The organism is Pedococcus sp. P1_H8 (genome assembly GCF_056405175.1).
In genome coordinates this window covers 1-55,838 of sequence record NZ_JBFUCP010000003.1, presented here as the reverse complement: position 1 = coordinate 55,838, position 55,838 = coordinate 1, and the positions used below count along the sequence as shown (strand labels likewise).

At 69.7% G+C, this 55,838-nt stretch carries 56 protein-coding genes, 1 tRNA gene and 1 riboswitch (1 of these 58 running past the window's edge); of the genes, 29 read left to right on the top strand and 28 right to left on the bottom strand.

The genetic code is table 11. The annotated features are described in order from the left end of the window. Both AC1DYG_RS03690 and AC1DYG_RS03685 read left to right on the top strand, forming a co-directional pair. Positions 1–565, top strand: the end of a protein-coding gene (locus AC1DYG_RS03690; protein ID WP_477638546.1) for a sensor histidine kinase. 638 nt of this gene lie to the left of the window's left edge; only the last 565 of its 1,203 coding nucleotides appear in the window; its start codon lies beyond the left edge, outside the window; it ends in the stop codon at positions 563–565. After that, on the top strand, positions 562–1,245 hold the full coding sequence (locus tag AC1DYG_RS03685) for a winged helix-turn-helix domain-containing protein (protein WP_477618376.1): 684 nt from the start codon (positions 562–564) through the stop codon (positions 1,243–1,245). The genes AC1DYG_RS03690 and AC1DYG_RS03685 overlap by 4 nt, the downstream gene beginning before the upstream one ends. 125 nt (positions 1,246–1,370) lie before the next feature. On the opposite strand, the gene AC1DYG_RS03680 is transcribed toward AC1DYG_RS03685, so the two are convergent. Further along, a complete protein-coding gene (locus AC1DYG_RS03680) occupies positions 1,371–1,922 on the bottom strand; it encodes a hypothetical protein (protein ID WP_477638545.1) in 552 nt (183 codons plus the stop codon). A gap of 219 nt (positions 1,923–2,141) precedes the next feature. Here AC1DYG_RS03680 and AC1DYG_RS03675 point away from each other — a divergent pair, with 219 nt between their 5' ends. Both AC1DYG_RS03675 and ispD read left to right on the top strand, forming a co-directional pair. Further along, positions 2,142–2,624 carry a CarD family transcriptional regulator gene (locus AC1DYG_RS03675; RefSeq protein ID WP_056922091.1) on the top strand — a complete coding sequence of 161 codons (483 nt, stop codon included), beginning with the start codon at positions 2,142–2,144 and terminating at the stop codon, positions 2,622–2,624. After that, positions 2,621–3,292: a 2-C-methyl-D-erythritol 4-phosphate cytidylyltransferase gene (ispD, locus tag AC1DYG_RS03670; RefSeq protein WP_477638865.1), complete on the top strand. Its 672-nt coding sequence runs from the start codon at positions 2,621–2,623 to the stop codon at positions 3,290–3,292. The genes AC1DYG_RS03675 and ispD overlap by 4 nt, the downstream gene beginning before the upstream one ends. Here the strand turns inward: ispD and AC1DYG_RS03665 are convergent. Further along, a complete protein-coding gene (locus AC1DYG_RS03665) occupies positions 3,289–3,882 on the bottom strand; it encodes a GNAT family N-acetyltransferase (protein ID WP_477638544.1) in 594 nt (197 codons plus the stop codon). The two genes, ispD and AC1DYG_RS03665, sit on opposite strands and share 4 nt — an antisense overlap. A gap of 65 nt (positions 3,883–3,947) precedes the next feature. On the opposite strand from AC1DYG_RS03665, the gene ispF reads away from it, so the two are divergent. The 8 genes from ispF (at position 3,948) to AC1DYG_RS03625 (ending at position 10,030) form a co-directional block, all read left to right on the top strand. After that, positions 3,948–4,451, top strand: coding sequence for a 2-C-methyl-D-erythritol 2,4-cyclodiphosphate synthase (ispF, locus tag AC1DYG_RS03660; protein WP_477638543.1), 504 nt, complete (start codon positions 3,948–3,950; stop codon positions 4,449–4,451). 10 nt (positions 4,452–4,461) lie between these two features. Then, positions 4,462–5,547, top strand: a complete 1,086-nt coding sequence (locus tag AC1DYG_RS03655; protein WP_477638542.1) for an S-(hydroxymethyl)mycothiol dehydrogenase — start codon at positions 4,462–4,464, stop codon at positions 5,545–5,547. A gap of 20 nt (positions 5,548–5,567) precedes the next feature. Then, positions 5,568–6,221, top strand: a complete 654-nt coding sequence (locus AC1DYG_RS03650; RefSeq protein ID WP_477638864.1) for an MBL fold metallo-hydrolase — start codon at positions 5,568–5,570, stop codon at positions 6,219–6,221. Positions 6,222–6,287: 66 nt separating this feature from the next. After that, entirely contained in the window at positions 6,288–7,727 is a 1,440-nt protein-coding gene (gene cysS, locus AC1DYG_RS03645) for a cysteine--tRNA ligase (protein WP_477638541.1), read from the top strand. An 11-nt stretch (positions 7,728–7,738) separates the two neighbouring features. Then, positions 7,739–8,716 (top strand): 23S rRNA (guanosine(2251)-2'-O)-methyltransferase RlmB, encoded by a 978-nt coding sequence (rlmB, locus tag AC1DYG_RS03640; protein WP_477638540.1) that lies wholly within the window; start codon positions 7,739–7,741, stop codon positions 8,714–8,716. An 87-nt stretch (positions 8,717–8,803) separates the two neighbouring features. Further along, positions 8,804–9,115: a CD225/dispanin family protein gene (locus tag AC1DYG_RS03635; protein ID WP_477638539.1), complete on the top strand. Its 312-nt coding sequence runs from the start codon at positions 8,804–8,806 to the stop codon at positions 9,113–9,115. Between the two features lie 21 nt (positions 9,116–9,136). Continuing rightward, positions 9,137–9,577, top strand: a complete 441-nt coding sequence (locus AC1DYG_RS03630; protein ID WP_477638538.1) for a DUF2752 domain-containing protein — start codon at positions 9,137–9,139, stop codon at positions 9,575–9,577. A gap of 132 nt (positions 9,578–9,709) precedes the next feature. Next, entirely contained in the window at positions 9,710–10,030 is a 321-nt protein-coding gene (locus AC1DYG_RS03625; protein WP_477638537.1) for a CD225/dispanin family protein, read from the top strand. 99 nt (positions 10,031–10,129) lie between these two features. Here AC1DYG_RS03625 and AC1DYG_RS03620 read toward each other — a convergent pair whose 3' ends face one another. From AC1DYG_RS03620 to AC1DYG_RS03610, 3 genes are all read right to left on the bottom strand, one after another. Further along, entirely contained in the window at positions 10,130–10,795 is a 666-nt protein-coding gene (locus tag AC1DYG_RS03620; RefSeq protein ID WP_477638536.1) for an RDD family protein, read from the bottom strand. A gap of 60 nt (positions 10,796–10,855) precedes the next feature. Beyond that, positions 10,856–12,145 carry a DUF4032 domain-containing protein gene (locus AC1DYG_RS03615; protein WP_477638535.1) on the bottom strand — a complete coding sequence of 430 codons (1,290 nt, stop codon included), beginning with the start codon at positions 12,143–12,145 and terminating at the stop codon, positions 10,856–10,858. 179 nt (positions 12,146–12,324) lie between these two features. Then, positions 12,325–13,440, bottom strand: coding sequence for an ABC transporter ATP-binding protein (locus tag AC1DYG_RS03610; protein WP_477638534.1), 1,116 nt, complete (start codon positions 13,438–13,440; stop codon positions 12,325–12,327). 281 nt (positions 13,441–13,721) lie between these two features. On the opposite strand from AC1DYG_RS03610, the gene AC1DYG_RS03605 reads away from it, so the two are divergent. Further along, positions 13,722–14,735 (top strand): LacI family DNA-binding transcriptional regulator, encoded by a 1,014-nt coding sequence (locus AC1DYG_RS03605; RefSeq protein WP_477638533.1) that lies wholly within the window; start codon positions 13,722–13,724, stop codon positions 14,733–14,735. 186 nt (positions 14,736–14,921) lie between these two features. On the opposite strand, the gene AC1DYG_RS03600 is transcribed toward AC1DYG_RS03605, so the two are convergent. The 5 genes from AC1DYG_RS03600 to AC1DYG_RS03580 form a co-directional block, all read right to left on the bottom strand. Then, complete coding sequence (locus tag AC1DYG_RS03600; protein ID WP_477638532.1) at positions 14,922–15,704, bottom strand: hypothetical protein; 783 nt, start codon at positions 15,702–15,704, stop codon at positions 14,922–14,924. Between the two features lie 95 nt (positions 15,705–15,799). Next, positions 15,800–16,204 carry a DUF6318 family protein gene (locus AC1DYG_RS03595; protein WP_477638531.1) on the bottom strand — a complete coding sequence of 135 codons (405 nt, stop codon included), beginning with the start codon at positions 16,202–16,204 and terminating at the stop codon, positions 15,800–15,802. Further along, positions 16,167–16,328: a hypothetical protein gene (locus tag AC1DYG_RS03590; protein ID WP_477638530.1), complete on the bottom strand. Its 162-nt coding sequence runs from the start codon at positions 16,326–16,328 to the stop codon at positions 16,167–16,169. The genes AC1DYG_RS03595 and AC1DYG_RS03590 overlap by 38 nt, the downstream gene beginning before the upstream one ends. Positions 16,329–16,497: 169 nt before the next feature. Further along, on the bottom strand, positions 16,498–17,268 hold the full coding sequence (gene otsB, locus AC1DYG_RS03585) for a trehalose-phosphatase (protein WP_477638529.1): 771 nt from the start codon (positions 17,266–17,268) through the stop codon (positions 16,498–16,500). Next, complete coding sequence (locus AC1DYG_RS03580) at positions 17,265–18,779, bottom strand: alpha,alpha-trehalose-phosphate synthase (UDP-forming) (protein ID WP_477638528.1); 1,515 nt, start codon at positions 18,777–18,779, stop codon at positions 17,265–17,267. The genes otsB and AC1DYG_RS03580 overlap by 4 nt, the downstream gene beginning before the upstream one ends. A gap of 213 nt (positions 18,780–18,992) precedes the next feature. Here AC1DYG_RS03580 and AC1DYG_RS03575 point away from each other — a divergent pair, with 213 nt between their 5' ends. The 8 genes from AC1DYG_RS03575 to AC1DYG_RS03540 all read left to right on the top strand — a co-directional run bounded on the left by AC1DYG_RS03575 (position 18,993) and on the right by AC1DYG_RS03540 (position 29,384). After that, the gene (locus AC1DYG_RS03575; protein ID WP_477638527.1) at positions 18,993–19,421 is read left to right on the top strand and encodes a CBS domain-containing protein; all 429 of its coding nucleotides are present in this window, start codon (positions 18,993–18,995) and stop codon (positions 19,419–19,421) included. Between the two features lie 64 nt (positions 19,422–19,485). Next, a complete protein-coding gene (locus tag AC1DYG_RS03570) occupies positions 19,486–21,174 on the top strand; it encodes a serine/threonine-protein kinase (RefSeq protein WP_477638526.1) in 1,689 nt (562 codons plus the stop codon). Continuing rightward, positions 21,171–22,751, top strand: a complete 1,581-nt coding sequence (locus AC1DYG_RS03565) for a threonine/serine exporter family protein (protein ID WP_477638525.1) — start codon at positions 21,171–21,173, stop codon at positions 22,749–22,751. Before AC1DYG_RS03570 ends, AC1DYG_RS03565 begins: the two co-directional genes overlap by 4 nt. Positions 22,752–22,977: 226 nt before the next feature. Next, positions 22,978–23,130, top strand: a riboswitch (cyclic di-AMP (ydaO/yuaA leader). Positions 23,131–23,142: 12 nt separating this feature from the next. Next, positions 23,143–23,868, top strand: coding sequence for a transglycosylase family protein (locus AC1DYG_RS03560; protein WP_477638524.1), 726 nt, complete (start codon positions 23,143–23,145; stop codon positions 23,866–23,868). 173 nt (positions 23,869–24,041) lie between these two features. Next, positions 24,042–24,114 (top strand) — tRNA-Thr (locus AC1DYG_RS03555). A gap of 368 nt (positions 24,115–24,482) precedes the next feature. Then, on the top strand, positions 24,483–24,800 hold the full coding sequence (locus AC1DYG_RS03550) for a hypothetical protein (RefSeq protein WP_477638523.1): 318 nt from the start codon (positions 24,483–24,485) through the stop codon (positions 24,798–24,800). Between the two features lie 438 nt (positions 24,801–25,238). Beyond that, positions 25,239–26,051 carry an SH3 domain-containing protein gene (locus AC1DYG_RS03545; RefSeq protein WP_477638522.1) on the top strand — a complete coding sequence of 271 codons (813 nt, stop codon included), beginning with the start codon at positions 25,239–25,241 and terminating at the stop codon, positions 26,049–26,051. A gap of 351 nt (positions 26,052–26,402) precedes the next feature. Beyond that, complete coding sequence (locus tag AC1DYG_RS03540) at positions 26,403–29,384, top strand: DUF7507 domain-containing protein (RefSeq protein ID WP_477638521.1); 2,982 nt, start codon at positions 26,403–26,405, stop codon at positions 29,382–29,384. Positions 29,385–29,503: 119 nt separating this feature from the next. Here the strand turns inward: AC1DYG_RS03540 and AC1DYG_RS03535 are convergent, their stop codons facing one another. The 10 genes from AC1DYG_RS03535 to AC1DYG_RS03490 all read right to left on the bottom strand — a co-directional run bounded on the left by AC1DYG_RS03535 (position 29,504) and on the right by AC1DYG_RS03490 (position 40,322). Continuing rightward, on the bottom strand, positions 29,504–29,725 hold the full coding sequence (locus AC1DYG_RS03535; RefSeq protein WP_477638520.1) for a hypothetical protein: 222 nt from the start codon (positions 29,723–29,725) through the stop codon (positions 29,504–29,506). Between the two features lie 73 nt (positions 29,726–29,798). After that, a complete protein-coding gene (locus tag AC1DYG_RS03530; protein WP_477638519.1) occupies positions 29,799–31,334 on the bottom strand; it encodes an RNA polymerase sigma factor in 1,536 nt (511 codons plus the stop codon). Continuing rightward, the gene (locus AC1DYG_RS03525) at positions 31,327–31,653 is read right to left on the bottom strand and encodes a hypothetical protein (RefSeq protein WP_477638518.1); all 327 of its coding nucleotides are present in this window, start codon (positions 31,651–31,653) and stop codon (positions 31,327–31,329) included. Before AC1DYG_RS03525 ends, AC1DYG_RS03530 begins: the two co-directional genes overlap by 8 nt. A 138-nt stretch (positions 31,654–31,791) precedes the next feature. Next, on the bottom strand, positions 31,792–32,679 hold the full coding sequence (locus tag AC1DYG_RS03520; protein ID WP_477638517.1) for an alpha/beta hydrolase family protein: 888 nt from the start codon (positions 32,677–32,679) through the stop codon (positions 31,792–31,794). Next, entirely contained in the window at positions 32,679–33,788 is a 1,110-nt protein-coding gene (locus AC1DYG_RS03515; RefSeq protein WP_477638516.1) for a CapA family protein, read from the bottom strand. The genes AC1DYG_RS03520 and AC1DYG_RS03515 overlap by 1 nt, the downstream gene beginning before the upstream one ends. Beyond that, entirely contained in the window at positions 33,767–35,443 is a 1,677-nt protein-coding gene (locus AC1DYG_RS03510) for an ABC transporter transmembrane domain-containing protein (protein ID WP_477638515.1), read from the bottom strand. The genes AC1DYG_RS03515 and AC1DYG_RS03510 overlap by 22 nt, the downstream gene beginning before the upstream one ends. Positions 35,444–35,550: 107 nt before the next feature. Next, positions 35,551–36,801 carry a DUF1611 domain-containing protein gene (locus AC1DYG_RS03505; protein ID WP_477638514.1) on the bottom strand — a complete coding sequence of 417 codons (1,251 nt, stop codon included), beginning with the start codon at positions 36,799–36,801 and terminating at the stop codon, positions 35,551–35,553. Between the two features lie 144 nt (positions 36,802–36,945). Continuing rightward, positions 36,946–38,172: an Ig-like domain-containing protein gene (locus AC1DYG_RS03500; RefSeq protein ID WP_477638513.1), complete on the bottom strand. Its 1,227-nt coding sequence runs from the start codon at positions 38,170–38,172 to the stop codon at positions 36,946–36,948. Between the two features lie 392 nt (positions 38,173–38,564). Beyond that, the gene (locus tag AC1DYG_RS03495) at positions 38,565–39,494 is read right to left on the bottom strand and encodes an alpha/beta fold hydrolase (protein WP_477638512.1); all 930 of its coding nucleotides are present in this window, start codon (positions 39,492–39,494) and stop codon (positions 38,565–38,567) included. Positions 39,495–39,947: 453 nt separating this feature from the next. Next, positions 39,948–40,322, bottom strand: coding sequence for a hypothetical protein (locus tag AC1DYG_RS03490; RefSeq protein WP_477638511.1), 375 nt, complete (start codon positions 40,320–40,322; stop codon positions 39,948–39,950). Positions 40,323–40,743: 421 nt separating this feature from the next. Between AC1DYG_RS03490 and AC1DYG_RS03485 the strand changes: the two genes are divergently transcribed. Next, complete coding sequence (locus tag AC1DYG_RS03485) at positions 40,744–41,025, top strand: hypothetical protein (protein WP_477638510.1); 282 nt, start codon at positions 40,744–40,746, stop codon at positions 41,023–41,025. A gap of 9 nt (positions 41,026–41,034) precedes the next feature. Then, positions 41,035–41,946: a PaaX family transcriptional regulator gene (locus AC1DYG_RS03480; RefSeq protein ID WP_477638509.1), complete on the top strand. Its 912-nt coding sequence runs from the start codon at positions 41,035–41,037 to the stop codon at positions 41,944–41,946. Here AC1DYG_RS03480 and AC1DYG_RS03475 read toward each other — a convergent pair. Further along, complete coding sequence (locus tag AC1DYG_RS03475; RefSeq protein WP_477638508.1) at positions 41,943–42,362, bottom strand: RidA family protein; 420 nt, start codon at positions 42,360–42,362, stop codon at positions 41,943–41,945. The two genes, AC1DYG_RS03480 and AC1DYG_RS03475, sit on opposite strands and share 4 nt — an antisense overlap. Before the next feature lie 107 nt (positions 42,363–42,469). Between AC1DYG_RS03475 and AC1DYG_RS03470 the strand changes: the two genes are divergently transcribed. From AC1DYG_RS03470 to AC1DYG_RS03445, 6 genes are all read left to right on the top strand, one after another. Beyond that, entirely contained in the window at positions 42,470–43,339 is an 870-nt protein-coding gene (locus AC1DYG_RS03470) for a fumarylacetoacetate hydrolase family protein (protein WP_477638507.1), read from the top strand. Between the two features lie 22 nt (positions 43,340–43,361). Continuing rightward, the gene (locus AC1DYG_RS03465) at positions 43,362–43,838 is read left to right on the top strand and encodes a cupin domain-containing protein (protein ID WP_477638506.1); all 477 of its coding nucleotides are present in this window, start codon (positions 43,362–43,364) and stop codon (positions 43,836–43,838) included. After that, a complete protein-coding gene (locus AC1DYG_RS03460; protein WP_477638505.1) occupies positions 43,835–44,758 on the top strand; it encodes an acyl-CoA thioesterase in 924 nt (307 codons plus the stop codon). Before AC1DYG_RS03465 ends, AC1DYG_RS03460 begins: the two co-directional genes overlap by 4 nt. A gap of 32 nt (positions 44,759–44,790) precedes the next feature. Then, positions 44,791–46,431 carry an AMP-binding protein gene (locus AC1DYG_RS03455; RefSeq protein WP_477638863.1) on the top strand — a complete coding sequence of 547 codons (1,641 nt, stop codon included), beginning with the start codon at positions 44,791–44,793 and terminating at the stop codon, positions 46,429–46,431. After that, a complete protein-coding gene (locus AC1DYG_RS03450; protein ID WP_477638504.1) occupies positions 46,428–48,812 on the top strand; it encodes a bifunctional salicylyl-CoA 5-hydroxylase/oxidoreductase in 2,385 nt (794 codons plus the stop codon). Before AC1DYG_RS03455 ends, AC1DYG_RS03450 begins: the two co-directional genes overlap by 4 nt. Before the next feature lie 116 nt (positions 48,813–48,928). After that, complete coding sequence (locus tag AC1DYG_RS03445) at positions 48,929–49,813, top strand: VOC family protein (RefSeq protein WP_477638503.1); 885 nt, start codon at positions 48,929–48,931, stop codon at positions 49,811–49,813. A gap of 13 nt (positions 49,814–49,826) precedes the next feature. Here the strand turns inward: AC1DYG_RS03445 and AC1DYG_RS03440 are convergent, their stop codons facing one another. From AC1DYG_RS03440 to ligD, 7 genes are all read right to left on the bottom strand, one after another. Continuing rightward, positions 49,827–50,417, bottom strand: coding sequence for a hypothetical protein (locus AC1DYG_RS03440; RefSeq protein WP_477638502.1), 591 nt, complete (start codon positions 50,415–50,417; stop codon positions 49,827–49,829). Between the two features lie 88 nt (positions 50,418–50,505). Next, a complete protein-coding gene (locus tag AC1DYG_RS03435) occupies positions 50,506–51,324 on the bottom strand; it encodes a calcium-binding protein (protein WP_477638501.1) in 819 nt (272 codons plus the stop codon). Positions 51,325–51,387: 63 nt separating this feature from the next. Next, positions 51,388–52,452, bottom strand: coding sequence for a sulfate/molybdate ABC transporter ATP-binding protein (locus AC1DYG_RS03430; RefSeq protein WP_477638500.1), 1,065 nt, complete (start codon positions 52,450–52,452; stop codon positions 51,388–51,390). Continuing rightward, entirely contained in the window at positions 52,449–53,240 is a 792-nt protein-coding gene (locus tag AC1DYG_RS03425; RefSeq protein ID WP_477638862.1) for an ABC transporter permease, read from the bottom strand. The genes AC1DYG_RS03430 and AC1DYG_RS03425 overlap by 4 nt, the downstream gene beginning before the upstream one ends. A gap of 28 nt (positions 53,241–53,268) precedes the next feature. Further along, a complete protein-coding gene (modA, locus tag AC1DYG_RS03420; RefSeq protein ID WP_477638499.1) occupies positions 53,269–54,081 on the bottom strand; it encodes a molybdate ABC transporter substrate-binding protein in 813 nt (270 codons plus the stop codon). After that, a complete protein-coding gene (locus tag AC1DYG_RS03415; protein WP_477638498.1) occupies positions 54,078–54,482 on the bottom strand; it encodes a TOBE domain-containing protein in 405 nt (134 codons plus the stop codon). The genes modA and AC1DYG_RS03415 overlap by 4 nt, the downstream gene beginning before the upstream one ends. A gap of 71 nt (positions 54,483–54,553) precedes the next feature. Then, positions 54,554–55,579, bottom strand: coding sequence for a non-homologous end-joining DNA ligase (gene ligD, locus AC1DYG_RS03410; protein ID WP_477638497.1), 1,026 nt, complete (start codon positions 55,577–55,579; stop codon positions 54,554–54,556). Between the last annotated feature and the right edge of the window lie 259 nt (positions 55,580–55,838).

Genomic DNA, 55,838 nt, shown 5'->3' with positions numbered 1-55,838 from the left:
ACTGCAGGTGGCCGACACCCTCCACGAACCCCGTCTCGTCGACGTGACGGCAGCCGTCCACGAGGCCATCGACTACTCCCGGGTCGGTGCCGACGCAAAGCAGATCGACATCGCGGAGGCTTGTGCCCCCGATCTCAAGGTCTTCGGCGACGAGGCCCTGCTCGTCACCGCCGTGCGCAACCTGATCGGCAACGCCATCGCCTACTCGGAACCGGGGACCCGGGTCGCCGTCGGCGGTCGGCTGGCGGGCGAGATGGTCGAGATCACCGTGACCGACCAGGGCCAGGGCATCCCCACGACGGAGCAGACGCGCATCTTCGAACGCTTCTACCGCGTCGATGGCGCCCGCTCCCGCGCCACCGGCGGGACCGGCCTGGGCCTGGCCATCGTCAAGCACATCTGCGCCAACCACGGCGGCGACGTCGACGTGTGGAGCGAGGAAGGGCGCGGGTCGACCTTCACGATCCGGCTGCCTGCCGCGGTCGACCGCAGCGGGTCCTCGCCCCACTCGGCAAGCCAGTCACCAGAGCAGCCCCACCTGACCCGAGGAGACACCCCGGCATGACGCGCATCCTGGTCGTCGAGGACGAGATCTCGTTCTCGGACCCCCTGTCCTACCTGCTCCGCAAGGAGGGCTACGAGGTCGCCGTCGCCGAGACCGGACCCGAGGCGCTCGCCGACTTCGACCGGGCCGGTGCCGACCTCGTGCTCCTCGACCTCATGCTTCCCGGCCTGTCAGGCACCGAGGTATGCCGCGCGATCCGGTCGCGCTCGAACGTCCCCGTCATCATGCTCACCGCCAAGGACAGCGAGATCGACAAGGTCGTGGGCCTCGAGATCGGCGCGGACGACTACGTGACCAAGCCCTACTCCTCCCGCGAGCTGCTGGCCCGGATCAAGGCGGTGCTGCGCCGGCTGGCCGAGCCCGAGGACCTGCTGCCTGCCACGATCGAGGCCGGTCCGGTGCGCATGGACGTCGAGCGGCACATCGTCACCGTCTCGGGTGAGCCGACCCAGCTGCCGCTCAAGGAATTCGAGCTGCTCGAGATGCTGCTGCGCAACACCGGCCGGGTGCTCACCCGCATGCAGCTCATCGACCGCGTCTGGGGCAGCGACTACGTCGGCGACACCAAGACGCTGGACGTCCACGTGAAGCGGCTGCGTGCCAAGATCGAACCCGACCCGGCCGACCCACGGCACATCGTGACGGTGCGCGGACTGGGCTACAAGTTCGAGTCCGACTGAGCCCGACCCGACCCGACCCGGCCCCCAACCCCGCCCTGTTGGGAGTGAAACTGCCGGATATCCGGAAGTTTCACTCCCAACAGGGCGGGCAGGGTGGGTGGCTCTGGGGTCAGCAGGTCAGCAGGTCAGGGAGTCGCGGTCGCCGTGGGGGTTTCCGCTGCGGGCGGGTTGGTCGGGGCGAGCGAGGCGTAGTAGCCGCTGGCCGACAGCACCGGCACCACGACGACCACCGCGGGGGCGCTTGGGGACTGCACGCTCAGCGTGACGACATCGCCGGCGCTGACCGGCACGCCCGGGAGCTGCACCTGGGTCGCGTCGGAGAGGCGACGTTCGGTGTGGGCCGGCGCCTCGGCATACACGGGCTGGCCCTGGGGCAGGGCGAACGCGATGCGCTGCGCCTCGCCACCGTTGTTGCTGACCGACGCCGACAGCACGCCGGGCTTGTCCTTGCCACCACTGATGACGACGAGGTCGCGCAGCTGGACGGCACCGAGGTCCACGGGGACGCCGTCGGCCGCGACGTAGGGCACGTCCGTCTGCATCGGCGACTGCGTCTGGCAGGCCGAGAGAGCGAGGGCGGCAGCGGCCACCGCGACGGGCAGCAGGCGTCGCAGGGAGGGGCGCGGACTGGTGGAACGGCCTCCGGTACGGGGGGCCAGCGAGGTTCGGCGGGTCACGGGGGACAGCCTAGCGGCCGGGTGCCAGCCGTGCGCCGACCCTGTGCACCCGAGTGCGCACCCGTGCGCGTTGCACGGAAGTGGCCATTCTGTCAAGACCGAATTCGTTGCCCCGCAAGGCCTTTGCGCGCCCCTGACCTGCGCAAACGCATTCTGGCTGGCTTTCCTGACGTCGGCGTGGCGTGATATTCTGAGGGTCGCGAAAGGGGAAAACAGCACATGGTTTTCAAGGTCGGCGAGACGGTCGTGTACCCCCACCACGGGGCTGCACTCATCGAAGAAATCAATACCCGCACGATCAAGGGCGAGGAGAAGATCTACCTCAAGCTCAAGGTGGCCCAGGGCGACCTGACGATCGAGGTTCCAGCAGACAACTGCGAGGACATCGGCGTTCGGGACGTTGTCGGACAGGAGGGCCTGGACAAGGTCTTCGCCGTCCTCCGCGCTCCCCACACCGAAGAGCCGACCAACTGGTCGCGCCGCTACAAGGCCAACCTCGAGAAGCTCGCCTCCGGCGATGTCATCAAGGTGGCCGAGGTCGTCCGCGACCTGTGGCGTCGTGACAAGGACCGTGGCCTGTCGGCCGGCGAGAAGCGCATGCTCGCCAAGGCTCGCCAGATCCTCGTCTCCGAGCTCGCGCTCGCCGAGAAGACGAACGAGGACAAGGCCGAGGCGATCCTCGACGAGGTGCTCGCCTCCTGAGCGTTGCCGTCGTCCTCGTCGCTGGAGGGCAAGGCACTCGGCTCGGCGCCACCCAGCCCAAGGCCTTTGTGGTGTTGGCGGGTATGCCGTTGCTCGAGCACGCTGTCCAGCGCGCCCTGACGGCGCCCGAGGTTTCACACGTAGTCGTGGTCGCGCCCGCTTCCCACCTGAGGGAGGCGGGCGCGATCGCGTCCCGGAGCAGCAGGCCCGGCGACGTGGACGTGGTCGCCGGTGGTGCCGAGCGCACCGACTCCGTGGCCGCCGGCCTCGCGGCGCTGCGCCCCGACGACGGCATCGTGCTGGTCCACGACGCGGCCCGCGCCCTCGCGCCGGCCAGCCTGTTCTCCCGCCTCGTGCACGAGGTGCGGTCCGGGCACCCGGCCGTCGTCCCCGGCATACCCGTCACGGACACCGTCAAGGTGGTCGACGCGGCTGGCCGTGTCACCGCGACGCCTGACCGCACCCAGCTGCGGGCGATCCAGACCCCGCAGGCGTTCCTGCGCGAGGTGCTGGTGCACGCCCATGCCTCGGGTGAGCAGGCCACCGACGACGCAGCCCTGGTCGAGCGGATGGGTGGTCACGTGCGCGTAGTGGATGGTGACCGGCTCGCCTTCAAGATCACGACGCCGGACGACCTGGCCATGGCCGAGCGCCACCTCGCCCACTAGAGCGTCAACGCGGCGACGACGTCGTCCCACGTGGCGATGGGCGCGTCCGGGGCGGGCGCGTGGAGCGTGCTGATCCACCCGTCGACGAGTCGGCCGCGCTCGATGAGCAGGTCGGGCACGAACGTCGGGACCGGGAAACCAGCCCGCCAGACCGCCTTCGCGCTGCCCCAGTTCCCGACGTGCGCCTGCCAGCGGACGGTCTGCCAGCCGAGGGTGTCGAAGACGTGGGCGACCACGAGCCGGACCGCCTCGGACATGACGCCACGGCCACGGAAGGCCGGGTGCGTGACGTAGCCCAGGTCCCCGGCGCCGTCGTCCACGGGCATCGCGCGCAGGTCGATCGTCCCGGCATACCGACCGTCGACCTCGATGGCCCAGGAGGCGAGCGCCGTCGAGGGCTCGAGCAGACCGGCGAGGTACTCCTGCGCCATCTCACGGGTGTACTCGAGCGGGATCGTCGTGAAGCGCTTGGTCTCCGGGTCGAGGCAGCGTTCGTAGACCGCGTCGAGGTCGTCCGGCGAGTGCGGGCGCAGGGTCACCCGGTCGCCGGCAAGGACGGGGACGGCCAGGGTCGGCGTCGGGTCGGTCATGCGCGGCAACGCTAACGGCTTGGACGTGCCCGGCTCACCCTGTTATCCAGGGCTCGGGTGGTTGGATGGACGCCATGGGGACCACCGGTATGCCGCGCACGGGCGTGGGCGTGGACGTGCACGCCTTCGCGCCGCAGGGTTCGGAGCGGGAGCTGTGGCTCGGCGGCCTGCGGTGGCCGGGCGAGGCCGGGCTCGAGGGCCACTCCGACGCGGACGTCGCCTGCCACGCGGCCTGCGACGCGCTGTTCTCGGCCGCCGGGCTCGGTGACCTCGGCGTGCACTTCGGCACGGACCGGCCAGAGTTGGCTGGGGCGTCGGGGCTGACGTTGCTGGGTGAGGCCGCCCGCATCGTGCGCGAGGCAGGCTTCGAGATCGGCAACGTCGCCGTCCAGGTCATCGGCAACCGTCCGAAGATCGGGACGCGCCGCGCGGAGGCGCAGGAGGCCATGACAGGGTGCGCAGGGGCACCGGTGTCGTTGAGCGGGACGACCACCGATGGCCTGGGGCTCACCGGTCGCGACGAGGGAATCGCCGCGATCGCGACCGCCCTCATCCGCCCCGTGAACTAAGGAGCCACGCATGCCGCAGACCGTCAAGGGTGTCATCGCCCGCAGCAAGGGAGCCGACGTCGAGCTCGTCGACATCGTCGTGCCCGACCCCGGACCGGGCGAGGCGGTCGTCCAGATCCACTCCTGCGGCGTCTGCCACACCGACCTGCACTACCGCGAGGGTGGCATCAACGACGAGTTCCCGTTCCTGCTCGGCCACGAGGCCGCTGGCGTCGTCGAGTCCGTCGGCGAGGGCGTCACCGAGGTCGCGCCGGGTGACTTCGTCATCCTCAACTGGCGAGCCGTCTGCGGGCAGTGCCGGGCCTGCGCCAAGGGCAAGCCGTGGTACTGCTTCAACACCCACAACGCCACGCAGAAGATGACTCTCGAGGACGGCACGGAGCTCAGCCCCGCGCTCGGCATCGGCGCCTTCATCGAGAAGACCCTGGTCGCCGCGGGGCAGTGCACCAAGGTCGACGCCGAGGCCGACGCGGCCGCGGTGGGTCTGCTCGGCTGCGGCGTGATGGCCGGGTTCGGTGCCGCGGTCAACACCGGGGGCGTGGGTCGTGGCGACTCGATCGCCGTCATCGGGTGTGGTGGCGTCGGCAACGCCGCCATCGCCGGTGCCTCCGTCGTGGGTGCGACGACGATCATCGCCGTGGACGTCGACGACCGGAAGCTCGAGACCGCCAGGTCCTTCGGCGCCACCCACACCGTCAACGGCAGGGACGAGGACGTCGTCGAGCGGATCCGTGAGCTGACCGGCGGCTTCGGCGCAGACGTGGTTGTCGAGGCGGTCGGCCGGCCCGAGACCTACGAGCAGGCGTTCTACGCCCGCGATCTGGCCGGCACGCTGGTGCTCGTCGGCGTCCCCACCCCCGACAAGCAGGTCACCCTGCCGATGATCGAGATCTTCGGCCGCGGTGGCGCGCTCAAGTCCAGCTGGTACGGCGACTGCCTGCCGAGCCGTGACTTCCCGATGCTGGTCGACCTCTACCGGCAGGGCCGGTTCGATCTCGACGCGTTCGTGTCGGAGCGGATCGGGCTGGGGGACGTCGAGGGCGCGTTCGACAAGATGGAACGCGGCGAGGTGCTGCGCTCGGTGGTGGTCCTGTGAGCGAGCAGGGCAACGCCGGTATGCCGGTCATCGCACCTTCCGCGGGTGGCGTGCGCGTGGACCGGATCGTCACGTCCGGCACCTTCGAGCTCGACGGCGGCAGCTGGGAGGTCGACAACAACGTCTGGGTGGTGGGTGACGACAAGGAGTGCGTCATCATCGACGCCGCCCATGACGGCAGGAAGATCGTGAAGTCGATCGACCTCCAGCGCAGGGTCACCGCCGTCATCTCCACCCACGCCCACAACGACCACATCAACGCTGTCGCCGAGGTGTGCGACGGCACGCGCGCCCCGTCATACCTGCACCCTGCGGACCGGATGCTCTGGGACGAGATCTATCCCGTCACCCCCGACCGCGACCTGGCCGACGGCCAGGTGATCACGGTCGGCGACGTGGACCTGCACGTGATCCACACCCCCGGCCACACGCCGGGGTCGTGCTCGCTCTATGCCCCCGCGCTCGACGTGGTGTTCACCGGGGACACCCTGTTCAACGGCGGACCGGGTGCGACAGGGCGGTCGTACAGCGACTTCCCGACGATCATCGAGTCGATCCGCGACCGGCTGCTCACCCTGCCCGACGAGACGGTGGTGCTGACCGGCCACGGTGACGCCACGGGCATCGCGGCCGAGGCCCCGCACCTGCAGGAGTGGCTCGACCGCGGCCACTAGACTCCGGGTGGGCGAGGTGCACTCGGCGGTTCGGGCTCACCGCCGCTCGCAGGTAGCCTTGCCCGCGTGAGTCTTCGCCTGTACGACACCGCCGCGCGCGAGCTGCGCGACTTCACCCCTCTGGTTCCCGGTCGGGTGGGCATCTACATCTGCGGGCTGACGACCCAGGGAGCACCCCACATCGGTCACGTGCGGTTCGCCGTGGCGTTCGACGTGCTGCGCCGGTGGCTCGAGGGTCGCCACGGCTACGACGTCACCCTGGTCCGCAACGTCACCGACATCGACGACAAGATCCTCGCCAAGTCCGCCGCCGCGGGGGAGCAGTGGTTCGCCCTGTCCTACCGCAACGAGGTCGCGACGGCCGCAGCCCTCGACTCGTTGGGGGTGCTGGCCCCGACCTACGAGCCGCGAGCCACCGGCCACATCCCCGAGATGGTCGCCCTGATGGAGACCCTGGTCGACAAGGGCCACGCCTATGCCGCGACCGACGAGAGTGGCGACGTCTACTTCGACGTCAAGAGCTTCCCCGACTACGGCTCGCTGACCCACCAGAAGATCGACGACATGGAGGCCGCGGAGGACGCCGACCCGCGGGGCAAGCGAGACCCCCGTGACTTCGCCCTCTGGAAGGGACGCAAGGAGTCCGAGCCGGTCACCGCGTCCTGGGCCACGCCGTTCGGCACCGGGCGCCCGGGCTGGCACCTCGAGTGCTCCGCCATGGCGCGCAAGTACCTCGGCGACGCCTTCGACATCCACGGTGGCGGCGTCGACCTGCGGTTCCCGCACCACGAGAACGAGCAGGCCCAGTCGCACGCCGCCGGCCTCGGCTTCGCGACCTACTGGCTGCACAACGCCTGGGTCACCGTGGGCGGCGAGAAGATGAGCAAGTCGCTCGGCAACAGCCTGATCGTCTCCGAGGTCATCAAGGTCGCCCGCCCGCTGGCGCTGCGCTACTACCTCACGGCGGCCCACTACCGCTCCACGATCGAGTACCACGAGGGCTCGCTGCGCGAGGCCGAGGCTGCCGTCGAGCGCATCGAGGGCTTCCTCGTCCGCGCCTTGCGGGCCCTGCCCGAGGCCACGTCCACGGAGCCGGACCACACCACCGTGCCCGAGGCGTATGCCGCGGCGATGGACGACGACCTGAACGTCTCGGGCGCGCTCGCCGTGGTCCACGACACCGTCCGGGCGGGCAACACCGCCATCGACGACGGCGACGACGAGGCGCTGGCGACGGCGTTCGGTGCCGTCGTGGCCATGACCGACCTGCTCGGTATCAACCCGCTCGACCGGCACTGGGGCGGCGGCAGCGACACCGGTGCCGGCGATGCGCAGGACGCGCTCGATGCGCTGGTGCGAGTTCAGCTGGACGCCCGGGCCGCGGCCCGGGCTGCGCGCGACTTCGCCACAGCGGACGCGATCCGCGACCAGCTGGGCGCGGCCGGCATCGCCATCGAAGACACGGCGTCGGGAGCGAACTGGTCGCTCGCCCGCCGCGAGAGCTGAGAGGAACACCCATGGCTGGCAACTCCCAGCGACGCGGCGCCGTTCGCAAGGGCGCGTCGAAGAAGGGACCGCAGGTCGGTTCCGGCGGTCAACGCCGTCGCGGCCTCGAGGGCCGAGGGCCGACGCCGAAGGCCGAGGAGCGGCCCAAGCACAAGGCCAACCGGATGGCCTCCGCCGCGGAGAAGCGAGCGGGGGGGTCCAAGCCGGGTGCCCGCCCCAGCGCGAGCCGAGGTGGCTCCCGCCGGGGGAAGGCCTCCAGCGAGATCGTGGCCGGTCGCAACTCGGTCGTCGAGGCGCTGCGTGCCGACGTGCCGGTGACGACGATGTACGTCGCCGGCCGGATCGACTCCGACGACCGCGTCCGCGAGGCCCTCAAGACAGCCACCGCCAAGGGGATCGCAATCCTCGAGACCCCGCGCGGCGAGCTGGACCGGCTCACCGACGGTGCGGTGCACCAGGGCCTGGCCCTGCAGGTCCCGCCGTACGAGTACGCGCACCCCAGCGACTTCATCGATCCGCAAGCACCCGGCATACCTCTCGTGGTTGCCCTCGACGGGATCACCGACCCCCGCAACCTGGGCGCCATCATCCGCTCGGTGGCGGCCTTCGGCGGCCACGGCGTGGTCGTGCCCGAGCGTCGCTCGGTCGGCATGACGGCCAGCGCCTGGAAGACGTCGGCCGGTGCTGCGGCGCGCGTCCCGGTGGCCCTGGCCGCCAACCTGACGCGCGCGCTGGAGGAGTACCGCAAGGCGGGTTTCTTCATCCTCGGGCTCGACATGGAGGGCGACGTCCAGCTGCCCGACCTCGAGCTCGCCACCGAGCCGATCGTCATCGTGACCGGGTCGGAGGGCAAGGGCCTGTCCCGCCTGGTGAGGGAGAACTGCGACCAGATCGTGTCGATCCCCATGTCGTCGGCCGTCGAGTCGCTGAACGCAGGCATCGCGACGGGAGTCGCCCTGTACGAAGTTGCGCGGCGCAGGGCGATCTGACCACACGAAACGGGACGTATCCGCTAGCGTTTCGCCCTGTCGCGCCCATGGGGGAGCGGCGCTCGAAACTTCGAAGGGATCAACCGCATGTCTGACTACGGCACCCCGCCGCCTCCGCCGCCGCCCGCGCCCGGCTACAACCAGCCGACCGCCGGGGGGACGCCGCCGCCGAACTACCTCGTGTGGGCCATCCTGTCCACGATCTTCTGCTGCCTCCCGCTGGGCATTGCCTCGATCGTCTTCGCGGCCCAGGTCAACGGCAAGTACGCCTCCGGTGATGTCGCCGGCGCCCAGGCCTCGTCCGAGAAGGCGAAGCGCTTCGCCATGATCGCGGCCGTCGTCGGCGTCGTGGTCAACGGCCTCTACTTCGCGTTCGTCCTGCCGAACCTGAACAAGTAGGTCTCGGCCTCCGAGGCAACAATGACAGCCGTACCGCAGCGCCCCGCACCACCCGTCTCCGCACGGGGGCGCGGGGCGCTGCGGGTGCCTGGTCTGGTCCTGGGCGCAGCGGTGGCCGCAACCACCCTGGTCGCGGCAGTCGACCCCAACGAGTCGGGTCACTACCCGACCTGCCCCTTCCTGATGGTGACCGGCTACTACTGCCCGGGGTGCGGCTCGCTGCGCGCCCTGCACGACCTCGCGCACGGCGACCTCGCCGGCGCGGTGGCCCGCAATCCCTTGATGGTGCTCGCCGCTGGCGGCCTTCTGGTCGGCTTCGTCCTCTGGGCCCGGCGGCTGTGGCGCGGGCTGCCGCGGACCTGGGTGGCGCCTCCAGCGCTCCTGTACGTGCTGCTCACCGTCGTGCTCGCGTTCTGGGTGCTGCGCAACCTCCCCGGCTGGACCTGGCTGTCGCCAGCCTGAGCGCGCCAGCAGTCCCATCCATTTGGGCGCACCCTGGCTGACTCCCGGCGCGACTCGGGTTGCGTCCGCTAGCGTTTCGCCCTGCCGCGCCCATTGGGGGGAGCGGCGCCGCAGACCCGAAGGGACCCGCGCATGTCCGACTATGGCACCCCGCCGCCTCCGCCGCCCGCGGCCAGCTACAACCCTGCTGGAGTGGGTGGCACCCCGCCGCCGAACTACCTGGTGTGGGCGATCCTGTCCACCGTTCTGTGCTGCCTGCCGCTCGGCGTCGTCTCCATCGTCTACGCCGCCCAGGTCAACAGCAAGTGGCAGGCGGGCGACGTCGCCGGGGCAGCAGACGCCTCGGCCAAGGCCAAGAAGTTCGCGATGTGGTCGGCGATCGCCGCGGTGGCCGGCGCCCTCGTGTGGCTGTTCTTCGTCGTGGTGGTCGCAGCCATCAGCAACGGTTCCTGACCCCCAGCCAGCACGCACACCCTGGTTGCACGTGTCCATGGTCTGGAGGCACAGGGCCCTGGACAGGTCAGTCAGCGTTGGGGCACGCAATCAGCCCAGTCAGCCCTTGGGCACCTCGACGACGACCGTGCTGAGGATCTTGTCGGCGAACGTCTGTCGCTTGTCGTCCCACAGCGGCCAGAGGTAGCCGACGTAGGCGAACCCGTCGAGGGCGTGGGCCAGGTCGCGCACGAAGGCCATCCCGGCGCCGATCGGCTGCCCAGTGCCCTCGTCGACCAGCCTGACGCCCATCACCTTCTTGCCGATGCTCTGCCCGGTGCGTCCTTGCCTGAAGGCACGGTTCCAGATCTGGAGGCCGATCATGAGCGCCAGACCCGCCAGCACGAGCAGTCCCCCGGCGACCATCAGGCCGGTGTTGCCTTCCTTGGGCGGTGCGTAGTCCGAGTACCTGCCGTCGTAGCCCCCGGAGTCCGGGGCGCCGACAACGAACAGGACCACGCCCACGATGTACGGCACCACGCCGATGAGCTGGACGAGGCCGTCGATGAGGTACGCCGCGACCCGGGTGCCCCAGCCGGCGAGCGGCCCCCAGGGTGAGCCGACCCGGTATGCCGTGGGGGCGGCATACCCGGGCGGTGCGCCGTAGGCGGGTGCCTGGGTCCACGGCTGCGCCGGTGGCTGGGTCGGCTGGGCGGGCTCGGCCTGTTGGGTCGGCTGTGGAGCGGCTGGCTGTGGAGCGGTTGGCTGGTTCGGCTGGTCGGCCACGGGTCCCCCTGCGGATCGGCGCACGTCGTTGATCGTGCGGGCGCCGTCACCCTAGCGTTGCTAGGCCTGGTGCCGAGGAGAAGGCCGCGGGTCGTCGTCGGCGGTGTCGGCGAACATCGCCACCACCGGCATCTCGACCGTGTCGACGCCCACCACGGTCGCCTCGTCGGGTTTGCTCGGCAGCACCGTCGACACGTAGTCGCGGATCGCGTCCTCGATCGGCATGTCGTGACCGGCCCGCTCGGAGAGGTACCACCGGTGTTCGAGGACCTCGTGGAACAGCTCGGCGGGTTCGAGCTTGCCGGCCAGGTCGCGCGGGACTGCGCGGGTGATGGGTTCGTAGATCCTGGCGAGCCAGTCGTGCGCGACGATCTCCTCGTCGTCGTTCTGACGGTCGGTGTCGGCGCGGTAGGAGTCGAGGTCGTTGAGCAGCCGGCGCGCCTGGTTCTCCTCGACGTCGAGGCCGGTGAGCCGCAGCAGGCGCCGCGAGTGGTGACCGGCGTCGACGACCTTGGGCTGGATCTGGATCGTGGTGCCGCCGATGTCGGTGGAGATCGCGAGCTCGTCGACGTCGAAGCCGAGCTCGTTCAGGCGGCGGATCCGCTCGTCGACGCGCCACCGGTCCCCACTCTCGAACCGCTCGAGGCCGGTGAGCTCGTTCCACAGGTCGGCGTAGCGGGTGACGATGCGGTTGGACGTGTCGACCGGGTCGACCCCGGCCTCGAGGAAACCGCCGGCCTCGAGGTCCATCAGCTCACCGGCGATGTTCACGCGGGCGATGTCGAGGTCGTGCTCGCGCTGCCCCGCGGTCAGGGTCTGGTGCAGCTCACCGGTCTCCGCGTCGACAAGGTATGCCGCGAACGCGCCGGCATCGCGCCGGAACAGCGTGTTGGACAGCGACACGTCGCCCCACCAGAAGCCGACGAGGTGCAGTCGGACCAACAGCACCGCCAACGCGTCGATCAGCCGGGTCGAGGTGTCAGGGCGCAGCGACTGGCTGAACAGGGCGCGGTAGGGCAGCGAGAACTGGAGGTGCCGGGTGATGAGGCAGGCGTCGAGGGGTTCGCCGTCGGTGGCCTCGCGTCCGCTGACGACGCCGAACGGCACCACGCAGGGCAGGTCGAGCCTTCCCAGCATCCTGAGCATCTGGTACTCGCGCGCCGCGATGTCGGCCTTGATCTCCTTGACGGCCAGGACCCGTCCGGACAGCTTGACGAACCGCACCACATGCCGCGAGATGCCGCGGGGCAGTGCGGCGAGGTGCTCCTCCGGCCAGGTCTCCAAGGGGAGCTCCCACGGGAGGTCGAGCAGGGCCGGGTCAGGTCGTGCCGCAGTGATCTGGAGTGCCACGTCCTCAGCCTCGCTCTGGTGTCGTGGGCAGCGTCAACAAGGTTCCACAAGAGGTGAGATCCACGCCTGGGGCGGTGAATCCTCGGGGCAGAAACCGGTGTGGCCGGCTCCCGTGAACGGGAACCGGCCACACGGCATACCTGACTGGGCTGCCGCTTCGGTCTGTCGCCTGGGGGCGGTCAGGCTTCGAGCCGGAGGCCGTTCTCGGCGTCGAAGAGGTGCAGGTGGCCCTGCTTGGGGGAGAGGTAGACGGTCTCGCCCTTCTTCGGGGGCTTGCGGCCGTCGACCCGGGCGATGAACGGACGCTCGGGGGCGTCGCTGTCGTCGTCGGCCTCCATGTGCTGGTGCACCTTGGCGGAGCCGTAGATGTAGGCGTCCGCGCCGAGCTCCTCGACCACGTCGACCGTGACGGGGATGCCGCCGCCGGTGTCGGTGGTCAGCTCGAGGTCCTCGGGCCGCACGCCCATCGTGATGGACTTGCCGTGCGCCTTCGCGAGGATGTCGCGGTCGACCGGCATGACGCTGCCACTGACCTTGACGCCGCCGTCAGCGACATCGACGTCGAGCAGGTTCATGGCCGGCGAGCCGATGAAGCCGGCGACGAAGACGTTGTTCGGGTGGTCGTACATGCGGCGCGGGGTGTCGCACTGCATGAGGAGGCCGTCCTTGAGCACCGCAACACGGTCACCCATCGTCATGGCCTCGACCTGGTCGTGGGTGACGTAGACCGTGGTGACGCCGAGCCGACGCTGCAGCGAGGCGATCTGGGTGCGCGTCTGGACGCGGAGCTTGGCGTCGAGGTTGGACAGCGGCTCGTCCATGAGGAACACCTGGGGGGAGCGCACGATCGCGCGGCCCATCGCGACGCGCTGGCGCTGGCCACCGGAGAGGGCCTTCGGCTTGCGCTCGAGGTACTGCTCGAGGTCGAGGATCTTGGCGGCCTCTTCGACGCGCTTGCGGATCTCGCCCTTGTCGACGCCGGCGATCTTGAGCGCGAAGCCCATGTTGTCGGCAACCGTCATGTGCGGGTAGAGCGCGTAGTTCTGGAAGACCATCGCGACGTCGCGGTCCTTGGGGGACAGGTTGGTGACGTCGCGGTCGCCGATCCAGATCTTGCCGGCGTTGACCTCTTCGAGGCCCGCGAGCATGCGCAGGGAGGTGGACTTGCCACATCCGGAGGGACCGACCAGGACGAGGAACTCGCCGTCCTCGATGTCGATGTTGAGCTTGTCAACCGAGGGCTTGTCATTGCCCGGGTAGAGCCGGGTTGCCTCGTCGAACTTGACTGTTGCCATGGCTACGTTGCCTCTCCTTCACCGGCAGGAACGTGCCGGACGATCCGTTGTAAAGGGTGGTGCTGCCGCTGACGTCGGTGTCCGCGGTGGGCTCAGTCTGGCCCAGCGGGGGGCGTTGCGCCAGTGTTGGTCCGGCCGGTGGGCGCCGGAGTGGAAACGTTTGCGCAAAGCGATGGGTATGCCGCGGGGCGTCGGCGCGCMCGCGGCGCGCCCGCGGCATACCTGAAATTTCTTGCAGGGTGTCGGCGGCCAGCCCTGCAACTTCTTGCTAACGTCGCGGCATGAAGGCGAGACTGGCTGACATCGCGGCGCACGCCGATGTCAGCGAGGCGACCGTCAGCAGGGTGCTCAACGGCAAGCCCGGGGTCGCCGAATCCACCCGCGAGGCCGTGCTGACCTCGCTGGACATCCTCGGGTACGACCGGCCGTCGCGGCTGCGGCGCAAGACCGCCGACCTCGTCGGGCTGATTGTGCCTGAACTGACCAACCCGATCTTCCCGGCGTTCGCGCAGATCATCGAGACGGCGCTGGCCCGGCACCAGTTCACGCCGGTGCTGTGCACCCAGACCCCCGGTGGGGTGCATGAGGACGAGTACGTGCAGATGCTGCTGGATCGCGGCGTCGCGGGGATCATCTACGTCTCGGGCCAGCACGCCGACGTCACCACCGATCCCGAGCGGTACACCAGCCTGCGCGAGCGGGAGCTGCCGATCGTGCTCGTCAACGGCTACTGCGAGGGCATCGACGCGCCGTTCATCTCCAACGACGACGTCGCCTCGATGGAGCTGGCGCTGACCCACCTCGTCCAGCTCGGCCACACCCAGATCGGGCTGGCCGTCGGGCCGGAGCGGTTCGTGCCGGTCATCCGCAAGATCGACGGGTTCCGTGCCTCGATGAAGAACCTGCTCGGTCGCGACGACGTCGACGAGCTCATCGAGCGGACCATGTTCTCGGTCGAGGGTGGCGACACCGCCGGGGCCAGGCTGATCGAGAAGGGCTGCACGGCTGTCGTCTGCGGCTCCGACCTGATGGCGCTGGGCGCGATCCGGGCGGCACGGCGGGTGGGCAAGCAGGTGCCGGCGGACTTCTCGGTGGTGGGCTACGACGACTCGCCCCTCATCGCTTTCACGGACCCGCCACTGACTACTGTGCGCCAGAGCGTCCAGGCGATGGCCGAGGCGGCCGTGCGGGCCCTGCTCGACGAGATCGCCGGTGAGCCGTCGCCGCGAGCCGAGTACGTCTTCCGGCCCGAGCTCGTGGTGCGTGCCTCGACCGGTGCCGCGCCAACCCGCTGACACCGGCTTGCCTGCGCGACTTGTTGCCTCCTGGTGGTCACGGGCCCGCTGATTCGCGGGGTCGGTGACGATCTGGGCGCAACAAGTCGGGGAGGGGGGCACTTGTTGCCTCCTGGTGGTCACGGGCCCGCTGATTCGCGGGGTCGGTGACGATCTGAGCGCAACAAGTCGGGGAGGGGGCGACGGTCAGCGGGTGTAGAGCCTCGCCTTGGCGGTCTTGACGGTCAGGGTCTCGGGCGTGCCCTGGATCGTCACGTCACCGGGGATGTCGATCCACTCACCGCCGTTGACGCGGAACTCACCGGTGTAGGTGGCATCGGCCCGAACGGTGAAGTCCCCGGCCTGCGGGTACGACTTGGTGATGTCGCCCTCCGGGTACGGACCACCCAGGGATGTCGTCGGACCACTCGTCGTGCCGTCGCCGTAGACGTAGGTGATGCTCTTGGCCCTCGGCCTGATCTCCACCCGGAAGCCGGCCATCCGCGCCGGGTCCACCTGGTCGACCTCTCCCGGTTGGTACCCACTCTGGGGCCACCGGGTCTCGAAGTACGTCGGCAGGGTCACGAGGGTCACGTTGCCCTTGGGCTGGACTTCGAGCGTCGGCTTCGCGAACGCGGTGTCGTGGAACGCCGCCAGCACCATCGCCATCGTCACGATCGGTCGCGCGCCGGGAGCCCCCTCGGGGATACACGTGATTCCGTACTGTTCCCACGCAGTCTTGGGCCGGCCCGATGCGTCGACCTCGCGGCGGAACAGGCGGACGCTCGGCCCCAGCCCCTGCTGTTCGGTGTTGCCCGCGCAGTACTTCGCTGCGGGCGTGCACAGGTCGTCCGGGTGCGCGGAGTCGGGAGTGTTGGTCCCACAGTTTGCGACGGAGCCGTACTCGTACAGAGTCGCAGTCTTGGCAGCCTTGGCCGCGGCTGCCACCGCCTTGATCTGCCGCAGCTCCTCTCGATCCAAGGCGTTCACTCGCGCTCCGCCCTTGGTTGTGCCACCCCCATACGTCGCGGACGCGGGAAGGGCACCTGCGACGATCAGTATCAAACACAGAAGGCCGACCCGGTCTAGGCGATGTCGTACAGAATCCACTGATCCCCCCTCCACAAGAGTGCCACCGTGCGCGTGAGCTTTTGGTACGGATCCGTCAGGACGACTGCGCCGTTGGAGTCGATGACATCCACCTTCTTTTGGATCATCTGCACGTGGACGTGGGTCTGGTCCTCGAACCCCCCGACGGCATCGACGGACTGGATGCTGACTGGACTCGACCGGTACCGCCGCCCCTTCGCCACCAGTTCCGCGGCTGTCTTTTGCAGATCCTTGCAGGACAAGCAGCCCGGGTCGCTGAGGGGCGGGATCAGGCTGGCATCGGGCTTGCTCCACGCAAGGGCAGTCTGCTCGAGGAAGAAGCGTGCGAAGGCTTCGGCGCCTTCAGGGGTGTGGGCTCGCGCCGCCGCCGGGAGGTCCACCGTCGGGGTCGGCGGACTTGTCGTCGTGCCCAAACCAGTCGTGCCACTCGACGGCGAACTCGTCGTCGAACTCCGCGACGACGTCGAACTGCTCGCCGGCGGGTCGTCGCCCCCACTCGTGCACCCCGCCAAGGCCAGCGCCGCCCCAAGCGCGCACGCGGCATACAGACGCACAGGACCCACGGTCGATCTCCCCTTCGGCAGCCCCCCGCTACCCGATCGCACGCGAGTCTAGGCAAACAGACGCCACCACGCCCAGTGCCATCCACAGGGTGGTCAGAGGCGACGCCCAGCTACCGCCCCGAGCGTCGCTCGAACACCAGGCGCAGGGCCTCGGCGGCGTCCTCGGGGGAGTCCACGCGGAACCGCGCAGCCGTCTCGCCCGGACCGACCTTGACGGTCAGGTCGTCGGGCCCGAGCGCCCGGAACGCGTCCTCGTCGGTCACGTCGTCGCCGAAATAGGCGACCACGTCCGCGCCCACCTCGTCGCGCAGGGCCACCAGGGCGGAACCCTTGTCGGCCCGCACCACGCTCACCTCCACCACGTGCTTGCCGTGCAGCACGTGCAGTCCGGTATGCCGCGTCGTCACCTCGAGCGCCGCCGCTTCCGCTTCGCGGGCGGCGGACGCATCGGCCATCCGGCGGGTGTGCAGAACCACGGCGGTCGGCTTGAACTCCAGCCCGGCGCCGGGGGGCAGGCTGCCGCACAGGTCCTTCAGGTCGTCCGTGACCCGGTGGAGTGCCAACTGCTGGTCGGCGGTCAGTCCATCAGTGCCTATTGAGCTGGTCTCCGCGCCGTGGCTGCCGATCCGGGTCACCGCGCTGTCGCCCAGACCGGTGAGCAGGGTCAACGTCTCCAGGTCGCGCCCGGACACCACCGCGGCATACGTGGAAGGAAGGGCCGCCAGCCCTTCCAGGCTCTCGATCGTGCCCGGCAACGCTCGAGACGCCATCGGGTCGTGGACGAGGGGTGCGAGCACTCCGTCGAAGTCGGACGCGACGAGCACCGTTGGTGCCACGGCGAATTCGTCGATCGCCGCCGTCAACGCGGGCGTCAGGGTCACGGGGTGGAGTCCTCGGCCTGGTGCAGGTCGCGCGCCTTGCGGTCGGCCGTGGCGTGCTCGTCGTCGGCCTTCTGCTCCTTGGTCGTGCGCTGCGGTCGGTCGGGTGCCACCTCGAGGGCTTCGAGGAAGCGGGACGCCCACCGCTGCACGTCGTGGTCGGCGACGCGGCGCCGCATCGCGCGCATCAGGCGCCGCTTCTCCTTCTCCGGCGTCTCGATGGCCCGCATGATCGTCTGCTTCAGGCCCTCGATGTCGTGCGGGTTGCAGACGAACGCCTGGTGCAGCTCATGGAAGGCCCCGGTGAACTCCGAGAGCACCAGCGCGCCGCCCTCGTCGTACCGGCAGGTGACGTACTCCTTGGCGACGAGGTTCATGCCGTCGCGCAGTGGGGTCACGAGGACCACGTCGGCCGCGAGGAACAGCGCCGCCATCTCCTGGCGGGGGTAGGAGTGGTGGAGGTACTGGACCGCGGGCGCGCCGATGCGACTGTGCTCTCCGTTGAGGCGTCCGACCTCGCCCTCGATCTCGTGTCGCAGCTCGCGATAGGCGGCCACCCGTTCGCGGCTCGGCGTGGCCACCTGCACGAAGACCTCGTTGGGCGGCGAGACCTGACCCTCCTCGAGGAGCTCCCCGTAGGCCTTGATCCGGTGGCTGATCCCCTTGGTGTAGTCGAGTCGGTCCACGCCGAGGAGCAGGGTCCGGGGGTTGCCGAGCGACTCGCGGATCTCCTTGGCGCGCTGCATCGTCTCGGGCTGCTTGGCCACGGCCTCGAGCCCGACGTAGTCGATGGAGATCGGGACGGCGCTGGCCCGCACCCGCCGGCTGTCCTCGGCGCGCGAGACCGAGACCGTGTCGCCCTTGGTGGGCAGTCCCAGCAGCTGCCGGCAGGCGCGGACGAAGTTCTGGGCGTCGGCGACCCGCTGGAACCCCAGGTAGTCGGCCCCCAGCAGTCCCTCGAGCACGGCCCGTCGCCACGGCAGCTGGGCGAACAGCTCGACCGGCGGGAACGGGATGTGGTCGAACCAGCCGATCCGCACGTCCGGACGCAGCTCGCGCACCATCGCGGGCACGAGCTGGAGCTGGTAGTCGTGGACCCACACGGTCGCGCCCTTCGCGGCAACCTCGCAGATCGCCTCGGCGAACCGGCGGTTGACCGTCTCGTAGGCGGTGAACCAGTACCGGTGGAACGTCGCCGGGACGATGACGTCGTGGTAGATCGGCCAGAGCGTGTCGTTGCTGAAGCCCTCGTAGTAGTGGGCGACCTCGTCCTCGGACAGCGCCACCGGCCGCAGGTACATGTCGTCCTCGACGAACGGTGCGGGGGCATCGCCGGCCTCACCGGCCCAGCCGACCCAGGCGCCGTCGCGGCCACGCATGACCGACTCCATGGCGGTCACCAGACCGCCCGGGCTGGTCCGCCAGGACTCCTCCCCGTCGGCGCCCACGACCCGGTCCACGGGCAATCGGTTGGCGGCAATGACCAGGTCGAACTGCTGCTGGCTGCGAGGCACAGGAAATCAACTCCACGGTGTAGTTGCAGTGGCAACCCTATGTCGCGAGCCGACCAGGCGGCATACCGAGTCCCACCCGGCCCTCCCGCAACCTGAGCACCCCAGAGGGCGCTCAGGTTGCGGGAAGCGTCGGTCGTGGGAGGTGCGATGCGGGTATGCCGCGTGCGTGGACTTCCCCTAGCGGTGACCCTCCCAGCGGTCTACCGTCTGAGCATGAGGATCTCGGATGTCGTGCGACGCAAGGGTGGCCAAGTGGTCACCATCCGCTCCGAAGAGACCGTGGAACGGTTGCTCGACCTGCTCGCTGAGCACCGCATCGGTGCCCTCGTCGTGAGTGACGACGGTGACAGCGTGACCGGCATCGTCAGCGAGCGCGACGTCGTGCGCCACCTGCACAGTGACGGCGCCGCCGTGCTCCTGGCGCCCGTGGGCTCGATCATGACGGCCGACGTGCAGACGTGCGGGCCTGATGTCCAGATCGATGAGCTGGCCCGCACCATGACCGAGATGCGCATCCGCCACGTGCCGGTCGTCGTCGACGGCAAGCTGCACGCGATCGTCAGCATCGGCGACATCGTCAAGCACCGGATCGACGAGCTCCAGTCCGAGCGTGACCAACTTGTTGGCTACATCCAGCAGTAACCTCACCCGGTTCACAGGGGTCACTCACGTACCGTAGGGGGATGACGACGCAGGACGTGGGGGGATGACGACCGAGGCGATGGAGGGCAGCAACGGTCGGCCCGCCGCGTCCGACGGCCTCCGGATCGGCCCCTACCGCCTCATCCAGCAGCTCGGTGAGGGCGGCATGGGCGTCGTCCACCTGGCGCTCGACCCCAGTGGCCGCGCCGTGGCGCTCAAGCTGCTGCGCCCGCACGTGGCGCACGACCGCGACGCCCGCACCCGCCTGGCGCGCGAGGTGCAGGTACTGCGTCGCATCGACGACCACCGCGTCGCGGCCGTGATCGACGCCGACCTCGACGGCGACCGGCCCTACCTCGTGACCCGTTATGTCCCGGGCCCCGCCCTGGACGACGTGGTGAAGGAGTCCGGCCCGATCCGTGGCGGCGACCTGCTCCGGCTGGGCCGTGGGCTCGCCGATGCCCTCCACGCCATCCACGCCGCCGACGTCATCCACCGCGACCTCAAGCCCGGCAACGTGCTGCTCCTCGACGGTGACCCGGTGCTGATCGACTTCGGCATCGCGCACGTCGCCGACGACGTCCGGATCACCATGACCGGGCTGGTCATGGGGACGCCGGGCTACCTGTCTCCCGAAGTAGTCGAGGGTGCGCCCGTCACCGAGGCCACCGACTGGTGGGGCTGGGCCGCCACCCTCGCCTACGCCGCCAGCGGCGCCCCGCCCTTCGGCCGCGGACCGATGGACGTGGTCCTGACGCGGGTCAGTCGTGGCGAGGCGGACCTCACCGGAGTCGACCCGCGCCTCGCCCCGCTCCTGTATGCCGCGCTGTCACCGCAGCCGCGCCAGCGCCCCGACGCCGACGAGGTCGTCAACGCGCTGGAGCGCTACGCCACGGGGCAACCGGTGACCGAGGCGCTCACGACGCCGCCGCGGCATACCCAGGTGTTGGAGCACCGTCCCACCGCCCCGTGGGAACGTCCCGCGGTCGCCGCCACGCCCGTCGCCCTGCCCATCGAACCCGAATGGGCGGCCGAGCAGTGGGCTCCGGAGCCCGAACAGGACCTCGTGCCCTGGGGCGAGCCCGAGGGCGAGGTGTCGGAGTGGCAGGCGGCCTGGGAGGGCGAGGTCGGCGAACCCGACCCGCGCATCGGTCGCCCGGCGCGCACCGGCACCTTGCTGGCCCTGCTCACGGTCATCGTCGCAGCGGCTGCGGGTTTCCCCGTGGTGGCCGCCGTGGTCGCCGTGCTCTGGTCGTGGGCGGCCCGCACCGCAGACCGGTCCGTGACCTCGCTCGTCCTGCGTCGACACCATCGCGGTCGCCGCCGCTCCGACATGCCGCTGGCCGTCGTCGCCAGCCCATGGCACCTCGTCGTGGGCGCACTCGCGACCGTGGTCAGCGCGATCCTGCCGCTCGTCGTGGGGATCTGTGCGGTCTTCAGCACCGCCCTGGCCACCGTCGCCGTCAACAGCGGCTCGCCGCACCCGAACTCCTCGGCGCCTTTGGCTGTGGGCGCGCTGGTGGCGGCCCTGATGGCGTGGTGGGGTCCCGGTGGGTCGGGTCTGCGTCGCGGCACTCGCAGCATCATCCGAGGAGTCAGCCCCGGGGAGCGGGCGACCCAGGCGCTGGTGGTCCTGCTGCTGGTCGCGGCAGGCGGGCTCGCCCTGTGGAGCCTGCAGCACGCCGGTGTTCCCCAGTGGTGGCCCACCCAGGCGCCGTCGGGGCTGCTGTCCGGCGTCGGCCTCACCGCATGACCGAGGGCATCGAGGGCACGTCGGGTCCTGGCACGTCGGGTCCTGGCACGTCGGGTCCCGGCACGTCGGGTCCCGGCACGTCGGGTCCCGGCACGTCGGGTGGAGGGGCGGCAGCACGGCCCACCAAGCGCCGTCCGGTGCTGCGCCAGAGCCGGATCTGGCGGGGGGAGGAGCTCACCGAGACGCTGCCGATGATCGAGAGCCTGCGGCACACGCCCTACCGCAACCCGCGCGTGCTCCAGGCGGCGGCCGAGGAGCGTGAGGCCAGGGCATCCCTCGACCTGGCGCTGCGTGTCGGTGAGCTGATGCTGCGCTGCGGTGCGGACGCTCCGCAGGTCGAGTCGTCCGTGGTGGCGGTGGCCGCTGCCGCAGGGCTGGACAACCTCGAGATCGACATCACGCTCCAGTCGCTGCTGATCCAGTGTTCCTCCGGCTCCGGGGCGCCCATCACCATGCTGCGGGTCGTCCGCTCGTCGACCCGCGACTTCGACCGGCTGACTGCGGTGCACGAGTTCGTGGAAAACCTCGTCGCCGGGTCCTACGACCGCGAGGCGGCCGCTGAGCAGCTGCGCGAGATCCGCCGGGCACCGCGGTTCTGGCCCAAGTGGGCGGTACGGGGTTCACTCGGCCTGCTCGCCGCTGCCATCGCCGTCATGCTCGGCGCCGGTTTCGTCGCTGCCGTGGTCGCGGGGATCTCGGCCCTCCTGGTGGGGTATGCCGCGCGCGTGCTGGGGCGCGGCGGCCTGCCCGACTTCTACCAGTGCGCCATCGGCGGCTTCCTGGCGACGACGATCGCGTGGGGCGCCTTCAGCCTCGGCGCGGCCGGGTGGCTGCCCGTGTCGTCGTCCGACTTCGCCTTCATCGTGGCCGGTGGGATCACCGTGCTGCTGCCGGGTCGAACCGTCGCCTCCGCGTTCGAGGACGCGATCTCGGGCTACTCGGTCACGGGCGCCGGCCGGATGTTCGCCGTCTTCCTGACGACGGCCGGCATCATCCTGGGGGTGGCCACGGGCCTGTCCCTCACCCTGGCGCTGACGAGCGCCTTCGACCTCGAGCTCGCCTCTCCCTCGATCATGGCGACGCGGGCCCTGGACGCCCCCGTGGTGCTGGCCGTGGTGGGCGCGTTCGTCGTCGGGGTCGCCGGAGCGGTGTCGCTGCGGAGCCGGCGACTGCTGGTGATCCCCTGTGGACTGCTCTGCGCCGTCGGAGTCGCCGTGTCGCTCGTGGTGTCCCGCGTCGACGGGCTCGGCCAGCTGGCGGCGGCCGGAAGCGCCGCCATCGTGCTGGGGTGCGCCGGCCGACTGCTCGCCCTGCGCATGGGCGCGCCGGCGATGGTGCTGGTCGTGCCGGCGTCCTACGGGCTGCTGCCGGGTCTGGCCATCTTCCGGGGGCTCTACGAGATGGTGAACGGCTCGTCGGCGAACTCCGGGACACTGTCGCTCCAGGGCGGGCTGACGACCCTGCTCGGGGCGATGGCGGTGCTGCTCGCCATCGCGGCCGGCAGCGTGCTCGGGGAGTTCATGGCCGCGCCGTTCGACCACCGCATGGTCCAGAAGCGACGGGCCCGTCGGCGCTGACCGACCAGCCCGTCCCGGTGGTGTCCGGGCGCCGACGGGCACGGAGGCACGCGCCCAGGGACCGGCGCCGATCGACTGCCGGGCGGCGGGCCCCGTCAATCTGTCCGAATTGCTTGTCGCTGGGGGCGGTGGCCTCTACGGTGGACAACCTGCGCAAACGCGCTCTCACAACTGCACACGGCATACCCAATCAGCCATGCACATCCACCGCGCCGAGCCTCGTCAGGTGGATGTCTTGCCGGAAGATCTCCGGGCAGACGAGGACGGGGGACCCAATCCGGCCACCACGGTGGCCTTGGGGTGAAGTCGGCTCCGGCCGACCGGGCACCTGACAGCCCGAACCCGACAGCTCACCCCGCAGGCGCCGGTCAGGAGAGGAACTCCCCCCGCCATGTTCTATGCCCCGAAGCACTCTGCTCGGAAGCTCAACCCCGTCCGCCGTCGGGTCACCGGTGTCGCCGTCGCCGGTGTCGCCACCGTGGCGGGAGGCATGGCGACCGCGACCTCCGCCTCGGCGGCGTCGACCGTGTGGGACCGGGTCGCCGCGTGTGAGAGCGGTGGGAACTGGTCCATCAACACGGGCAACGGCTACTACGGCGGCCTGCAGTTCTCCGACCGCACCTGGGACGCCTTCGGCGGCGAGCGCTATGCCGCGACCGCGAACCGCGCCTCCAAGGCCCAGCAGATCTCCATCGCCCAGAAGGTCCTCGCCTCGCAGGGGCCCGGTGCCTGGCCGACCTGTGGCGCCCGGGCCGGACTGACCCGCGCGAACGGCGGGGCGGTCAACGCCGGTTCGACCACGACTCAGACAGCCGCGTCGCGCTCGACCGTGCGCACGGCTCCCACGTCGCCCGCCGGCGCGCTGGCCGTCGACGGCATCCGCGGGCCCAAGACGAACGCGGCCATCGAGCGCTGGGTCGGGGGTTCGGTGAACGGCACCCTGTCGCGCACCGACGTGAAGGCGTTGCAGCGCAAGGTCGGCTCGGCGCCTGACGGCGTCATCGGCCCGAAGACGGTCGCCGCCCTCCAGGCGAAGATCGGCGCCCGGAAGAACGGCTCGCACTCCCTCGACCGCTCCACCGTGCGATCGCTGCAGAGCTACCTCAACGCCCGCTGACCTCTTGCGACTTGTTGCTCTGTGGTGGTCACTGACCGGCCTGAGCGGCGATCCGTGACGTTCACGCGGCAACAAGTGCCTACCCGCTGCGACTGATTGCCGCGCGGTGGTCAGGAATTCTCGACGAGGACGTCCGCGCCGGTACCATCGTCGCCGTCTGCTGCGGCAGGCACGCCGGCGTGGCGCAATTGGCAGCGCACTTGTCTTGTAAACAAGGGGTTAGGGGTTCAAGTCCCCTCGTCGGCTCTCTCTGACGTGTATGACTTCGCCGGATGCTTGGCGGGGGGCTTCGGTTGATGCCCGACAGTGTGTCGGTTGACGGTTGACGGTTGACGGCCATGCCGGCCGATCCCGGCCGTTCCGTGACCGCCTCCGACCGTCCCCAACCGTCCCCAACCGTCCCCAACCGTCCCCTACCGTCCCTGGCCGGTTGGTCGGTCGATCGGCGACCGGTAGGCGGTGACCTGCGAAGACGCCGCACGAGGCCGTCCGCCGCACCCGCGAGAACAGAGCGTCATCGTCGTATTTGGTCGGCGGCGTCCGGTGATGTAGAAATATCCCGTTCCGGGGGTGATTGGGGTAATTTTCTTATGCGACAGCTACTCAATGGGCTGGTGACGTGTGCTGCCCTTGGGGCGCTGCTGGCGTGGTGCGGGCACGGCGAGGCTGCCTTCGTCGGCACACCCGACCCCCGGCTGGACCGCAGCGTGGCGATGGGTGAGTGGGCCCAGAACAGCATCGACGTACAGCTCGCTGCTCTGGGCTGCGACAAGACGCGTCGCCTCACGGACCTCGTGGCGGTGCGGAACGCGGCGACGGACAAGGCCGGGCACATCCAGTTCGACACCACCACGGTCCGCACCGAGCCGCTCGAGCAGGGGTTCGTGGACGCGGCTGCCGGCAAGGTCTGGGTCGTCGGATGGTGTGGGTGATGCGCCGCGTCTTCGACTGGCTGTGGGACCAGGTGAGGTACCAGGGGCCTGGCCACTCGCGTCGGGTGAAGCGGCGTCGCGACTGCGGGAAGTACTGAGCGGCCTCGAGCTGGCCGAGAGGACGGCGGCCCGGCGTGTCGTCGTAATGCCCAATTGGCGGAACTGGTCTATATGGGGACGGCGCCAATCATCCTCATGATCGCCTGAGAGGCATTCTTCTCCCGCTCGTTCAGGCAAGTGGAAACGTGCGGCGCCGCGATTAAAAGACAGTTCTCGAATATCTCTCCTACGGGAAATCGCCAATATTGGCGGAGGTGACTTCGGATGCTTTTCGCGCGACGAACACATGAAGTTTTGACCGGTGCACGCCATTCTGGGTGGCACCCCTCCTCGGGCCGCCTGGTGCGCCCGTCCCACCCGTCGACCTGCAGGGCAGCCATGGGCGCGATCGCCCTGGGACTTGCGCTGGCAGCCCCGGCGGCAACGACGGCCGAACCGACCCGAGCCGGCCTGCCGCTGTGGGTCGACCCACCGACCACCGCGACGGCGAGGGCGGGCGCTCGGGAATGGCTACCCGTGGTCAGCCACGTCACCGGATCCCGACTCGGTGACGTGGCGCTGGCGTTGACGTATGCCGCGGCCCCACCCGCCGCTTCAGCGCGGCAGGTGTGCGTTAACAGGGCAAACGTGCGCTCCGGCCCGGGCACGTCATACCGGGTCGTCACCAGGCTCGGACGAGGTGCACCAGTGAGGGGGCCGATGGCCAAGGGCTGGCTCAAGCTCCGCAAAGGGCAGTGGATCTCCACCACCGTGACCTGCGCCAAGCGCGCCGGCGCGCCTCCGAAAACCGCGGCCCCGGCCTCTCAGCAGTCCTTCCAGGCCTGGGCGCGGGCCCTGGATCCGGCGGGCAGCGCGACCTGGAAGATCGACTACTCCCGCACCCACGCCAAGGGCTACGTGCGGGGCCTGACGGTGTTCCACGGCTGGGGACAAGCCCGGTCCACGGTCTACATCCAGCCCGGTATGGGCTGGGCCAAGACAAAGATGGTCATGGCGCACGAGGCCATTCACGTCAGGCAGATCAGATATGGGGGCTTCCGTCATTCCCTCGCCGTTTTTGGTTCCATTCCTGGAATGGAGCGCGCGGCCGACTGCGGCGCCACCCTGACGCTGAGGTATGTGGTCCGTGGCGGGTGCTCCGCGGCGCTGACGGCGTCGGTCCGCAACCTTCTCTCCGGGCGTGCCGCATAAGGCAGCTCCCGCCACTATGGCCAGGGCAGTGAGAGGCCCCGTGTGATCCGCAGGGGAACGGATTCACGCGGGGCCTCGGSCGGCATTCCCGCCGGCCGGCCAGTCATAGGGGGTGACCGACCACCACCAAGACGGATCGCCGGGACGGGGCCTTACGCAGGACGGTGACGTCCATCACCTGCGCCGGGTGTGAGCGTCACGATCGGGCGTCGAGGTGGTCTCCCCAGCGACATCTGATGACCCTGGGGGGAGAACAGCATGAAAGCAGTACGGCATGTAACCGGACCGATTGGTGCAATGACCAGAGGGCGGCGGGGGACGGCCTTGGGGGGCCTTCTGAGCCTTGTCGCGGTGATAGGGGCGGCCGGCCTGGCCCTTCCCGCGAACGCAGCCCCGGGCGCCCCCGGAGTTCCCCAGGCGGGGACCTTGCTCTACAGCGAGGACTTCTCTGCCGTGGACGCCAGCGCCGGCCCGGTTCGCATCGGCGCCTACGTCGGCGGCGCGGCGGCTCACGGCGAGACGTATGCCGCGGACGCGGCCTGGGCGCCGGGCGCCGATGCATGCAACGGCTGGGTGATGCGCAAGGGCTCCGCGCTGCCTGCGGACGGTGGCACCCCCGCGGTCGCGGACAACGACCAGTGTGAGCGGAACTCCGCCTGGACCATCCTCGGCGACATGGCCGACGCCATGGGCCGCTACCAGGGGATGTCGCTCGCCCAGTCTGCCGACAACCAGATCCTGAGCGAGTACACCAACAGCACCACCGGAGCGCAGGCAGCCGGCCTCCAGCTCCAGACCACGAACAACTCCATCCCCACGATCGCCGGGCACTTCTACGCCGTCTCGGGGATCTTCGCCGAGACCAACTGCTTCTCCAACCACGCCGTGCAAGAGCTGTCCCTCCTCATCAACGGGGTGCCGACGGTCGTCGGCAACAACTTGGACGCGTGTACTGACCCCAGTCGGCAGGACTTCTCAGTCAACGGTGCCACCTTCAGCGTGGCCAAGCTCCAGTCCGGCGCCCTCCAGGTGCCGGTCACCGGGGCGACGCCGACTCTCGGCATCCGCGTGAGGAACCTGCAGGCCGAGGGCAACGGCAACGACGTCGGCTTCGACCTGCCCCAGCTGGTGGACGTCACCCCGCAGCTCGACAAGGCCTTCTCGCCCACGACGATCACCCAGGGTGGCGCCTCGACCCTCACGTTCACGGTGACGAACACCACCGATCTGATGGCCAAGAACGGCTGGTCGTTCACTGACGACCTGCCCGTCGGGCTCGTGGCTTCCGGGCCGGTCGGAGGCACCTGCGACCTGACGTCCAGCACCGTGTCCAGCGGGAGCATCAGCGCCACTGGGAACCTGGCGCAGAGGGAGGTCTCCTGCACCATCACCGTGCAGGTCACCAGCGACACCCCCGGCGTCTACAACAACTCAGGGTGCACTGACACGACCGGTGCTCCGATCCCGAACTGCACCAACAACATCTCGACCATCGTCGGGCTCTACCCACCGGGTTCGACACCGCTGACCATCCTCCCGGAGGTCGACCTCTCCATCACCAAGAGCGCGAACCTGGACTCGTACACACCGGGTCAGCCGATCACCTACACGGTGACGGTCCACAACGACGGCCCGAGTGACGCGGTCGACGCGACCTTCACCGATCCCATTCCGGCAGCGGTCACCAACCCCTCGTGGACGTGTGCCGTGACCGCGGCGGGAACGGCGACGCTGCCCCCGGCCGGATCAACCACCTGTAGCGCCACCGGCGCCGGTGACATCACCGACACGGTGCGCATCAACGTCGGTGGGACGATCACCTTCACCGTGAACGGTGTCGTCGCCGACGGAACCACTGGCAGCATCGTCAACACTGCGACCGTCGTGCCCGCAGCGGAGACGACCATCCCCGTCATGCCGGGCGGTGGCCCCAACCCGACCCCGGGTTCGACGACGACCGTCCCCACTGTCGATGCGGACTGCTCGCCAGCGCCAAAGGCGGGTTGTTCGGCTTCGGTCACCACGCCGGGAAGCTCGATCGGGGTCGTCAAGTCCATCACGTCGGTGAGCGACACCAACGACGACGGCCTGACCGACGCCGGCGACGTCATCCACTATCGGATCGTGGCGACCAACACCGGTCAGTCGGCCCTGACGGGTGTCTCTGTCACTGACGTGCTCGCGCCGCCCGCCGGCCCGGCACTGACCCTTACGTGCACCCCGGAGGCCCCAGCGACGCTGGCGCCGGCTGCCACCATCGTCTGCACCGCTGACTACGTGATCACGGCGCAGGACGCGCAGGCGGGCCACGTCGGCAACACCGTCACGGCTACCGGCACACCGCCTGATGGGCCCAACGTCACCGCGACGGACACGGCCACCCAGCCCACTCTCGCCGCCACGCCGGGTTTGGCGCTGGTGAAGTCGGCCGCGATCACCAAGGACGCGAACAACGACGCGTTGGCCGGTGTCGGTGACGAGGTCACGTTCTCGTTCACGATCAGGAACACCGGGAACGTGACGATGGACAACGTGTCGGTCAACGACCAGCTCGTGGCGCCGGCCGGTCCGGAGGTCGCGGTGATCTGCCCCTCGGGCCCACTGGCTCCGGGAGCCACGATGGTGTGCTCCTCGAGCGCGTACGTCGTGACCCAGGCCGACGTGGACAAGGGTTCGGTGGCCAACTCGGCCACGGCGTCGGGTACGCCGCACGGGAGCACGACGCCGGTGGTCACTGATCCGTCCGACACCACGACGCCGACGCCGGGCGCGGCACCAGGGCTGTCGATGGTCAAGTCGGCCGAGCTCACCAAGGACGCCAACAACGACGCGTTGGCCGCTCTCGATGACGAGATCGTCTACACGTTCCACGTCAGCAACACCGGAAACACCACGCTCAAGGCGGTTGTGGTGGACGACAGGAGACTGGCCGACCTCGGGATGTCTGTGACCTGCCCGTCGACGACCTTGGCTCCGGGGGATGCGATGGACTGCACCTCGAGTGTGTACGTCGTGACCCAGGCTGACGTCGACGCGGGTCGTGTCCGGAACGTGGCGACGGCCCAGGGAAAGACTCCGCCACCGCCTGGCAGCCAGACGCCCGGCACCGTGACCTCCCCGCCGTCGACTGTCGACGTCCTCACGGGGACCGAGGGTGGGCCTGCCGCTCTCGGGTTCACCGACTCTCCGTCACTCGGGTTCACCGACTCTCCGTCGCTCGCGTTCACCGGGGCGAACGCCGTCCCGCTGGTGGCCGCCGGGGTTCTCCTGCTGATGACGGGACTCGGACTGGTGATGCTGGCTCGTCGTCGACGGGAGTCGCAGAGTGCCTGACAGCGGCGCCCTCGTCCACGGCAACGAGTAAGACCGCATACGGCGGGCGGGTCCCACCCGCCCGCCGTATGCCGTTCCACCCGCGCCGTGCGCTGTCCCGCTCCGTTATCGGCGGTGGATCAGGTCGCGGCTCCGGAAGCCAGCTCCGTGCCCCACTGGCCGTTTTCCTGCACAAGGTGAAGCGACGCGGCATACACATCCGACAGGGCCTCCAGCATGCAGCAGGGATCCAGGAGGTAGGAGCGATGCGAGTCGTGATTAAGGAAGTTGACTCGCTCGACGGCCTGCATGAGTTCATCGAGTACTAGCGACGAGACCGAGATCCGTTCCGGAATGTCCATGACGAGCTCCTTCGTGGGGCGCACAGGCTCACAACTGGGCGATGACGACTAGAGGCACGTGCCTCGCAGGGCTCTACGGGGGCCACGTGGTCCCGATCGACCCCGTGGCGGGCGAACCATTCGCATAGGTCCCCTCGACGGTCGCGTGGATCAGTCCGCTGGCCGTTGTGGTCCACGCCGTGTGGATGGTTCCCGTCCATGCAACGCCCTGGGCGTTGGCGGCGGCGCAGCTGATGGTCGTCTGGCTCTGGCTGCAGGAGGTCCAGTCGCCGCTGGCGTTCGTCAGGGTGACGCCCGTCGGCACCTCCAGGATGAGTTTCAGCGGGCCGACGACGCCTTCGACTGAGGCGGTGACGTCGATGGCCGTGTCTGCCCGGGCGCCAGCGATCTCCAGGTCGACCGCCATCGGACTCATCCGGGGCGACTTCGTGGTGGGGGTGGGACTCGCCGGCTTCACGATGGACGTGGGGCGTGGCAGCGGGACGCTGGGCCGTGGCGGCGTGCTCGTGCTGGGTGGCGTCGGGACTGGGGTGGCGGGTTTCGTGGGCCGTCCGGTCTGTGATGGCGCAGGGTTCTTCGTGGTGCTCGGGGTGCTCGTCGACGGCTGCGTCGCGCGGGGGACCTCCGCTGAGGCCGAGGGCGCAGCCAGTCCGTCGGGGCGCAAGGCGATGATGATCGCGATGATGACGCCCACCGCCGCGGGACCCATGACCCACCGGGCTCGGGGGCGGGCAGTGGTGGGGGAGACCGTCGTCCGTGAAACGCCTGCGGCACCGGCACCCGTAACCCCGGCACCCGTGGCCCCGGCACCCGTGGCCCCGGCACCCAGGCCACCAGCGACCATCGAGGAAGGGAACAGACCCAGGATGGCCGGTCCCAGCACGCCGGCGAAGTTTCGGTTGACCGCTCTGAGCTCCTCCATGCGCCTGGTACAACCGAGGCAGGTGGCCACGTGGCTCACCAGCGCGTCCGGGGCTCCAGCCTCGGACACCGTCAGGTCGGCGAGACCCTCGACGAAGGGCTTGCACTCGGCATCCACGCCGCGGTCCGAGAGATGGGCGCGCAGATAGGCCAGCCGAAACCCGCGACGAGCTCGCTTGGCCAAGGCGGCGACGCCGTTCGGGGAGAGCTCCATGGCCCGGCCGACCTCGATGTTGGTGTCCTTGTCGACGGCGGTCCGCCACAGCACGATCTGCCACCGCTTGGGGAGATCGGCGAACGCGACGCGCACCAGCTCGAGCTCGGACATGTGGACCGTGGTGTCGGGGGTGGCCCGGTCGAACACGGAGACATCGTCGGTGATGACGTCACCGGACGAGGGGCGTCGTGCTCTGCTCGCGGCCAGATTGCGCACCGACGTCACGAGATAGGCGCGGACGGAGGTGGTGGGGCCGGCGCCCGAGGAGAGGGCCGACAGCATGCCCGCAAAGGCATCGGAGGCAATCTCTTCGGCGTCGCGCGGTTGCCGGGTGACCCGTCGGGCGGCGAGCAGCACCGAGGGATAGTGCCGGGTCCAGAGTTGGACGGCCGCTTCCTGATCGCCAGTGCGAGCGCGTTCGACCAGGTCTACGTCCGACTCAACGGGGTCGAGGGGGTCGACGTCATCCACGCTCTGCGCCTGCCTCTGGCTCCGCGACTGCTCCGGCTGGCTCGCGCAGCTCTTCGGTGTCCGCTGGGTAGAGCGCAGCGACGCGGAAGCGGACTTCGCCGGTGCCCCCGGCGGCGAGGTCCGCTCGATGCTCGGACTCCGCGACCGTGAGGGCGGCCAGTGCGTTGGGGTAGGGGCCCGAGTAGCTGGCTGCCGAACAGCCCGGGACCACCGCGATGACGACATGGGGCATGTCGATCTCAGCGACCTCCATGGAGTACATGATCCGAGCCATGAACTCCATGTCTCCAGGTCCCTGGGGAAATACCGATTCGCTCACCCCTGAACCTTTCGTACCGGGCATTCGACTACTCCTAGAAGTGAGACGTCTGAAAGTTCAATGGGTGACGCGGCCGCGCGTCGGAACCCTCATGAGGAGCGGACGCCTGGGTCAGCGGAACGAGTCGTCGTGGTCGCGCTACCGCGCAAAGATGGTGGCGGCCTCCGCGGACATCGGCGTGTGGTCGTGTGCGACCCCCGGGACGACGCGCAGCTTCCACCGAAACGGTATGCCGCGGCTGCGCGCCTGTTCGCCCCCGATCCGGTAGAACTCCTCGCCACGCTCGATCCGCGTCCGACCCTGCCGGGAGGCCCCTTGGTCCTGTCGAAGGTTGTCGTCCTCGATGTCCTCGCTGCCGAGCAGCACGGTGAGATCACGGGCGAACAGGCCGTCGAGGTCCACTGGCCCTGGCGCGTCGTCCAGTCCGTAGGGAAAGTCGATGTCGGGATCAGGGACGGTGTACCAGCCTGCGTTGGCTGCCACCGCTCGCCTGACCGGCGCGTCCGGCTCGAACTCCAGATACCGGTGGACGAACTGGGCGCCCGCAGAATGGCCGAACAGGTCGAAGGTGGGTTCACGGACACCGGTCAGGGCTCGGACCTGGTCCACCAAGGGTTGGATGTAGGCAAACGCCCAGTCGTGGGTGGGTCGTGCGTCGCTGGACTCGTCGACGGTGCCGCCCAGGTTGTAGCCGGCCGCCCCCGGGAAGTCCGTCTGGTCGAACTGGGGGGCGATCACCACCCAGGGGCGGTCCTTGACCAGCGAGGTCCATGAGTCCCGGTATTCGCGCGCGTTCCTGGTCGTTCCGTGCATCACGACGACCACCCGCCCCAGTGCCAGAGCTCCCGAGCCCACGGCATAGAACACCCTGATCGGCGGTGCACCGGGCGGGGCGAACTCGAACGAACCTGTGCCGGTGAGACCGCGTCCCGGGGAACGCGACGCGTCCTCGACGGTCTGGCTGCAGGCGGTGGCTCCCAGCGCCGTCATGAGCAGGAGCATCCCGGTGAGCCGCAGGTGTCGCATCAGAAGGAGATGGATGCCCGGTTCTGAATCCAGCTCACCCCCGAACCGAGGATCCGGTGAGCTGCCTCGAGGGAGGCTGCTGGGCAGGCCCGTGCGGCGTATCCGTTCAGGAGGTTGTCAGTCTGCACGCAGTCGAGCTGCAAGCTGCCCCGCCCGTTCGCGTCCCACCGCAGATGGGCCACGGCCCCCACCCCGACCTTGCCATGGCTTGCAAACCTGCCGGGGGCGCCGAAGGCGAGATTGCCGAGACTGTAGGCGACCGGGGTGCCTCGCACGATCTCGATCGGCTGCAGGACGTGGGGACCGGTGCCGATCACGGCGTCGTACCCCGCGTCCACGAGCAGCCCTGCCCAGTACCGCTGTTGCGGGTTGATGTCGGCGTAGTTGTCGCCCCAGTGGACGAAGGCGACCACCTTGGAGGCCCCGGCACGCCTCGCCGTGATGACCCCGCGCTCGACGAGGTCAGGGCTGAAGGGAACCATGCCCGCGGTGGTCGGCGTGCTTCGGTGGAGGGGGCCGAAGTTCTCTCCGAACGCCACCACCGCAACCATTTCTCGCGGCGAGGCGAGGATGAGCGGACGCATGGCTTCTGCTCGGTTGGCGCCGGCGCCGAAGGTCGACAGGCCTGAAGCCGCCGCCGTCCGCTCGGTCTCTGCCAGGCCCTCAGCACCGCGATCCATGGCGTGGTTGTTTCCGAGCCCGAGCACGTCGACCCCTGCCCGGCCCAAGGCGGGCGCCCCCTGCAGGCCGACCGCATAGGAGTACTTGGCGCCGGGGTTGGCGGGGGCTGCCCCCGTCGTGATCGGGCCTTCGGCGTTGACGATGGTGACGTCTCCGGACGTCAGCATCGCGCTGACGCCTGCCAACGGTGCGTCGTAGCCGGCGGTGGCTATCAGTGGTTCTGCGCCGTCACCCAGCATGGTGTCACCGGCGAACGTGAGGTCGACGGAGCCGTCCGGCCCGGCGCTGACCGACCGGGCGACCACGTCGGGCTGGGGTGCGGCGATGCCGGTGAGCTGCCATCCGACGGAACCGAGGCAGAGGGTCGTTGCCGCCCCGAAGCCGGCCATCAGCCGACGGTCGCGCCTCAGGTGCTGGTGGCGGGCCATCGGCTTCCCTGGGGTGTGCGGCTCGTCCACAGCTCTTCGCGATAGGTGCTGCTGGCCTTGACCTCGACACACCGCCCCCCGTCCATGACCCAGATCAGATCGGCCTCGGCCAGGTCGTCCGGCTCGTCGGTGCACCAGAGGACGGTTCCCCGGTGACGCAGGATCATGGCGCGAGCCAGGATGCGGCTGGCCGGGTCGAGGCCCTCGAAGGGCCGGTCCAACAACAGGATCGGAGGGTTTCCCATCAGTGCCCGACCGAGTGCGATCAGCTGTCGGTCGGCGGATGCGATGTTCTGTCCGCCCTCGACGAGCCACTCGCCCACACCCGAACCCCCCATCCGCGGCAGGACCTGGTTGAGTCCGAGTCCGAAGGCGACCCGCTGGACCTCAGCCGCCGAGGCGGCCCTAGCCCCGTAGGTCAGGTTTCGCCGGACCGTGCCGCGCAGGAGTGGCAGGTCGGGGCTGACCATGCCCACGGCGCGACCGATCGAACCGGGGTCGGTGGTCACGAGATCCTGCTCGTCGATGGTGACGGACCCGGCGTCGGGGTCGATGAGTCTGGCAACGAGGTCGAGCACCGTGGTTGCACCGGAACCCGCTCCGCCGGTGATGGCAACCACCGTCCCGGGCGCAGCCTCGGCGCAAAAACCGTGAAGGGCGCCCTTCACCGTGACCTCGTCGAAGCGGATGCGACCGCGCCGCACCTTGAGCGGTGCGAAGAGCTCAGCCTCGATGGCGCGGCTCGAGCTCGCGAGGAAGTCCCCGATCTTCTGGCGCGACACCAGCCCGCGGTGCCAGTAGTCGTGCATCAGTCCGAGGGTCCTGACCGACCTCGTGAGGAAGCGCGCGACGAGTACCTCGAGCAGGACCGTGGACGGGAGAACGGCACCGTTGCGGGCTTCGACGACGCCGGTGGCCACCACCGCTGCGGTCGCCACCATGCTGGTGCCCGTCGCAATGCCGCGCAGCCGACCCCGGAGGGTGGCCACCCGCCCCAGCGCCCGGTTGAGAGAGTCGTTCTGGCGGGAGAGCCTGGCGTACTCACCCCCCGTACGGCCGGACACCTGGGTCACGGCGAGGGCGTTGATCTGCTCCGCGATGTTGCCGATGACCAACGAGCGTCGCCGCCGCATCGTTCGTGTGGCGGCCCGCATCGTCTGACCGCTGTACAGCGACACCGCGGCGCCCAGGCACAGCACCGCTGCGAGGGCGCACGCCATGGCCCGGTCGAGGATGAAGGCGCCGGTCAGGCCTGCCACCAGCGTGATGGCGGCCGACGATCCCTGCAGCTGGCCACGGCTGAGCCACATGCGCAACATTGAGAGGTCACCGGTGAGCCGGAGCAGGAGCCCGCCGCGGGCGCGGTGCAGGAGGTGTTTCGGCAGCATGCGTTGCAGGTGGCCGTACATGTCCATGCGGAGGCGACGGACGACCTCGTAGCCGGCCTTCTCGGTCACGCTGAACTCGATCGCACGCATGGTCCCCAAGGCGACGCCCAAGGCGGCAAGCACGAGGCACGCCAGCAAGGAGTCTCGATACTGGCGTTCGGCGGCGAATCCCACGCCCGTCGGCTCGAGCGCATCGACGATGCGGGCCAACAACAGGATGAAGGCCAACAGACAGGCGCCTTGCCCCAGGCCCAGTGCGAGCACCATGACCCTCGCCGCGCGCGACACGCGAAAGGAGCCTGCTTCGGTGCGTCGGTCGCCGCTGGGCAGTGGCCCCACACCGGTCTGCCCCGGAGGGAGTCGCCCGTCCATGCTCAGCCCGCCTGGTGGATCAGGCGACCCGTGGCGAACGCTTCTCCGCGCAGGGTGTCGCTCGACGGGAAGCCGGTCACGGAGGTCGCTGAGCTGACCGACTCGATGGACGGGTGGTCCGTCCGCATCGTCAGGTCGAGCCCAGCCAGCTCGACGGGCCAGGCGGCGTCCAGGGTGGGCTCTGGGTCGCGCACCATGGCTGGGTCCAGGCCGAGCGCAGGGATGACCAGCTCCGGAGTCTGGAGCTCGGGGATGCCCCACACGGGAAGGCCGGTCGCCTCCTGGGCTTCTCGGATCGCGAGCGGGGAGCGCGTCAGCATGCCCGAGACGGCAGCCACCTCGAAGCCTCGCTCCCGCAGGTGGCTGACACCGTGTGCGGCGCCCATGGCGTCAGAGGCCGCGAGGACCACGACGTCGAGCAGCTCATGGACGACGGGCGAGGTCAGCAGCATCCTGTTCTCCTGCTGGAACACTCCGTCAGCGATCTCCACGAAGTTGACGCCACACCCGGCAAGGGACAGCTGAGCCACCAGCTGGGTCATCGCCGATTCGAGGACGGGGATCGGCTGACGAAAGGTCGACGCCAGTCCGGCGTCGGTGAAGTCGAACATGCGGTGCGCGCCGGCATCGAGCATCACCCAGAAGTCGTTTCCCGAACCGGTGCCGGTGACCTTGACCGACCCGGGCAGCATGCCGACCTTGCTCAGCCCGTGCAGGAGGTAGTGCATGGTCGTGGTCTTGCCCGCGTTCATCGACGTCCCGAGGACGGCAACGGTCCTGGGCCGCTCCGCGGGAGGGAGCACGTCGGGGAGTCGGAAGTCCCAGACGTTCAGAGGCCGGCCGTACTCGTCGCCGACCAGGCCCAACGGAATGATGTCCGTTGCGCGCCGGACGGCGCTGCTCTGGGAGATCGACTGGGAGGCGATCCCGCCGGAGGCCACCAGCTGGACACGCCCCAGCGACGAGGGCACGTGGGATTCGAACTGGTCCGTGGCGTAGCGGTCCGCGTAGGCGACGACCACCGTGTCCCCGACGTGCAGCGCACTACGACGGCCATCGGGCTGTTCGATGCGTCGGTGGTGCCCCAGACGCTCGACATGAGCCAGCACGACATCACCGGACCGCGGACGGATCGCGCCTCCGACGAGCGTCTTCATGCCCGAGTGCGGCACCCGGCGCGTGGCGAAGCTCTGCTTGGCTCGCTGGCTGGTCCCCCGTTCCAACGGCCTGACCCACACGTCTTGTCGAGACATGCCCCACCCTCCAAAGATCCATGCGACGGGCGTCGCACCGTGGACGCGGTCCCCCCGACGCCCTGCCCTGCCACGAGTCGAACGACGGCAACACGGACACGGGTCAAGGACCCGTCGCGGCCCTCGCCCGCGTCCCCGTCCGCCCTACCGTGAGCGCCTGCCCGCCCTCATCAGGCTCGTCCCGGCAATCAGCAGGACCAAGGCGCCAGCAACCACAGCCCCCACGTTGAGACCTGTGAACGCCAGGGCTCCGCCAGTCACCTCGAGGGCGCCGCTGGTCGTGACGACGTAGGGAAGGGCTCCGTCGATCGTCCCGTTGTCCTCCGCACCGGTGCCTCCCGTGGTCCCCGTCGAGATGGGGGTCGGGGTCGTCGGCGCCGAGGTGGTGGACGTGGTGGACGTGGTGGACGTGGTGCTGGTCGGCGGTGTGGTCGTGCTGGTCGGCGGTGTGGTCGTGCTGGTGGTGCTGCTCGTCGTGGTGGTCGGAGAGGGCGTACCGCCCGAGCCCGTCCCCGAGGCGTCCGTGCGCTTCACGACGGACTCGACGGGCAGGATGGTGCCGTCGAACGTGACCGTTGCATCGTTCGAGTACACGGACAGTCCCGCGTCGGTGACGGTCGCGTTGACCCGCACCTCGGCATACTCACCGGCGGGCACCGCCGTCCACGTCACGACGAGGCGGTCCGGCTCACAGGAGATGGCTGCCGGGATGGCGGCGTCGTCGTAGGGCTCGGCCAGCTTGCCCTCGGCGCCGAGCTGTCCGCCGATGTGGGCAGTCACTGAGGGGCAGTTCAGGCTCAGTCCGGGCCCGGGCAGGTCAGTGATGGTCACGGTCGTGGTGTCAGCGGTCGTCGCCGGCGTCCAGACGACTGAACGCGTCGTCGTCTGCCCCGAGTCGAGCCACCACATGTCCTTGCCGGCCTCGTCTCGAGTGCCGATGCAATTCGTCGTGCACGGGTGATCCGTGCCGACGGGAACCTTCACGACGTCAGCACCGGTGAGGAACTCGAGATCCACCTCGCCGCCGTTGCCGGCAGCGCTGTAGAGAGTGACGAACGTGCAGGACCCGTGGATGTCCTGAGGATGCGAGGCGACGTAGTCGGCCAGCGTGAAGACGACGTGGTCGTCGTTGTCGACCACCGCAGTCGCCACGATGGAGCCGTCGGGGGCGAAGAGGTTGAAGGTCTTGGACCCGGCCCAGTTGAGCTGGTCGGGCAGGGTGAGGTCGAAGGTGTCACCCGGGTCTGAACTGTCAGGGACGGCCCACGTGCAGGCGAAGGTGACTTCGTCGCCCTCGTCGAGGTGAGTCGCCTGGGTGGAGATCGAGGTGATCGCTCCCGGGATGACGTCGGCCTGGGACGGCGGAGCCATGACCAGTAGGGCGGTCAGCCCCATCAGGATGCACGCCCCGACCATCCCCATGAATCGTTGCCACGTGCTTGTGCCTGTTCCTACCATGCGCGAACGCCTCCCCTGTAGTGGCATCGTCGTCGTCCCCCCTGGACTGGACGGGCGATGCCATCACCAGTTAAGGACCGGGGTCTGGCGAAAGGATGACGCGAGCGGGCAGTGGCGAATGTGTGACGCCTGCCACTCGAAGAAGGCGCTGGTCAGGCGGCTGTCGCCCCGGCCGTCCCCTACTCGGTCGGGGCGACAGCCGCCTGCCTCCAAGGACGTTGCGCGCGGGAATTCGTGTTGCCGGACCAGGGCCCGGGGCCCGGTCGACGAGCCGCGGGAGGGCCTGCGCATGCCGTCGGGGTGAGTCAGCGGAAGAGGAGTCCCCGGGCCGCCGCCGAGCGGATCATCGATCGTCCCTCATGCCCTACCCCGGGCACGACGGAGAGGGAGTGACCAGCAGGGAGATACCCGAGCTGGTCGCGCAGGTGGGTGAAGAACACCTGGCCGCGTTCCAGCCGGTTCCTGCCCTGGGCGTCCGCCTCGCAGCTGACGTCGAGGTCCGAGTCCCGCAACACATCGGCGCCCCCGAGCAGGAGGGCAACGCGGTGCCCTGCATAGCGGGCGCGGAGGTCCCCGGCGGAGCGCAGGTAGCCGTTCAGTCCCTCCAGACCGTATTTCCACGTGTTGTAGCCAGGACACCCCGCCACCGAGTCGACGGCCGTGCCGCCCGACCATCGCTGGGCCGAGAGGTACGCATAGCTGGACGGGTTCGCAGCGACGAACCGGTCGATCGGGGCGTCGCTGCCCTCGGCATAGCGCTGCACGAACTGGCCGCCCGCTGAGTGCCCGATGATCCGGAGGGGAACGCTGCTCCCGTAGGTCCTGCGGACGGCGGCGGCCAGCTGGTCCATCGCCTCGAAGCTCGAGACCTTGGTGCCGTCGGAGTTGTTGCTGGTGTTCCCCTCGCGCCATCCCGAACCCCAGATCAGGCGCCTCTGGTCGTTGGTCTCGTCCGACGTCGGGAAGTGGGGGGCGACCACGAGCGTCGAGCCGAGGACGCCAGCATCGGAGGCGGACTCCATCGCATAGCGGGCGTAGTCGCAGTAGTTGCCCGACGTCCCGTGGACCACGAGGAGGACGCGAGTGATCGCCTTGCCCTTCAGGGCGACGGATCCGTTGCCGCAGTAGTCGAGCAGCTTCGTGCCGACCTGGAACGCGCGGCTCGTCGGAGAGGCGACGCTGGCGGCAGCCTGGCTGGCTAGAAGTGGGCCCGCGGGGGCGAACAGGCCGGCCACCAACGTCAAGGAAGCGAGGACCCGCCGTGTGCGTGCGTGGCCAGGCAGCACGCGCAACTCAGCGGTGCAGGGAACGCGATGACGGCGCGGCTGCCGGCACGACACGGCAGCTGCTGCCGAGTCACGCCGTTGTCGCTGCGCCCGGCAGACGGTGCCGGACGGCTGGTGAGCCGGCTCATTCGGGGTCAGTCGACGTGACCGGACGCGACAGCTTCTGGACAGGTGTGTAGTGATCATGCGAGCGCCTACCTCCATGACAGAGTGGCCTCGGGGCTCTTGCTCCGAGACGACGGTCTCGGAGCCGTCGACGACTGCCGGCCCCCTCGGAGGAGCCCGAAGATCGCGTCGACAAGGCACGAAAAGCCTTGTGCTCGTGGGAGTTCCGCTCCTCAGTTGCACCCATCGTGCGCCCGTGGACCGTCACCCATAAAGACCATCCCGCGAGCTCCGGGATTACGCAGAGACGTGGCGGGTGTCCTGGTGGTGCACGCGGAGTCCGGCTCCCGGAGGCGTGGACGCCGACGGGGCGGGACCGAGGTGCGCCATGTTCTGGCACAGCAGGTTGCCGCAGGCGTGCGCGAGCACGTGGGCCGCCAGGAGTGCGTCCACGCCGAAGGCCAGGGCGAAGCCGAACCGGTGCGCGATCACCATGCGGTCGTGCGCGATCCAGAACTGGCCGTGTCCACGCCCGGACATGGCGCCCGTCCACAGCTGACACGCCCCCGGGGCAGCAACGTTCAGCACGCGCTGTCGATATGCCGCGACCGTCGTGGGAACGCCCATCGACGCGCGGAGCTGGGCCACCGTGACCGGCTTCATCGCGGTCATCGCCGCCCCGCTTCATCGTCGTGGCGGCTGGCGCCGAGCCCGAGCCCGATGGCGGCACCGCCGACGATGAGCGTGACGAAAAGAACGAAAACCACTACTGCGCCAGCGCCGGATGTCACCCGCGAACTCACCCTTCACACACCTTGAACTACGCACCGACAGCACAGTTCTCCACCCGTCTGACGCACCAGTCGTCGAACCGTGACGCGACCGGGTGCTTGACGTTGGTGGGTCCTGTCGACAGGGGGATGGTCGCCGCGCCCTGTCGACAGGACTACCCGAATGACTTGCGACGGGTCGTCATGATGACGCCGATCGCACCATCTGTCCTGCAACCGTTGACAGAACGCGACAAAACGGATGATGATCTCAGGGCTTCAAGCAGCCGGGGCCCCAGTCGTCGATGCCCAGGAGGCTGCAGATGAGCGAGTCGATCGAGTCGGTCCGCGTGGGTGAGCCGACAACGACACCTGGGGGCGCTGCGTCCGTGCGGGAGCTCCTCACCGAGCTCGCCGAACTCGAGGATGCCACCCGCGGTCCCGGGGGCTTCCCGTGCCCCTCTGGGACCGGACACTCCACCGACCTGATCGCGGCCCTGGCTCGTGAGCAGGAGATCATCGACGAGCTGCATGCGCGGTGTCCCGCTGCCCAGCTCCCCGCGAGTCCGCTCGACGTCCAAGGGTCGGAAACCCGGGCTGACTAGGCTGGCGGAGTGCCTCGTCCGTCCGACACCACAGTCCAGGGCGAACCCCCGAGCGGAAGGACGCAGCCCGGTGGGCCGCAGGGCGCCGAGCCCCAGGCCGGCACCGGGCGGCAGCTCCAGCAGCTGATCGTCACGATCTGTGCGCTCCACGCCCGCGGTGAGCACGACTCCCTGGCGGTGGCCGAGCTGATCAAGCTCCTCGCCCCCCTCGACGTCGACGAGGCAGCCACGCGATCGGCCCTGTCCCGCCTGAAGAAGCGCGGCGTCCTGCTGTCGGCCCGCAAGGGCGGCAACGCGGCATACCGGCTCGATCCGCAGCTCGAGGCCGTCTTCGAGGAGGGTGACGAACGCATCTTCGCGCCGCGCCGGGCGCGGCCCGGCGACCGTTGGCTGCTCGCGGCGTTCTCGGTGCCGGAGTCGCAGCGCAACCTGCGCCACCAGCTGCGCCGGGTGCTCGCGGGGCGGGGGTTCGGCACGGTGGCCGCTGGGCTGTGGATCGCCCCGGAGTTCGTCCACGCCCACCTGCGTCGTGAGCTCGAGCGCGAGGGGCTGCTGGAGTTCGTCGAGTTCTTCGCGGCCGACCTGCTCGACGACCAGGTCGCGCGACGCGTCGCCGAGTGGTGGGACCTCGACGCGCTGGCTGCCTTGTATGCCGGGTTCCGCGCCCAGTTCGAACCGGTCAGCGAGCGGTGGGGCGCGTCAATGGATGGGTCAGGGCCCGATGACGAGGCGCGCGCCTTCGCCGACGACGTGCTCCTGCTGACGGCGTGGCGTCGGCTGCCCTACCTCGACCCGGGTCTGCCCGTGGAGTTCCTGCCGCAGGACTGGCAGGGGATCGCTGCCGAGCGGCTCTTCTCGGACCTGCACCGGCGGCTGGCGGGCCCGGCGCGTCGCTACGCCGAGACCGTCATCGGGAGCTAGGCCCCGGGGTGGCGCAGCCGGTCGTCGGGGATGACGGCGACGCCGAGGATCTCGATGAGTGCCTCCGGCTGCCACAGGGCGGTGCAGCCGATGCCGGCCATGGCGGGATACACGGGGCCGACCAGCTCGCGCCACACGCGCCCGATCTCGCGGCCGTGGGCCTGGTAGTCGGGGATGTCGGTGAGGTAGATCGTCAGGCTGACGAGGTCCTCGGGGATGCCGCCCGCCTCACGGAGGGTGGTCAGCACGTTCCCGAACGCCTGGCGGAACTGCTCGACGATGCCGCCCTCGACGATCCGCATCTGCGCGTCCAGAGCCGTCTGACCGCCGAGGTGGAGCGTGTTGCCACTGAGCGTGCCGTGCGAGTAGCCGCTGGGGGCGGGCAGTGCGGCCGGGTTGATCGCGACGGGGGTCATGGCGCTCCTCGGGTGGTTTCTCGGCGTGCGGTACGAGGTGTCGAGACTATTGACTATACGTGACGATCGTGAAATTGTCGCTATACAGCAAACGGAAGGGCGCGAGGATGCGACTGGCCACGGTGGCGACACCGGACGGTGCGACCTGTGCCGCCGTGTCCCGTGACCCTGCGTCCAGTGACCCGGCGTCCAGTGACGCTCCGACTCCTGAGGACGTGTGGGTCGCGCTGCCTGCCTCCGACCTCTCCGAGCTGCTGACCCGACCCGACTGGCGCGAGGTGGCCGCGGCGCCCCGCGGGAGGGTCGTCGGCGGACCGGACGCGGTCCTGCTCACTCCGCTGCCCCGCCCGGCCAAGGTCATCTGCTGCGGGCTCAACTACGCCGACCACATCACCGAGATGGGTCGCGAGCTGCCGGACTTTCCCACGCTGTTCGCCAAGTACGCCGACACCCTCGTCGGACCCACCGACGTGATCCACGCCCCCGCGGACGTGGACCTCGACTGGGAGGCCGAGCTCGCAGTCGTGGTCGGGCAGCCGCTGCGCAACGCCACCGAGGCGCAGGCTCGTGCGGCGATCGCCGGCTACACCGTGGCCAATGACCTCTCGGTGCGTGACTGGCAGAGGCGCACCCTCCAGTGGTTCCAGGGCAAGGCGTGGGATGCGACGACACCGGTCGGTCCCGTCGTCGTGACTCCTGACGAGATCGACCCCGAGGCAGGCCTCGAGGTCACCTGCCTGGTCAACGGCGAGACCGTTCAGCGCGGCAACACCAAGACCCTCGTCTTCGGGGCCGCCGCGCTGCTCGCGTACATCTCCGCGTTCACGCTGCTGCGGCCCGGCGACCTCGTCCTCACGGGCACCCCAGGGGGCGTGGGCATGGGCATGACGCCGCCGCGATTCCTCGTCGACGGCGACGTCGTGCGCACGCAGATCGAGGGAATCGGCTTCCTGGACAACACGATTCGACTGACCTGACACCGACGAAGGAGAGACGCAGATGAACTTTGACGACTACGTGCTCGAAGGAGACCCGTCGCCCTGGGCCCAGCCCGATGGTCGGGTCATCCCCATCGTCACCAAGGCGGGTTCCGAGGACGCGTCGACCGCGGACTCGGGCGGGGCCTACCGCGTGTCCGGGGTCAGCATCCAGCACACGCCGGCACAGCGACTCTGGTACGGCAAGGTCTTCAACAAGCCCGGCTACCGGTCGGTGAACCACCACCACGGCGAGGCGGAGACCGGTGGTTACGTGCTTCAGGGGCACGGCCGCATCTACTTCGGCGAGGGCTTCCGCGAGTACGTCGACATGACCGAGGGGGACTTCGTGTTCGTGCCGCCGTTCATGCACCACGTCGAGTGCAACATGTCGACCAAGCACGACCTGGTCTGGCTGACCACCCGCACGCCGGACAACATCGTCGTCAACCTCGCCGACGTCGAGGACTCCATCCTCGAGGGCTTCCGCCGCGCATGAGTGAGCTCGATACCCCCACCTCCCGCGTCCTGACCGATGCGCTCGCCCTCACGCGGGTCGACGCCGAGGTCTTCGACGAGGCCTACACGGCCACGACGCAGTACTGCCCGTGGCCCAAGGCCTATGGCGGAGACATGGTCGCCCAGGCGACGGTCGCCGCGATCCGGTCGGTCGAGGGCGACCGCGCGCTGCACTCGATGCACAGCTACTTCATGCGCCCCGTCGACATCGGGGCGCAGGTGCGTTACGAGGTCGAGCGGCTGCGCGACGGGCGCGGCTACTCCACCCGACAGGTCCGCGCCTTCCAGGGCGGCAAGCCGGTCTACGTCGCGATGGCGTCCTTCCACGTGCCCGAGGACGGCGGGGAGTATGTCGCGGACGCACCGTCCGCGGTCCCGGCACCCGAGGGATTGCCCAGCTCCGCGGCATACCTCGAGGGGTTTGCGCCGGGGAGCGAGGCGGCGGGGACGATGACCGCGGACTCTCGCGGCTACTGGTCGGGCGGCCGGTCGTTCGACATGCGGCACGCTCCTGGTCCGGTCTACGTCCAGGTCGAGGGCGAGCGGACTCCGCACCAGGCGGTGTGGGTCAAGCCGTTCGACGCGCTGCGCCCCGTCGAGGGCATCGACGACGTCCAGCTCGCCCAGGCGGCGCTCGCCTACGCCTGTGACTACACGATCCTCGAGCCGATCCTGCGCGTTCTCGGAATGCCTTGGGCGCAAAAGGGTCTGGTGACCGCGAGCCTGGACCATGCGATGTGGTTCCACCGCCCGTTCGCCATGGACGACTGGTTGCTCTATGCGCAGGAGGCGGCCAGCGCCCACGGTGGTCGCGGGCTGGGTCTGGGGCGCTTCTTCACCCGAGCCGGCGAGCACGTCGCCACCGTCGCCCAAGAGGGCATGATCCGCGCAACTCAGTGATGTCGGAGGACACGACTGTGAAAGGCACGATGATGGAGCTCAGCCCCTCGGCCCATGAGGACACCTTCGCCCGCGACTCGTTGCCGCCGCGCGACCTGTGGCCGACCATCGAGTTCACCCTCCCCGAGCTGCAGTACCCCGACCGGCTCAACGCCGCGGCCTGGTTGCTCGACGACACCGTCGACCGGGTCGGTGCCGACCGTCCGGCGCTGCACACCCCCGACGGGACGACGAGGACCTACGGCGAGCTGCAGCAGCGGGCGAACCAGGTCGCCCAGGTGCTCACCGACGACCTCGGTCTGGTGTCCGGCAACCGGGTGCTGCTCCGCGCGCCGAACAACCCGTGGGTGGTGGCCTGCTGGTTCGGTGCCCTCAAGGCAGGGGCCGTCGTCGTCACCACGATGGCTGCCCTGCGCGCCGTCGAGATCACTCCCATCGTGGCCGCCTCCCGACCGACCATCGCCCTGGTGGACCACCGGTTCGCGGAGGACATGTATGCCGTGCGTGACAGCGGGGCGCCCGACCTCACCGTCGTGGAGTTCGGCGGCTCGGGGTCAGACGATCTTGTTGCTCGGTGCGCCACGAAGTCGGGTGAATTCGCTGCGGTGGCAACGGCTGCGGACGATGTCGCCTTGCTGGGCCCGACGTCCGGCACCACCGGGGTCCCCAAGCTGACCATGCACTTCCACCGCGACATCGCGTCCATCGCCGAGACCTTCGGCAAGCACCTCGTGCAGCTGGTGCCCGACGACGTCGTCGCCTGCACCGCGCCGTTGGCCTTCACCTTCGGACTGGGTGCGCTCGTGGTCTTCCCGGTCCGGGCCGGAGCGAGCTCTCTGCTCACCGAGAAGGCCACACCCGCCGAGCTCGCCCAGCTGGTCCACGACCACGAGGTGACCACGCTGTTCACCGCGCCCACGGCCTACCGGGCGATGGTCGTCGACGGCCACGTCGGGCTGCTCGCGGGCGTCCGCACCGCGGTGTCGGCCGGCGAACACCTCCACCCCGAGACCTGGCAGGCCGTCCTCGACCAGACCGGTCTGCGCATCATCGACGGCATCGGGTCGACCGAGCTGCTGCACGTCTTCGTGTCGGCGAGGGGAGACGACATCCGCCGCGGCGCGACCGGCAAGGCGGTGCCCGGATTCCGTGCCACGATCCTCGACGCGGATGGTCACGAGGTCGGCCCCGACGTGCCCGGTCGACTCGCCATCATCGGCCCCACCGGCTGTCGCTACCTCAAGGACGAGCGCCAGCACGCCTACGTCCTGAACGGCTGGAACATCACCGGTGACACCTTCCTGCGGGACGCCGACGGCTACTTCTACTACCAGGCACGCTCCGACAACATGATCGTGTCGTCGGGCTACAACATCGGCGGGCCCGAGGTCGAGGCGGCGCTCGACCAGCACCCCGACGTGGCCGAGTGCGCGGTCGTCGGTCGGCCGGACCCGGAGCGCGGGTCGATCGTCTGCGCCTTCGTCGTGCTGCGCGCGGGAGTGGTGGGTGACGAGGCGAAGGCGCGCGAGCTGCAGGACTTCGTGAAGGCCCACATCGCCCCCTACAAGTACCCGCGCGACGTCCGCTTCGTCGACGTCCTGCCCCGCAACCCCAGCGGGAAGCTCCAACACTTCAAGCTCAGAGAACGGGTCACCCAGGAGGGACAGTCGTGAAGATCGCCGTCATCGGGGGCGGGCCCGGCGGGCTGTACTTCGCCGCCCTCATGAAGCAGCTCGACCCCGCCCACGAGGTCACCGTGTGGGAGCGCAACGCGGCATCCGACACCTTCGGCTTCGGGGTCGTCTTCTCCGACGAGACGCTCGGTGGGATCGGCAATGCCGACGAGCGGATCGCCGAGCAGATGGCTGACCGCTTCGCGCGGTGGACCGACATCGACATCCACTTCCGCGGCCAGCGACACACGGTGGGCGGCCAGGGGTTCGCGGCGATGAGTCGCAAGGAGCTGCTCTCGCTCCTGCAGGCCCGGTGCGCCGAGCTCGGGGTCGACGTGCGGTTCTCGACCGTGGCTCCGGACGTCGAGGAGCTGCGCGCGACCCACGACCTGGTCCTCGCGGCGGACGGCGTCAACTCCGCCGTGCGACAGCGGTATGCCGACGTGTTCCGTCCCAGCCTCGACCGCCGCCACAACAAGTTCATGTGGCTGGGGACCGACCTGGTCTTCGAGGCGTTCCAGTTCTACGTCAAGCAGACGCAGTGGGGCACGATGCAGATCCACGGCTATCCCTACTCCGACAAGGGTTCGACGTTCATCATCGAGATGCACGAGGACGTCTGGAGGGCGGCGGGGCTCGACGCCAACGAGGGGACCGAGTTCCCGCCCGGGGTCTCCGACGAGGAGTCGATCGCCCGGGTGGCCGACATCTTTGCCGACGAGCTGGGGGGCCACGAGGTCCTCTCCAACAACTCGAAGTGGCTCAGCTTCACGACCGTCCGCAACGAGCGCTGGCACGACGACAACGTCGTCCTGCTCGGCGACGCGGCGCACACCGCGCACTTCTCCATCGGCTCGGGCACCAAGCTCGCGATGGAGGACGCGTTGGCCCTCGCCGCCTGCCTGCACGAGCACGCGGCCCTCGACGCCGCACTCACGGCCTACGAGACGGAACGGCGACCGGTCGTGGAGTCCACGCAGCGCGCGGCGCAGGCGTCGCTGGAATGGTTCGAGAACATCGGGCTCTACGAGGCCCAGGACCCCACCCAGTTCTGCTTCAACCTGCTGACCCGGTCGCGGCGCATCACCTACGACGGGTTGCGGACCCGCGACGAGGAGTTCGCGACCCGGGTCGACGAGGCGTTCGCGGCCGCCCAGGGGGCGCCCGAGGTGGTGCCGGCGATGTTCCAGCCGATGCGCGTGGGCAACCTGGAACTCAAGAACCGCATCATCGTCTCGCCGATGGACATGTACTCGGCGGTCGACGGGGTCCCCGGTGACTTCCACCTCGTGCACCTCGGGTCCAAGGCGCTGGGTGGGGCGGGGCTCGTGATGACCGAGATGGTCTGCACCTCGCCGGAGGGCCGGATCACCCCGGGCTGCACGGGTCTGTGGACAGATGGGCAGCGGGACTCCTGGGTCAAGGTCGTCGACTTCGTCCACGCGAACTCCACTGCTGCCATTGGTCTCCAGCTGGGCCACTCCGGACGCAAGGGCTCGACCAAGCTCATGTGGGAGGGCATGGACGAACCGCTCGACACCGACAACTGGGAGGTCACCGGCCCGTCGGCGCTGGCCTACGGCGAGGGGTGCCACCTCCCCCGTGAGGTGACCCGCACCGACATGGACGCCATCCGCGACGAGTTCGTGGCTGCCGCGCGGCGCGGGGCGGACGCGGGCTTCGACCTGCTCGAGCTGCACTGCGCCCACGGCTACCTCCTGTCGTCCTTCCTCTCCCCGATCTCCAACCAGCGCACCGACCAGTACGGCGGCTCGATCGAGAACCGGCTGCGGTTCCCGCTCGAGGTCTTCGACGCGGTGCGGGCTGCATGGCCGTCCGATCGCCCCCTGACCGTCCGCATCTCGGCGACCGACTGGATGCCCGACGGCAACGACGAGCACGACGCGGTCGAGCTGGCGCGGGCCTTCATCGCCCACGGTGCCGACGGCATCGACGTGTCCTCGGGACAGATCGCCAAGGAGGAGAAGCCGGCGTTCGGGCGGTCGTACCAGACTCCGTTCGCCGACCGGATCCGTCACGAGGTGGCTGCCGCAGCAGGCGTGGCAGTGATCGCCGTGGGCGCCATCTCGTCGCACGACGACGTCAACTCGATCCTCCTGGCCGGACGGGCCGACCTGTGCGCCCTGGGGCGGACCCACCTCTACGACCCGCAGTGGACGCTGCACGCCGCGGCGGAGCAGGAGTTCCGCGGGGCAGCCGCCGAGTGGCCGCTGCCCTTCGCCGCGGGCCGCCGCAAGCCACCCACGGCGCGGACCGATGCGGTCCGGCCGCGGCTCTCACTGATCAAGGAGACCGAGACCGACGAGCTGCCGACCCACCTGCGCTGGATGCCGGCGCGCGACCCGGCGGGGGTAGTCTGACCGTGGGTGGCCCGACCGTGGGTGGCCCGACCGTGCCAGGTTCCGAGGTGGCCGCCGCAGGGTCAGCAGCGGGTGGGGTAGGCGCCACCGGAACCCACCGTGCTCGGGTCGAGTGGATGGACACCGACGCGGCCGGACACCACCACAACACCGCGATCAACCGCTGGGTCGAGTCGGCCGAGGCGGCGCTCATGCGTGACTGCGGCCTGAAGGGCTACTTCGGCGCGGCCCCGCGGGTACGCCACGAGGTCGACTTCGAGTCCCGGCTGTGGTTCGGCCAGGAGGTGAGCGCCACCGTCGTGGTCGAGCGCATCGGGACCGCGTCGATGACGTTCGGCTACGAGGTCTGGGGGGAGGCCTTCGAGGGTCGCGCCCGGACGCGGGCGGCCGTGGGTCGCTATGTCACGGTGCACGTGCCCGCGGGCGCCGACTCGGCCCAGCCCTGGCCGCCCGAGTGGGTGGAAGCCGTTGTAAAGCGGACAGGCCATCATTCCGGACAGATAGTGACCGGAAGCCTTCCTAGGCTGGTGGTAGAAACCTCCGAGGGAGAGGTTGCGACGAGAGGACCGGCCATGGACTACAAGATCGAGCTCATCCCCATCTCCGTGACGGACATCGACCGCACGAAGGCGTTCTACGAGGACGTCGTCGGGTGGCCGGCGGACCAGGACCAGGTCGTGGAGGAGGCGGGCCTGCGCTTCGTCCAGATCACGCCACCGGGGTCGGCCTGCTCGTTCTGCTTCGTCAAGGGCATGCAGATGCTGGGCGAGGGCGTGAAGCAGTACCTCCAGGTCGTCGTCGCCGATGCCGACGCTGCCCATGCCGAGCTCAAGGGCCGTGGCGTCGAGGTGAGCGAGGTCGAGGAGCTGCCGTGGGGTCGGTTCACCCACTTCGAGGACCCGGACGGCAACCACTTCGCGCTCCAGGAGCTGCCCGACTACGCGGCGGCCCTGGCTGCCCGCGAGGCAGCGGCCGGTTCCCAGGCAGGCGACGCCTCCTAGGAGTGGGAGGGGGTCAGCCGACCTCGTCCGTGGGTCGTGGCCGGCGCAGCAACAGCCCGGCCACCAGGGCACCCAGCGTGCCGAGGGCCTCGTCGCCGAGGGTGTCCTGGTATGCCGTGTCCAGCTCGGTACCGTGCCGGATGAAGGTGTACCACTCACCCAGCTCCCACCCGATCGCCAGCACGGCGCCGAGTCCCGTCACGAGCAGGACCCGCGCCCACGGCATACGAAACCCTTGCAGCAGTAGCAGACCCAGCCCGGCGCACAGCAGCAGCCAGTTGACGAAGTGGTTGGCGTCGTCCCACCACGTCACCGAGTCGTAGAGGTCCAGGGTGTTGCCGGTGACGTCGATGAGGAACGGTGCCATCACGAGGGCGAAGGCCAGCCACGGCACATCCGCACGCCGCCGCCGATGGGCGAGCCACCATGCGGCAGGGACGACGAGCATCATCACCGGATAGGCCACCAGCCGCGCCCCGAACGCCTTGCCCTCGAACTGCTGCAGGCCGCCGGCGAAGGTGCCCACAGCCAGCTGCCCGACGGTCAGCACGAGCACGCCCGCGGGCAGCCACCACGAGCGCCACCAGCCCCTGTCGTCAGCCATGTCGTGGATCCTGCCGCACGTGCGACGCCGGGGTGTCGGACGCGCCCGAACGGCCGCGGGCTACCCGAGCCCGCGACCCTGATCGAGCTCAGTCAGGCAGCGGGCCGGTGGTCTCCACCTGGTTCAGCACCTCACACGAGCCTTCGACGGCGAAGTCGTTGCCCTGCTGGCCGTTGCAGACGTCGAAGGAGGGCCCTTGGGTCACCGGAATCGGGTTGTCGCCCGTCATGAGGTCGTCGCCGCTGCCGGCGAGCAGCACGTCGTTGCCGAAGTTGCCGACGACGGTGTCGTTGCCGCCGCCACCGTTGACGACGTCGTCCGCGGGGCCGCCGAACAGCTCGTCGTCGCCCGCCTCACCCATGACGTTGTCAGCACCCATCTGGCCCGTCGCGAAGTCGTTGCCGCTCCCCGCGCGGATCACGTCGTCGCCGCCCTCTCCGGCCAGTGAGTCGTCGTCGGCCCCGCCGACCAGCAGGTCCGCCCCGCCGGGGATGCTCATCCCGCCCGGGTTGCCCAGCAGGAAGGTCTCCCCGGTGTCGCCGAGGATGAAGTCGCTCCCGTCGCCACCGTCGAGTCGGTCGTTGCCGGGCCCGCCGCAGATCAGGTCGTCGCCCCCGCCGCCGGTGACCACGTCGTCGCCGGCTCCCGCCAGGATGACGTCCGGTCCGGGAGTGCCGACGATGCGGTCGGGGCCCGCGGTGCCGACGATGGTCGCTGCCTCCACCTCGAAGATGAGCAGGCACGGGTCGGGTTCGTCCTGGGCCGACGCCGTGGGCGCGAGCCCGAGGGTCAGCACGAGGGCTCCTGTGGCGATGAACGGCAGTCTGCGCATGACGATTTCCTCCCAGGTCAGCGGGCACTTGTGGGCCCATCGACCCACCGTGCCGTGTCCGATCTGGGTCGTCATGACGCAAACGTCCTAGTACGCCATGGTCCTGGCCGTGGTCTGCGCCCCCCTGACCACGGCCGCTCACGCGGCGTAGACCGCGACCTCGCTCGCCTTGATCGTGAAGACCACCTCGGAGCCGGGGGCCACGTCGAGCTCGGCCAGGGCCGCCGGCGTGATGTCCGCCGACAGGTATGCCGTGTGCACGCGTACCTGGTGACCGTGCGGTTCGAGGTCGGTCACCGTCCCCCGGACGACGTTGCGTGGGCTGCCGGTGGGGGCCTCGAGGTAGACGCCGACGGCGTTGGGGCTGAACACGGCCACGGCCGGCTGGCCCTCGCCCAGGGTGTCCTCGCTCAGGCCTTCGATGCGCAGTCCCTCGGGTGTCGAGACGGTTGCCCCGTGGGCCGTGCCCCGCACCAGGTTGAGTCCGGCGATGCGGGCGGCGAAGCCGCTCGTCGGTCGGGTGAGCACCCGAGACGTGGGCCCCTGCTCGACGACACGGCCGTCCTCGACGACGGCGACGTCGTCGGCCAGCAGGACCGCGTCGAGGATGTCGTGGGTGACCAGGATCGTGGTGCGGTCCTTGAGGACCCGGCGCAGCAGCTGGCGGATCGCAGGGGCGGACTCGACGTCGAGCGCGGACAGCGGCTCGTCGAGCAGGAGCAGGTGTGGCTCGGTGGCCAGGGCCCGGGCGATGGCTACCCGCTGGGCCTGACCCCCGGAGAGCGCCGCCGGTCGCCGGTCTGCGAACGCCTCCGCGTCGACCCGGGCGAGCCACAGCCGCGCCTGATCGCGGGCCCGGCCACGCGGCATACCGGCGCTGCGCGGGCCGAAGGCGACGTTGTCCAGCACCGACAGGTGCGGGAACAGTCGTGCCTCCTGGGCCAGTAGGGCCACGCCTCGCGCGTGCGGGGGCACCCAATCGCCAACGCCAGCACCAGTGCCAGAGTCGTTGCTGGAGAACAGAATTCGGTCGTCGAGCGTGATCTGGCCGGAGGTGGGGCGCAGGAGTCCGGCGATGGTGGCGAGAGCCGTGGACTTGCCCGCACCGTTCGGCCCGAGGAGCGCCAGCGTGCGGCCGGCCTCGACGGCGACGGTGAGGTCGACGCCGCGGTGGGGGAGCCGGACCTGCGCGTGGAGCTTCACAGCGCCGTCCTCGACCGTCGGGTCAGGGCGATCACGATCGTGGCGACGACGACGAGGACCAGCGACAGGGCGACTGCCGCCTGGGGGTCGGTCTCGCGCTGGAGGTAGATCTCCAGCGGGAGGGTGCGGGTGACCCCCTGGAGGCTGCCGGCGAAGGTGATCGTGGCTCCGAACTCGCCCAGTGCCCTGGCGAAGGCGAGCACGGCGCCCGACGCGAGTCCGGGGAGGACGAGGGGCAGGGTCACCCGCAGGAACACCGTCGTCGGTCGGGCCCCGAGGGTCGCGGCCACCTCCTCGAACCGCTGTCCGCCCGTGCGCAACGCACCCTCGAGGCTGACCACGAGGAAGGGCAGGGCCACGAACGTCTGGGCCATCACGACGGCCGTCGTGGAGAACGCGATCTGGAGCCCGAGAACCTCGATGGTGTGGCCGAGCAGCCCGCGGCGGCCGAACGTGTAGAGCAGCGCGATGCCGCCGACGACAGGCGGGAGCACGAGGGGGAGCAGCACCAGCGATCGGGCGATGGACTGCCCCCGGAACTCGGTGCGGGCCAGCACGAGCGCCATCGGCACGCCGAACACGATGCACAGGAGCGTGCTGGCGACCGAGGTGCGCAGGCTCAGTGACAGGGCAGCGCGCGAGGAGTCCGACGTGATCAGGGTGCCGAAGCTGCTCCACTCGATCCTGGTGAGCATCGCCACGAGCGGGAGGACGACGAACAGCGCGCCGACCGCGGCCGGGACGAACACCCAGGCGGGCAGTCCCAGCCGCGGTCGTCCTCGCGGCATCGGACGAAGCAGGGGCACGACAGGCACGCTATGGCTTGGCGAACCCGGCAGTGGCGAGGATGCCCTGACCCGGCTCGCCCGTGACGGCCTGGAGGAAGGCGACGGCGAGGGCGGCGTTCTTGCTGCCCTTGAGGGTCGCGATCGGGTAGGTGTTGACAGCCGCCGAGGACTCGGCGAACTCGATGCCCTTGACCTTGTCGCCGGCACCCTTGACGTCGGTGACGTAGACGAGTCCGGCGTCGGCCTCGCCCGAGGTGACCTTGCCGAGGACGTCGGTGACCGACTGCTCCTCGCTGACCGGCTTGATGTCGATCTTTGCGGCCGTCTCGACCTTGGCGGCGGCTGACCCGCAGGGAACGGCCGGGGCGCACAGGACGACCTTGACGCCGGGCTTGGCGAGGTCGGCGAGGCTCGTGACCTTGGCCGGGTTGCCCGGGGGGACGGCGATCTCGAGGGTGTTGGAGGCGAAGTTGACCGGGGTGGCCGCGGTGAGCGAGTCGCCGGTCGCCTTGTCCATGTTTGTGGTGTCTGCCGAGGCGAAGACGTCCGCGGGCGCGCCCTGCTGGAGCTGGGCGACCAGGTCGGAGGAGCCGGCGAAGTTGAAGCTGACCTTGGCGCCGGGGTGGGCCTTCTCGAACTCAGCTCCGATCGCGGTGAAGGTCTTCTTCAGCGACGCCGCCGCGAAGACGGTGAGCTCACCCGAGAGCGCGTCGGGCGACGACGAGGACGATGACGAGGAGCTGGAGCCCGCGGTGTCGCCGGCGTCGGACCCGCACGCTGCCGTCGCCAGGACGAGCGCCGCCGCGGCAAGGGCGGCGAGCGAGGCGATGGGGCGGATCATGATGCTCCTTGGGGTGTTTCGACGATGACGGTCGTGGACTTGACGACGGCGATGGCCACCGAGCCCAGCTCGAGCCGCAGGTCGTCCACGGCCTCAGAGCTCATGAGGGACACCACCCGGAACGGGCCGCACTGCATCTCGACCTGGGCCATCACGGTGTCTCGCTTGATGTCGGTGACGAGACCGACGAAGCGGTTGCGCGCCGATCGGCCGACGCCGGACGGATCCTCCACGGCGTGCGCCTGGTCACGGGCGAGCAGCGCGACCTGATAGCCGTCGACGACCTTGCGCCCCGCCTCGTCGGTGCTGGGTTCGAGCGCGCCGCTGTCCACCCAGCGCCGGACCGTGTCGTCGCTCACGCCGAGGAACGACGCGGCATCCTTGATCCTCATCAGCGGCATGAAGATCACTCTACGTCCGTGCTTGCGGTCAAGCCAAGTAAATCGCTCCGCTGCTGCGGGTTTTGCTCCGGTCAGGACGACTCGGCCGCGTCCGGCTCGGGCGGCTCGGTCGCGTCCGGCTCGGGCGGCTCGGTCGCGTCCGGCTCGGGCGGCTCGGCCGCGCCCTCCCGATCGTCGCGCTCCGCCCACTCGAGCAGCTGGTCGATCTCGAACACCGCATCGTCGATGCCGGCGTGCAGGTCGCCCAGCTCGGCATACCTGGCGGGCATCGTCGCGATCGTGAAGTCGTCGGGCTCGACGTCGTCGACCTCGTCCCACCGGATCGGTGCCGACACGGTCCCGATCGCGTTGCCGCGCACCGAGTAGGCCGCCGCGATGGTGTGGTCCCTGGCATTCTGGTTGTAGTCGACGAAAAGGTCCGCAGGGTCGCGGTCCTTGCGCCACCACGCGGTGGTGACGTCGTCCGGCATACGTCGCTCCACCTCGCGCGCGAACGCGAGTGCACCGCGCCGCACGTCCTTGAACCCCCAGTCCGGCGCGATCCGCACGTAGATGTGCATCCCGGACCCGCCGCTCGTCTTGGGCCAGCCGACCGCCCCCAGCTCGTCGAGCACCTCGTGCGCCACGTGGGCCACGCGCTGCACCCGGTCCCACGGGCAGTTGGGCCCGGGGTCGAGGTCGATGCGCCATTCGTCCGGCTTCTCCACGTCGGCCCGCCGACTGTTCCAGGGGTGGAACTCCACCGTCGACATCTGCACTGCCCAGATCACCTGGGCCAGCTCGGTGACGCACAGCTCGTCGGCCTTGCGGTTGTAGCGCGGGAACGTCACCCGCACCGTCTGCAGCCAGGGCGGCGCCCCGTGCGGCACCCGCTTCTGGTGCACCTTGTCGCCGGCGATCCCCGAGGGGAAGCGGTGCATCATGCACGGCCGTTCCCGCAGCGCGTTGACGATCCCGTCGCCCACCGACAGGTAGTACCTGACCAGGTCGAGCTTGGTCTCGCCGCGGGCCGGGAAGTACTCGCGCTCCGGGTTCGTGATCCGCACGTCGCGATCGCCGACCTCGAGCACGATCGCGGGCGACGCCTTGGTTGCCATGCGCCCACGCTACGGGTGGGTGGGCCGTGTTGTCCCGGCTCGCCTCCTCCCTGCGCCGCTCCTTCGTTGCGTCGCAGCGGCCTCGTCGTCGGCGTGCCCTGTTGTCCCGGCTGCCGAGTCTCAGTTGATCCTTAACGGATCTGTGTCAGGTGATGCTTTACACCTGGCCTAGGAAACTGAGTGGTCCGTCCACGGTCGGTCCGCCTTGATGTTACGCACGGGCAGGGTCGTGGTCCGGCGCACCACGCGGGTCTCGCCG

What these genes read in the sequence shown, in the direction of transcription:
- AC1DYG_RS03685 (WP_477618376.1), top strand. Translation starts at nt 562, where the DNA reads ATGACGCGCATCCTGGTCGTCGAGGACGAGATCTCGTTCTCGGACCCC.
- AC1DYG_RS03675 (WP_056922091.1), top strand. Translation starts at nt 2,142, where the DNA reads ATGGTTTTCAAGGTCGGCGAGACGGTCGTGTACCCCCACCACGGGGCT.
- AC1DYG_RS03665 (WP_477638544.1), bottom strand. Translation starts at nt 3,882, where the DNA reads ATGACCGACCCGACGCCGACCCTGGCCGTCCCCGTCCTTGCCGGCGAC.
- ispF (WP_477638543.1), top strand. Translation starts at nt 3,948, where the DNA reads ATGGACGCCATGGGGACCACCGGTATGCCGCGCACGGGCGTGGGCGTG.
- AC1DYG_RS03655 (WP_477638542.1), top strand. Translation starts at nt 4,462, where the DNA reads ATGCCGCAGACCGTCAAGGGTGTCATCGCCCGCAGCAAGGGAGCCGAC.
- AC1DYG_RS03650 (WP_477638864.1), top strand. Translation starts at nt 5,568, where the DNA reads ATGCCGGTCATCGCACCTTCCGCGGGTGGCGTGCGCGTGGACCGGATC.
- rlmB (WP_477638540.1), top strand. Translation starts at nt 7,739, where the DNA reads ATGGCTGGCAACTCCCAGCGACGCGGCGCCGTTCGCAAGGGCGCGTCG.
- AC1DYG_RS03635 (WP_477638539.1), top strand. Translation starts at nt 8,804, where the DNA reads ATGTCTGACTACGGCACCCCGCCGCCTCCGCCGCCGCCCGCGCCCGGC.
- AC1DYG_RS03630 (WP_477638538.1), top strand. Translation starts at nt 9,137, where the DNA reads ATGACAGCCGTACCGCAGCGCCCCGCACCACCCGTCTCCGCACGGGGG.
- AC1DYG_RS03625 (WP_477638537.1), top strand. Translation starts at nt 9,710, where the DNA reads ATGTCCGACTATGGCACCCCGCCGCCTCCGCCGCCCGCGGCCAGCTAC.
- AC1DYG_RS03610 (WP_477638534.1), bottom strand. Translation starts at nt 13,440, where the DNA reads ATGGCAACAGTCAAGTTCGACGAGGCAACCCGGCTCTACCCGGGCAAT.
- AC1DYG_RS03605 (WP_477638533.1), top strand. Translation starts at nt 13,722, where the DNA reads ATGAAGGCGAGACTGGCTGACATCGCGGCGCACGCCGATGTCAGCGAG.
- AC1DYG_RS03575 (WP_477638527.1), top strand. Translation starts at nt 18,993, where the DNA reads ATGAGGATCTCGGATGTCGTGCGACGCAAGGGTGGCCAAGTGGTCACC.
- AC1DYG_RS03570 (WP_477638526.1), top strand. Translation starts at nt 19,486, where the DNA reads ATGACGACCGAGGCGATGGAGGGCAGCAACGGTCGGCCCGCCGCGTCC.
- AC1DYG_RS03565 (WP_477638525.1), top strand. Translation starts at nt 21,171, where the DNA reads ATGACCGAGGGCATCGAGGGCACGTCGGGTCCTGGCACGTCGGGTCCT.
- AC1DYG_RS03560 (WP_477638524.1), top strand. Translation starts at nt 23,143, where the DNA reads ATGTTCTATGCCCCGAAGCACTCTGCTCGGAAGCTCAACCCCGTCCGC.
- AC1DYG_RS03545 (WP_477638522.1), top strand. Translation starts at nt 25,239, where the DNA reads ATGGGCGCGATCGCCCTGGGACTTGCGCTGGCAGCCCCGGCGGCAACG.
- AC1DYG_RS03535 (WP_477638520.1), bottom strand. Translation starts at nt 29,725, where the DNA reads ATGGACATTCCGGAACGGATCTCGGTCTCGTCGCTAGTACTCGATGAA.
- AC1DYG_RS03520 (WP_477638517.1), bottom strand. Translation starts at nt 32,679, where the DNA reads ATGCGACACCTGCGGCTCACCGGGATGCTCCTGCTCATGACGGCGCTG.
- AC1DYG_RS03515 (WP_477638516.1), bottom strand. Translation starts at nt 33,788, where the DNA reads ATGGCCCGCCACCAGCACCTGAGGCGCGACCGTCGGCTGATGGCCGGC.
- AC1DYG_RS03510 (WP_477638515.1), bottom strand. Translation starts at nt 35,443, where the DNA reads ATGGTGCTCGCACTGGGCCTGGGGCAAGGCGCCTGTCTGTTGGCCTTC.
- AC1DYG_RS03505 (WP_477638514.1), bottom strand. Translation starts at nt 36,801, where the DNA reads ATGTCTCGACAAGACGTGTGGGTCAGGCCGTTGGAACGGGGGACCAGC.
- AC1DYG_RS03500 (WP_477638513.1), bottom strand. Translation starts at nt 38,172, where the DNA reads ATGGCTCCGCCGTCCCAGGCCGACGTCATCCCGGGAGCGATCACCTCG.
- AC1DYG_RS03490 (WP_477638511.1), bottom strand. Translation starts at nt 40,322, where the DNA reads ATGACCGCGATGAAGCCGGTCACGGTGGCCCAGCTCCGCGCGTCGATG.
- AC1DYG_RS03485 (WP_477638510.1), top strand. Translation starts at nt 40,744, where the DNA reads ATGAGCGAGTCGATCGAGTCGGTCCGCGTGGGTGAGCCGACAACGACA.
- AC1DYG_RS03475 (WP_477638508.1), bottom strand. Translation starts at nt 42,362, where the DNA reads ATGACCCCCGTCGCGATCAACCCGGCCGCACTGCCCGCCCCCAGCGGC.
- AC1DYG_RS03470 (WP_477638507.1), top strand. Translation starts at nt 42,470, where the DNA reads ATGCGACTGGCCACGGTGGCGACACCGGACGGTGCGACCTGTGCCGCC.
- AC1DYG_RS03465 (WP_477638506.1), top strand. Translation starts at nt 43,362, where the DNA reads ATGAACTTTGACGACTACGTGCTCGAAGGAGACCCGTCGCCCTGGGCC.
- AC1DYG_RS03460 (WP_477638505.1), top strand. Translation starts at nt 43,835, where the DNA reads ATGAGTGAGCTCGATACCCCCACCTCCCGCGTCCTGACCGATGCGCTC.
- AC1DYG_RS03455 (WP_477638863.1), top strand. Translation starts at nt 44,791, where the DNA reads ATGGAGCTCAGCCCCTCGGCCCATGAGGACACCTTCGCCCGCGACTCG.
- AC1DYG_RS03445 (WP_477638503.1), top strand. Translation starts at nt 48,929, where the DNA reads ATGGACACCGACGCGGCCGGACACCACCACAACACCGCGATCAACCGC.
- AC1DYG_RS03440 (WP_477638502.1), bottom strand. Translation starts at nt 50,417, where the DNA reads ATGGCTGACGACAGGGGCTGGTGGCGCTCGTGGTGGCTGCCCGCGGGC.
- AC1DYG_RS03435 (WP_477638501.1), bottom strand. Translation starts at nt 51,324, where the DNA reads ATGACGACCCAGATCGGACACGGCACGGTGGGTCGATGGGCCCACAAG.
- AC1DYG_RS03425 (WP_477638862.1), bottom strand. Translation starts at nt 53,240, where the DNA reads ATGCCGCGAGGACGACCGCGGCTGGGACTGCCCGCCTGGGTGTTCGTC.
- modA (WP_477638499.1), bottom strand. Translation starts at nt 54,081, where the DNA reads ATGATCCGCCCCATCGCCTCGCTCGCCGCCCTTGCCGCGGCGGCGCTC.
- AC1DYG_RS03415 (WP_477638498.1), bottom strand. Translation starts at nt 54,482, where the DNA reads ATGCCGCTGATGAGGATCAAGGATGCCGCGTCGTTCCTCGGCGTGAGC.
- ligD (WP_477638497.1), bottom strand. Translation starts at nt 55,579, where the DNA reads ATGGCAACCAAGGCGTCGCCCGCGATCGTGCTCGAGGTCGGCGATCGC.